The 56000-nt window shown below is 68.3% G+C and carries 55 protein-coding genes (2 of these 55 cut by a window edge); 30 read left to right on the top strand and 25 right to left on the bottom strand.

What is annotated here, in order from left to right; translation table 11 throughout:
• On the bottom strand, positions 1-711 hold the 5' portion of the coding sequence (locus E0H45_RS04510; protein WP_131334990.1) for an MFS transporter. It extends 606 nt beyond the left edge of the window; only the first 711 of its 1317 coding nucleotides appear in the window; its start codon is at positions 709-711; its stop codon lies off the left edge, out of view.
• Complete coding sequence (locus tag E0H45_RS04515; RefSeq protein WP_131334991.1) at positions 708-1157, bottom strand: MarR family winged helix-turn-helix transcriptional regulator; 450 nt, start codon at positions 1155-1157, stop codon at positions 708-710. Before E0H45_RS04515 ends, E0H45_RS04510 begins: the two co-directional genes overlap by 4 nt.
• Positions 1158-1250: 93 nt before the next feature.
• Between E0H45_RS04515 and E0H45_RS04520 the strand changes: the two genes are divergently transcribed.
• Complete coding sequence (locus tag E0H45_RS04520; RefSeq protein ID WP_131334992.1) at positions 1251-2324, top strand: hypothetical protein; 1074 nt, start codon at positions 1251-1253, stop codon at positions 2322-2324.
• On the opposite strand, the gene E0H45_RS04525 is transcribed toward E0H45_RS04520, so the two are convergent.
• Complete coding sequence (locus E0H45_RS04525; RefSeq protein ID WP_131334993.1) at positions 2321-2716, bottom strand: Dabb family protein; 396 nt, start codon at positions 2714-2716, stop codon at positions 2321-2323. The two genes, E0H45_RS04520 and E0H45_RS04525, sit on opposite strands and share 4 nt — an antisense overlap.
• Positions 2717-2794: 78 nt before the next feature.
• On the opposite strand from E0H45_RS04525, the gene E0H45_RS04530 reads away from it, so the two are divergent.
• Positions 2795-3406: a TetR/AcrR family transcriptional regulator gene (locus E0H45_RS04530; protein WP_131337645.1), complete on the top strand. Its 612-nt coding sequence runs from the start codon at positions 2795-2797 to the stop codon at positions 3404-3406.
• A 1-nt stretch (position 3407) separates the two neighbouring features.
• On the opposite strand, the gene E0H45_RS04535 is transcribed toward E0H45_RS04530, so the two are convergent.
• A complete protein-coding gene (locus E0H45_RS04535; protein ID WP_131334994.1) occupies positions 3408-4880 on the bottom strand; it encodes an NCS2 family permease in 1473 nt (490 codons plus the stop codon).
• Between the two features lie 68 nt (positions 4881-4948).
• On the opposite strand from E0H45_RS04535, the gene E0H45_RS04540 reads away from it, so the two are divergent.
• Positions 4949-5275, top strand: coding sequence for a DUF2530 domain-containing protein (locus tag E0H45_RS04540; protein WP_131334995.1), 327 nt, complete (start codon positions 4949-4951; stop codon positions 5273-5275).
• Positions 5276-5399: 124 nt separating this feature from the next.
• Here E0H45_RS04540 and E0H45_RS04545 read toward each other — a convergent pair whose 3' ends face one another.
• Positions 5400-6182, bottom strand: coding sequence for a DUF3027 domain-containing protein (locus E0H45_RS04545; protein ID WP_131334996.1), 783 nt, complete (start codon positions 6180-6182; stop codon positions 5400-5402).
• A gap of 117 nt (positions 6183-6299) precedes the next feature.
• Here E0H45_RS04545 and E0H45_RS04550 point away from each other — a divergent pair, with 117 nt between their 5' ends.
• Positions 6300-8183, top strand: coding sequence for an MFS transporter (locus tag E0H45_RS04550; protein WP_131334997.1), 1884 nt, complete (start codon positions 6300-6302; stop codon positions 8181-8183).
• Positions 8184-8260: 77 nt separating this feature from the next.
• Here the strand turns inward: E0H45_RS04550 and E0H45_RS04555 are convergent, their stop codons facing one another.
• Complete coding sequence (locus tag E0H45_RS04555; RefSeq protein WP_131334998.1) at positions 8261-9799, bottom strand: MFS transporter; 1539 nt, start codon at positions 9797-9799, stop codon at positions 8261-8263.
• Positions 9800-9899: 100 nt separating this feature from the next.
• On the opposite strand from E0H45_RS04555, the gene E0H45_RS04560 reads away from it, so the two are divergent.
• Positions 9900-10634: a TetR/AcrR family transcriptional regulator gene (locus E0H45_RS04560; RefSeq protein ID WP_165546356.1), complete on the top strand. Its 735-nt coding sequence runs from the start codon at positions 9900-9902 to the stop codon at positions 10632-10634.
• A gap of 139 nt (positions 10635-10773) precedes the next feature.
• Here the strand turns inward: E0H45_RS04560 and E0H45_RS04565 are convergent, their stop codons facing one another.
• The gene (locus E0H45_RS04565) at positions 10774-11157 is read right to left on the bottom strand and encodes a cold-shock protein (protein ID WP_131335000.1); all 384 of its coding nucleotides are present in this window, start codon (positions 11155-11157) and stop codon (positions 10774-10776) included.
• Between the two features lie 151 nt (positions 11158-11308).
• The gene (gene larE / locus E0H45_RS04570; RefSeq protein ID WP_131335001.1) at positions 11309-12784 is read right to left on the bottom strand and encodes an ATP-dependent sacrificial sulfur transferase LarE; all 1476 of its coding nucleotides are present in this window, start codon (positions 12782-12784) and stop codon (positions 11309-11311) included.
• A gap of 174 nt (positions 12785-12958) precedes the next feature.
• Here larE and E0H45_RS04575 point away from each other — a divergent pair, with 174 nt between their 5' ends.
• The 3 genes from E0H45_RS04575 to E0H45_RS04585 are packed head-to-tail and all read left to right on the top strand — an operon-like array spanning position 12959 to position 15460.
• Positions 12959-13867: a TauD/TfdA dioxygenase family protein gene (locus E0H45_RS04575; protein ID WP_131335002.1), complete on the top strand. Its 909-nt coding sequence runs from the start codon at positions 12959-12961 to the stop codon at positions 13865-13867.
• 55 nt (positions 13868-13922) lie between these two features.
• Positions 13923-14516: a TetR/AcrR family transcriptional regulator gene (locus tag E0H45_RS04580; RefSeq protein WP_131335003.1), complete on the top strand. Its 594-nt coding sequence runs from the start codon at positions 13923-13925 to the stop codon at positions 14514-14516.
• Entirely contained in the window at positions 14513-15460 is a 948-nt protein-coding gene (locus E0H45_RS04585; protein ID WP_131335004.1) for a R2-like ligand-binding oxidase, read from the top strand. Before E0H45_RS04580 ends, E0H45_RS04585 begins: the two co-directional genes overlap by 4 nt.
• On the opposite strand, the gene E0H45_RS04590 is transcribed toward E0H45_RS04585, so the two are convergent.
• Positions 15434-16597: an MFS transporter gene (locus tag E0H45_RS04590; RefSeq protein ID WP_131335005.1), complete on the bottom strand. Its 1164-nt coding sequence runs from the start codon at positions 16595-16597 to the stop codon at positions 15434-15436. The genes E0H45_RS04585 and E0H45_RS04590 overlap by 27 nt on opposite strands.
• Positions 16598-16686: 89 nt before the next feature.
• Here E0H45_RS04590 and E0H45_RS04595 point away from each other — a divergent pair, with 89 nt between their 5' ends.
• Complete coding sequence (locus E0H45_RS04595; RefSeq protein ID WP_131335006.1) at positions 16687-17565, top strand: LysR family transcriptional regulator; 879 nt, start codon at positions 16687-16689, stop codon at positions 17563-17565.
• Here E0H45_RS04595 and E0H45_RS04600 read toward each other — a convergent pair.
• A complete protein-coding gene (locus E0H45_RS04600) occupies positions 17562-17999 on the bottom strand; it encodes a winged helix-turn-helix transcriptional regulator (RefSeq protein WP_131335007.1) in 438 nt (145 codons plus the stop codon). The two genes, E0H45_RS04595 and E0H45_RS04600, sit on opposite strands and share 4 nt — an antisense overlap.
• Positions 18000-18049: 50 nt before the next feature.
• Here E0H45_RS04600 and E0H45_RS04605 point away from each other — a divergent pair, with 50 nt between their 5' ends.
• Positions 18050-19192 carry an MFS transporter gene (locus E0H45_RS04605; protein ID WP_131335008.1) on the top strand — a complete coding sequence of 381 codons (1143 nt, stop codon included), beginning with the start codon at positions 18050-18052 and terminating at the stop codon, positions 19190-19192.
• Here E0H45_RS04605 and E0H45_RS04610 read toward each other — a convergent pair.
• Both E0H45_RS04610 and E0H45_RS04615 read right to left on the bottom strand, forming a co-directional pair.
• Entirely contained in the window at positions 19182-19760 is a 579-nt protein-coding gene (locus tag E0H45_RS04610; RefSeq protein ID WP_131335009.1) for a hypothetical protein, read from the bottom strand. The genes E0H45_RS04605 and E0H45_RS04610 overlap by 11 nt on opposite strands.
• A 102-nt stretch (positions 19761-19862) precedes the next feature.
• Positions 19863-21482, bottom strand: coding sequence for an AMP-binding protein (locus E0H45_RS04615; protein ID WP_238154797.1), 1620 nt, complete (start codon positions 21480-21482; stop codon positions 19863-19865).
• A gap of 262 nt (positions 21483-21744) precedes the next feature.
• On the opposite strand from E0H45_RS04615, the gene E0H45_RS04620 reads away from it, so the two are divergent.
• Positions 21745-23208 (top strand): restriction endonuclease, encoded by a 1464-nt coding sequence (locus E0H45_RS04620; protein WP_131335011.1) that lies wholly within the window; start codon positions 21745-21747, stop codon positions 23206-23208.
• Here the strand turns inward: E0H45_RS04620 and E0H45_RS04625 are convergent.
• Positions 23201-24136, bottom strand: a complete 936-nt coding sequence (locus tag E0H45_RS04625) for a DUF6454 family protein (protein ID WP_131335012.1) — start codon at positions 24134-24136, stop codon at positions 23201-23203. The genes E0H45_RS04620 and E0H45_RS04625 overlap by 8 nt on opposite strands.
• 80 nt (positions 24137-24216) lie before the next feature.
• On the opposite strand from E0H45_RS04625, the gene E0H45_RS04630 reads away from it, so the two are divergent.
• From E0H45_RS04630 to E0H45_RS04640, 3 genes are read left to right on the top strand one after another with little or no spacing between them, the layout of a single operon-like run.
• Positions 24217-24834: an SIMPL domain-containing protein gene (locus E0H45_RS04630; RefSeq protein WP_131335013.1), complete on the top strand. Its 618-nt coding sequence runs from the start codon at positions 24217-24219 to the stop codon at positions 24832-24834.
• A 60-nt stretch (positions 24835-24894) separates the two neighbouring features.
• Positions 24895-26130, top strand: coding sequence for an Nramp family divalent metal transporter (locus E0H45_RS04635; RefSeq protein ID WP_131335014.1), 1236 nt, complete (start codon positions 24895-24897; stop codon positions 26128-26130).
• Positions 26131-26149: 19 nt separating this feature from the next.
• Positions 26150-26932 carry a metallophosphoesterase gene (locus E0H45_RS04640; protein ID WP_238154798.1) on the top strand — a complete coding sequence of 261 codons (783 nt, stop codon included), beginning with the start codon at positions 26150-26152 and terminating at the stop codon, positions 26930-26932.
• On the opposite strand, the gene E0H45_RS04645 is transcribed toward E0H45_RS04640, so the two are convergent.
• The gene (locus tag E0H45_RS04645) at positions 26906-27181 is read right to left on the bottom strand and encodes a hypothetical protein (protein WP_131335016.1); all 276 of its coding nucleotides are present in this window, start codon (positions 27179-27181) and stop codon (positions 26906-26908) included. The genes E0H45_RS04640 and E0H45_RS04645 overlap by 27 nt on opposite strands.
• A gap of 150 nt (positions 27182-27331) precedes the next feature.
• Between E0H45_RS04645 and E0H45_RS04650 the strand changes: the two genes are divergently transcribed.
• From E0H45_RS04650 to E0H45_RS04660, 3 genes are all read left to right on the top strand, one after another.
• Positions 27332-27520: a hypothetical protein gene (locus tag E0H45_RS04650; RefSeq protein ID WP_131335017.1), complete on the top strand. Its 189-nt coding sequence runs from the start codon at positions 27332-27334 to the stop codon at positions 27518-27520.
• Positions 27521-27602: 82 nt separating this feature from the next.
• Entirely contained in the window at positions 27603-28208 is a 606-nt protein-coding gene (locus tag E0H45_RS04655) for a hypothetical protein (protein WP_131335018.1), read from the top strand.
• 32 nt (positions 28209-28240) lie between these two features.
• The gene (locus E0H45_RS04660) at positions 28241-28432 is read left to right on the top strand and encodes a hypothetical protein (protein WP_131335019.1); all 192 of its coding nucleotides are present in this window, start codon (positions 28241-28243) and stop codon (positions 28430-28432) included.
• A gap of 347 nt (positions 28433-28779) precedes the next feature.
• Here the strand turns inward: E0H45_RS04660 and E0H45_RS42350 are convergent, their stop codons facing one another.
• The 3 genes from E0H45_RS42350 to E0H45_RS04670 form a co-directional block, all read right to left on the bottom strand.
• Positions 28780-28941, bottom strand: a complete 162-nt coding sequence (locus E0H45_RS42350; protein WP_165546357.1) for a hypothetical protein — start codon at positions 28939-28941, stop codon at positions 28780-28782.
• Between the two features lie 56 nt (positions 28942-28997).
• On the bottom strand, positions 28998-29180 hold the full coding sequence (gene dmpI / locus E0H45_RS04665; RefSeq protein WP_131335020.1) for a 4-oxalocrotonate tautomerase DmpI: 183 nt from the start codon (positions 29178-29180) through the stop codon (positions 28998-29000).
• An 84-nt stretch (positions 29181-29264) separates the two neighbouring features.
• Entirely contained in the window at positions 29265-30137 is an 873-nt protein-coding gene (locus E0H45_RS04670; RefSeq protein ID WP_131335021.1) for a LysR family transcriptional regulator, read from the bottom strand.
• A gap of 57 nt (positions 30138-30194) precedes the next feature.
• On the opposite strand from E0H45_RS04670, the gene E0H45_RS04675 reads away from it, so the two are divergent.
• On the top strand, positions 30195-30569 hold the full coding sequence (locus E0H45_RS04675; RefSeq protein WP_131335022.1) for a DUF427 domain-containing protein: 375 nt from the start codon (positions 30195-30197) through the stop codon (positions 30567-30569).
• Here E0H45_RS04675 and E0H45_RS04680 read toward each other — a convergent pair.
• The gene (locus E0H45_RS04680; protein WP_131335023.1) at positions 30533-31309 is read right to left on the bottom strand and encodes an alpha/beta fold hydrolase; all 777 of its coding nucleotides are present in this window, start codon (positions 31307-31309) and stop codon (positions 30533-30535) included. The two genes, E0H45_RS04675 and E0H45_RS04680, sit on opposite strands and share 37 nt — an antisense overlap.
• 108 nt (positions 31310-31417) lie before the next feature.
• On the opposite strand from E0H45_RS04680, the gene E0H45_RS04685 reads away from it, so the two are divergent.
• The 4 genes from E0H45_RS04685 to E0H45_RS04700 all read left to right on the top strand — a co-directional run bounded on the left by E0H45_RS04685 (position 31418) and on the right by E0H45_RS04700 (position 36719).
• The gene (locus tag E0H45_RS04685) at positions 31418-32200 is read left to right on the top strand and encodes a GNAT family N-acetyltransferase (protein ID WP_131335024.1); all 783 of its coding nucleotides are present in this window, start codon (positions 31418-31420) and stop codon (positions 32198-32200) included.
• The gene (locus tag E0H45_RS04690) at positions 32197-32718 is read left to right on the top strand and encodes a kinase (RefSeq protein WP_131335025.1); all 522 of its coding nucleotides are present in this window, start codon (positions 32197-32199) and stop codon (positions 32716-32718) included. Before E0H45_RS04685 ends, E0H45_RS04690 begins: the two co-directional genes overlap by 4 nt.
• Positions 32719-32720: 2 nt before the next feature.
• A complete protein-coding gene (locus tag E0H45_RS04695; protein WP_131335026.1) occupies positions 32721-35003 on the top strand; it encodes a helicase-associated domain-containing protein in 2283 nt (760 codons plus the stop codon).
• Positions 35004-35078: 75 nt separating this feature from the next.
• Complete coding sequence (locus tag E0H45_RS04700) at positions 35079-36719, top strand: DNA repair helicase XPB (RefSeq protein ID WP_131335027.1); 1641 nt, start codon at positions 35079-35081, stop codon at positions 36717-36719.
• Positions 36720-36826: 107 nt separating this feature from the next.
• Here the strand turns inward: E0H45_RS04700 and E0H45_RS04705 are convergent, their stop codons facing one another.
• From E0H45_RS04705 to E0H45_RS04720, 4 genes are all read right to left on the bottom strand, one after another.
• Positions 36827-37687, bottom strand: coding sequence for a DUF559 domain-containing protein (locus E0H45_RS04705; RefSeq protein ID WP_131335028.1), 861 nt, complete (start codon positions 37685-37687; stop codon positions 36827-36829).
• Positions 37688-37842: 155 nt separating this feature from the next.
• Positions 37843-38553, bottom strand: coding sequence for a FadR/GntR family transcriptional regulator (locus E0H45_RS04710; RefSeq protein WP_272948938.1), 711 nt, complete (start codon positions 38551-38553; stop codon positions 37843-37845).
• Between the two features lie 192 nt (positions 38554-38745).
• Positions 38746-39681 (bottom strand): dihydrodipicolinate synthase family protein, encoded by a 936-nt coding sequence (locus tag E0H45_RS04715; RefSeq protein WP_131335030.1) that lies wholly within the window; start codon positions 39679-39681, stop codon positions 38746-38748.
• A 14-nt stretch (positions 39682-39695) separates the two neighbouring features.
• Entirely contained in the window at positions 39696-40760 is a 1065-nt protein-coding gene (locus E0H45_RS04720) for a sialidase family protein (RefSeq protein WP_131335031.1), read from the bottom strand.
• Positions 40761-40807: 47 nt separating this feature from the next.
• Here E0H45_RS04720 and E0H45_RS04725 point away from each other — a divergent pair, with 47 nt between their 5' ends.
• From E0H45_RS04725 to E0H45_RS04745, 5 genes are all read left to right on the top strand, one after another.
• Positions 40808-42430 (top strand): extracellular solute-binding protein, encoded by a 1623-nt coding sequence (locus E0H45_RS04725; RefSeq protein WP_131335032.1) that lies wholly within the window; start codon positions 40808-40810, stop codon positions 42428-42430.
• Positions 42431-43375, top strand: a complete 945-nt coding sequence (locus E0H45_RS04730; protein WP_131335033.1) for an ABC transporter permease — start codon at positions 42431-42433, stop codon at positions 43373-43375. It begins immediately after the preceding gene.
• Entirely contained in the window at positions 43372-44259 is an 888-nt protein-coding gene (locus tag E0H45_RS04735; protein ID WP_131335034.1) for a carbohydrate ABC transporter permease, read from the top strand. Before E0H45_RS04730 ends, E0H45_RS04735 begins: the two co-directional genes overlap by 4 nt.
• 99 nt (positions 44260-44358) lie before the next feature.
• Complete coding sequence (locus tag E0H45_RS04740) at positions 44359-45129, top strand: phosphatase PAP2 family protein (RefSeq protein WP_131335035.1); 771 nt, start codon at positions 44359-44361, stop codon at positions 45127-45129.
• Positions 45130-45168: 39 nt separating this feature from the next.
• On the top strand, positions 45169-47178 hold the full coding sequence (locus E0H45_RS04745; protein ID WP_131335036.1) for a HelD family protein: 2010 nt from the start codon (positions 45169-45171) through the stop codon (positions 47176-47178).
• On the opposite strand, the gene E0H45_RS04750 is transcribed toward E0H45_RS04745, so the two are convergent.
• Genes E0H45_RS04750 through E0H45_RS04760 form a run of 3 tightly spaced genes read right to left on the bottom strand, consistent with a single transcriptional unit; the run spans position 47164 to position 50805 of the window.
• The gene (locus E0H45_RS04750) at positions 47164-48582 is read right to left on the bottom strand and encodes a hypothetical protein (RefSeq protein ID WP_131335037.1); all 1419 of its coding nucleotides are present in this window, start codon (positions 48580-48582) and stop codon (positions 47164-47166) included. The genes E0H45_RS04745 and E0H45_RS04750 overlap by 15 nt on opposite strands.
• Complete coding sequence (locus E0H45_RS04755) at positions 48579-49583, bottom strand: DUF4381 domain-containing protein (protein ID WP_131335038.1); 1005 nt, start codon at positions 49581-49583, stop codon at positions 48579-48581. Before E0H45_RS04755 ends, E0H45_RS04750 begins: the two co-directional genes overlap by 4 nt.
• A gap of 31 nt (positions 49584-49614) precedes the next feature.
• Positions 49615-50805 carry an MFS transporter gene (locus E0H45_RS04760; protein ID WP_131335039.1) on the bottom strand — a complete coding sequence of 397 codons (1191 nt, stop codon included), beginning with the start codon at positions 50803-50805 and terminating at the stop codon, positions 49615-49617.
• An 88-nt stretch (positions 50806-50893) separates the two neighbouring features.
• Here E0H45_RS04760 and E0H45_RS04765 point away from each other — a divergent pair, with 88 nt between their 5' ends.
• From E0H45_RS04765 to E0H45_RS04775, 3 genes are all read left to right on the top strand, one after another.
• Entirely contained in the window at positions 50894-51205 is a 312-nt protein-coding gene (locus E0H45_RS04765) for an ArsR/SmtB family transcription factor (RefSeq protein ID WP_130384492.1), read from the top strand.
• Positions 51206-51261: 56 nt separating this feature from the next.
• Positions 51262-53508 carry an outer membrane protein assembly factor BamB family protein gene (locus E0H45_RS04770; protein WP_131335040.1) on the top strand — a complete coding sequence of 749 codons (2247 nt, stop codon included), beginning with the start codon at positions 51262-51264 and terminating at the stop codon, positions 53506-53508.
• Between the two features lie 205 nt (positions 53509-53713).
• Positions 53714-56000, top strand: the 5' portion of a protein-coding gene (locus E0H45_RS04775) for an HD domain-containing protein (protein ID WP_131335041.1). It continues 95 nt past the right edge of the window; 2287 of the gene's 2382 nt are visible here — the first part of the coding sequence; the start codon lies at positions 53714-53716; the stop codon falls past the right edge of the window.

Consider the following 56000-nt stretch of genomic DNA (forward strand, 5'->3'; position numbering starts at 1 on the left):
GTTCAGCCCGAACGTGCCGGCGAAGAACACCGCGACCAGCACCATCATCAGGTCGGGCCGCCGCCACAGGTACCGCATGCCGTCGCGGATCATGCCCTTGTCCCGCGCCGCGGGCTTCGGCGTGTGCAGCTCGCCGGTGCGCATCAGCCGCAGCGACACGATCACCGCGGCGTACGTGAACCCGTTGATCATGATCACCGGGCCGGTGCCGATCCAGTTGATCAGCAGACCGGCGAGCGCCGGGCCGAGCAGCCGGGCCGCGTTGAAGGAGGCCGAGTTCAGCCCGACGGCGTTGGAGAGCTCGTCGCGGCCGACCATCTCGACCACGAAGGCCTGCCGGGTCGGGGCGTCGAACGCCGTGCCGACACCGAAGAGCAGGGCGAGGAGATACACGTGCCACGTCTGCACGACACCGGCGATCGTCAGACCACCGAGGGTCAGGGCGACGGTGGCCATCGCGACCTGGGTGATCGTCAGCACGGTCCGCTTCGGGAAGCGGTCGGCGACCAGACCGGCGTACGGGCCGAGCAGGAGCGCGGGCAGGAACTGGAGTCCGGTGACGATGCCGAGCGCCGTACCCGAATGGGTCAGCTCCAGGACCAGCCAGTCCTGGGCGACACGCTGCATCCACGTGCCGACGTTGGAGATGATCGCGCCCGAGGCGTAGAGCCGGAAGTTCCGGACCTTGAACGCGCGGAAGGTGGGGCTCATCGAGCCGCCAGTCGTTCGAGAACAGGTGCTGCCTTGCGCAGGATGTCGCGCTCCTCCGGGGTCAATTGCTTCAGCTTGGTCTGCAGCCACTCGTCGCGGCGCCGGCGGTTCGCCAGGATCAGCTCGTCGGCGCGGTCGGTCAGCTCGACGACGATCTGCCGCTTGTCGGTCGGATGCGGGCGACGGACCACCAGGCCCGCCTCCTCCATGTTCGTCACGATCCGCGTCATCGACGGCGGCTTCACCTGCTCGTGGGCGGCCAGCTCGCCGATCGTCATCGCCTCGTGCTTGGCCAGCGCGCCGAGCACGCTGAGCTGGTTCGCGGTGAGGTCGTGACCGGGCTCGCGCTGCCGGCGGATCTGCCGGGACAGCCGCAGGGTCGACGACCGCAGGGCACTCGCCAGCCCGACGTCACTCTTCACCTGCTGCGCTACGACTTCGGGCATGTCTTTACCTTAACTCATTACCTTTGCTAACTAAAAACGTTGGACCACCAGCTGGTATTCCCGGACCCCGGGCGGCCGATAGAGTTCGCCGTCATGGGGACGACGGCCGAGCTGGAGCGGTACGAGCAGCGATTCCGGCGGGCTGGACTGCCGCTGTTCATCGAGGACTTCTCGCCGACGCACGACATCTTCACGCGGGCGGCGCCGCTGCTGGTGCTGGTGTTCCTGGCCGAGATGCTCGGCGCCACCTCGCTCGAATGGGACTGGTGGCAGAACCTGCTGGCCGCGCTCGGCGGTCTGGTGGCACTGGTCGCCGGGTTCGGCCTGCTCAACGGGCTACGAGGGCGACCCTTCGGTTCGTTGCCGACCCGCTTCGGCACCCCGGAGCTGGCGGTGTTCGTGTTCCTGCCGGCGTTGCTCCCGGTAGTCACGCAAGGACAGGTCAAGCAGTTCTTCGGCGTCGCCTTCGGCAACTTGCTGCTGGTCGGCGTGGTGTACGTCGTGGTCGGCTACGGCTTCATCGCAACCGTGGTCTGGGGATTCCGCCAACTGGCCCGCGAGCTGGCCAACTCGGTCGCCAGCTTCGTCCGGGCGTTGCCGCTCCTGCTGGTCTTCTCGCTGGTGCTGTTCATGACCGCGGACATGTGGCAGGTGTTCGCGTGGATGCCCGCCGCCTTCATCGTCTTCTCCGTGATCGCCTTCGCCCTGCTGAGCACGGTGTTCCTGCTGATCCGGTTGCCGCTGGAGGTGGACTCGATCGAGCGCACCGCCGGCTCCGGTCCGCCGCTGAGCCGGAGCCAGCGCTTCAACGTCAGCGTCAGCCTGGTGATCCGGCAGTGGATGCAGGTGCTCGTGGTGAGCGCCGGCGTCGGCCTGTTCTTCGTTGCCTTCGGCATGCTCGCGATCAGCGAACACATCTACCGGCAGTGGGGCGTCGACGCCGGCTCGTGGTCGTACCACGTCGAGCTGCTGAACCATCCGCTCGTCCTCAGCGCCTCCCTGATCAAGGTCGCCGTCGGCATCGCGAACTTCACCGGGCTCTACTACTCCATCGCATTGCTCACGGACTCGACGTACCGCACGGAGTTCCTCGACCACGTCAGCAACGAGCTCCGCGAACTCTTCACCGCTCGCGCCGAGTACCTCGAACTTCGGCGTACCGCTTAGACGTTCGCGCCGAACAGTTCGTCGATCCGGCGGGCCCAGTCCGGGTACTGCTCCATCTTGCGGGTGGCAACGCCGTACACCGCCTTGCCGATCTCCGGATCGCCGTCGTCGCTGAAGCGGACGGCGCTCATCTTCTCGAGCTTGTCGAGGATCAGGTCGTCGCCGCTGAGGTGCACCGGGTCGTGCATGTACCGCTCGAGCGCGTCGAGATCCGGGATCGCCGCCAGGTACGAGTGCGTGAAGCCGTCCGCGGGATTGCCGAAGTCCTTGCCGACGGCACCGAACGCGACCGAGTCCAGCGACGCGGTCCGGCGCATCACCGCCAGCACCTCCTCCTGCTCCTCGACACTCACGCCGTCCTTGAACCGGATCCGCAACACGTTGACGATCATCTGCTCTCCTTAGAACTGCACTGGTCAGTGCATTCTACTGTACGCCGAAGTTCAGCAAGCTACCCTGACCAGGTGACAATGACGCGCGGACGTATCGACAAGCGGCAGGCGATCCTGGACGCGGCCTTCACGGTCTTCGCCCGGGACGGGTACCGGACCGCGAGCGTGGACACGGTCGCCGCCACCGCCGGGGTCGCGAAGCACACCATCTACAACCACTTCGGCGACAAGCAGTCGCTGTTCCGGGCAGCCGTCAGCGCCCTCGCGGACGATGCGCTGACCCGCAACCTGGCGGCCGTGGAGTCGCTGCGCCCGGACCGCGATCCGGCGGAGGCGCTGACCGAGGTGGGCCGGAAGCTCGCCGAGTGCTACTGCGACGAGAAGTCGTGGGCGCTCCGCCGGCTGCTGCACGCCGAGCTCGCGAGCATGCCGGAACTGCAGGACATCGTGCGGGAGCGCGCTACGGACAAGGTCAACGACGCCCTCGCCGACCGGCTCGCCCGGCTCGCGCTGGCCGGGCACCTCCGCATCACGGACCCGGCCGTCGCGGCGGAACAGTTCGGCGCGCTACTGACCGCACCCTTCGACGCCCGGTCCCGCCTCGGCACGCGGAAGATTCCGGCGAAAGAACTCGCCGACGTCACGCAGAACGCCGTGCAGACGTTTCTGCGTGCCTTCGGCAATCAGTAACTCAGGTCAGCCAGTCGCTCAGGGGGCCGATGGCGAAGTAGAGGACGAACAGGGCGGCGACGACCCACATCAGCGGGTGCACCTGGCGGCCCTTGCCACGGACGGTCTTGAGGATCACGTACGAGACGAAACCGGCGCCGATACCGGCCGAGATCGAGTAGGTGAACGGCATCAGGATGATCGTCAGGAACGCCGGGAACGCGACCTCGATGTCGTCGAAGTCGATGCCCTTCACCTGCGTCATCATCAGGAACCCGACCAGGATCAGCGCCGGCGTCGCCGCCTCGTACGGGACCAGCGTGACCAGCGGCGCGACCACCATCGAGATCAGGAAGCAGATCCCGGTCACCACACTCGCCAGCCCGGTCCGGGCGCCTTCGCCGACGCCCGAGGCCGACTCGATGTACGACGTGTTGCTCGAGACGGACGCGGCGCCACCGGCGGCGGCCGCGAGACTGTCCACGACCAGGATCCGCTGCGAGTTCGGCGGGATGCCGTCGGCGTCGTTCAGGCCCGCCTCGGCGCCGATCGCGGTCATCGTGCCCATCGTGTCGAAGAAGTCGGCGAGCATCAGCGTGAAGATCAGCAGCAGCGCCGACACCACACCGATCTTGTCGAACGAGCCGAACAGGTTGAACTCACCGACCGTGTCCAGGTTCGGTTTCGTGAACCACTGGTCCGGCAACTTCGGCACGCTCAGACCCCAGCCGCCGGGGTTCTTGTCGGTGCGGGCGCCGATGTTCGCGATCGACTCGATCAGGATCGACAGGACGGTCGCGGCCAGGATGCCGATCAGGATCGCGCCCTTCACCTTCCGGGCGTACAGCGTGACGATCAGGATCAGGCCGACCACGAACACCAGCACCGGCCAGCCGCGGAGGTTGCCCCCGACACCGAGTTCTACGGGCGGGCCGCCGAGCGCGGCGGGACGCCGTACGAAGCCCGCGTCGACGACGCCGATGAACGCGATGAACAGGCCGATGCCGACGCTGATCGCGATCTTCAGTTGCAGTGGCACCGCCTCGAACACCGCTTTCCGGAAGCCGGTGAGCACCAGGACCAGGATGATCAGGCCCTCGAGGACCACCAGGCCCATCGCGTCCGCCCAGGTCATCTTGGTCGCGATCGAGAACGCGACGAACGCGTTCAGACCGAGGCCGGTGGCGAGCGCGAGCGGGAAGTTCGCGAACACGCCCATCAGGATCGTGACGACCCCCGCGACCAGCGCCGTCGCGACCGCGATCTTGGCGATCGCCGCCACCGGGTCGGTGCCGCCGCCGACGAACTGGCCGGTGCCGTCCTTGACGGTGCCGATGATGAGGGGGTTCAGCACGACGATGTACGCCATCGTGAAGAACGTGACCAGCCCGCCGCGGACCTCCCGGCCGAGCGTGGATCCGCGCTGACTGATCTTGAAGAACGAGTCCAGAGGACCGGAACCGGAGCGGGCCGTCGCGGCCTGGGGCGAGCTCATGACCGCATCGTGCCAGTTCCTACCGGGGAGTTGCGAGCACTAATCGCAAACGAAGCTAAGCTGTTGACGTGACGGAGGAGCAGGAGCCGGCCAAGGAGCGCGCGGACAAGAAGCGCACCGACCCGACCAGCCAACTCGCCCGCGGCGAACTGGTGCACGCCGAGGTCAAGCCGCTCGACCTGTCCGGCATCCCGAGCGTGATCACCGGTATCGCGATGTGGGCCGTCGCGTTCGTCGTACTCTTCGTCTTCCGCGACCGCCTCGAGGACGACGGCCTCGACTGGTGGCTCTGGGTCCCGGTCGCCGGCTTCGGCCTCGGCCTCATCGGCCTCTGGTACTGCAAACGCCGCTGGACCGCTATCCAGGCCGGCCACCGCTCCGCCACCGAAGACTGACCCCGCGAGCCTGACCCCGCGCGTCACGAGTAGGGCCGGAGCCCACCGCCCGGTGCCTGTGAACAGGCAATTACCTGTTCACCGGGGCCGCGGAGTGTGCAACGGCCCGGCTTGTGGTTGGGGTTCAGTCCTCGGTGGGGGTTAGCTCGAGGGTGTCGTAGCCGGTGGTGTCGAAGGCGTGGTCCGGGGTGGGGGGCTCGGCCAGGTCGATGGTGGCGTCGGAGTGGGCGCCGCAGCCGTAGTCGTAGGCGACGACGCGGGCCTCGCCGGGGGCCATCTCGTTGGCGCAGACGCCGAAGGCCTGGCCGAGGCTGTCGGCGAGGCGGATCCAGTAGCCGCACGAGAAGCACTTGTACGGGACGGCCTGTGCGATCGGGGACGTCGGGCCGAACTCCCCGCCGTACCAGCGCTCGGCGGCGTCTTCACGCCCGAACGGCGAGAGCACGCGCTCGCGACCGAGGCCGAGCTCCTCCACCACCGTGAGCACGTCCTCCGGCGCATCGGCGGTGTCGGTGAACCCGGGCTCGAGCCGCGGATCGTCGGCGTGCGTCGGGAACAGGTCGCCGGGGCGGAGGTCGCCGGGCTGGACGCGTTCCGACCACGGGACCCACTCGGGCGCGACAACTGCCGCGTCGCCGGGCAGCATCACGACCTCGTTGACCGTGACGGTCTTGGCACGCGACGCACGGGTCACCGTGACGGCCCAGCGCCAGCCGCGGTACCCGGGGTGGGTGGAGGCGAAATAGTGGGTGACGAGGCGCTCGCCCTCGACCAGATGACCGAGGTGCTCCCCGACCTGCGCGGCGCCGGCCTCGGCGATCGCGGCCTCGCGGGCCGGTTCGACCGCCGCGACGCAGACGGCGTCGGGCTTCGCACGTACCGATTCCGGGCTTTTGACAGGAGTCACAATCGCCCATTCTCGCACGCCGCTCGCCGTACACCGAACCGCCGTCACCCACCCGCGATCCGGTGCCCTTACGCGCGGTGTCTGCCGTCTGTCCCCGGCACGAGGCAGGATGGTTTCATGCAACCCCGCGACCCGAACGCCTCTGGAGGCCACCGCGACGGCGATCCCGCCGTCGGAGGGCCGCGCGCGGACGCCGGCCCCGGCCAGGCGCAGGCCGGCAACGGCAAGGCGGACGCTGCGCCTGGGAAGTCTGCGGGCGAGCGGCTCAGCGATGCCCGCGACCGGATGGGGACCGCAAGCAAGAAGGTGGGCCACGCCTCGAAGGTCGGGGCCGAGGGCGTTGCCTCGGCATCCAAGAAGGCAGCTGAGGCCGGCGGCAAGGTCGGGCGGGCAACCGGGCGCCGGATCCGCGGCCTGACGAGCGCTCAAGGCGCCGGCGAGTCAGGCCTTTCGCGCCTCATCGAACTGGGCGCGGTGAACGCGGCGGGCGACACGGCGTTCGCGGTCTCGCTGGCAGGGACGGTGTTCTTCACCGTGCCGAGCGATCAGGCCCGCGACCGGGTGGCGTTGTTCCTGGTGCTCACGATGGCGCCTTTCGCGTTGATGGCGCCGCTGATCGGCCCGATCCTCGACCGGTTCCGGCACGGTCGCCGCTGGGCGATCGGCGCGACCCTCGGCGTCCGCGCGTTCCTGGTCTGGAGCCTGGCGTCGTCGATCTCCGGCCAGGGCTCCGCCTGGCTGTATCCGGCCGCGCTCGGCTGCCTGGTCGCCTCGAAGGCGTACGGCGTGACGCGTGCCTCCGCCGTACCGCGGCTGCTTCCCCAGCAGATCACGCTCGTCACGGCCAACTCGCGGATCTCGCTCGCGGGTGTCGCCGGCGCGACCATCGGCGCCGGGATCGCCGCGGCGTTCGCCGCGATCGGGCCGCAGTGGTCGCTGCGCTGGGCCGCGCTGGTGTACATCGTCGGCCTGGTCCTCGCGATCCGGCTGCCGTCCGCGGTCGACTCCCCCGCCGACAAGGAAGTGACGGGTACGGCGGGACGGGACGCACGGCGCCGCGCGATCACCTCCGCGGTGGCCCGCGGGATCCGGTGCAACCTGGGACTGCGGTTCGTGTCCGGGTTCCTGACCATGTATCTGGCGTTCCTGCTCCGCGACCAGCCGATCAGCGGCGTCAAGGGCGCCGTCGCGGCGGGCGCGGTGATCGCCGCGGCCGGGATCGGGAACAGTCTCGGCACCATCCTCGGATCGTTGCTCAAAGCACGTAAACCGGAAACGGTCGTGCTCGTGGTGCTGCTCGCGGACGTGACCGTCGCGGTCGCGGTCGCCGTGCTGTACGGCCTGCCGATCCTGATCGCGCTCGGCCTGGTCGCAGGTCTGTGCAGCTCACTCGGCAAGCTGTCGCTGGACGCGATGATCCAGCGCGACGTCCCGGAATCCGTGCGTACGTCGGTGTTCGCGCGATCGGAGACGGTGCTGCAACTCGCGTGGGTGCTCGGCGGTGGCTGCGGGATCGTGCTGCCGCTGATCCCGCGCCTCGGGTTCGGGTTCCTCGCGGGCGTACTGCTGGTCGTCGTGTTCCTGGTACTGCGAATGCGCCCGACCAACCGCCCGACCCAAGGCCCGCTGCGCCCCGGCGGCCTCGGCGGACCCCGCACCGACCACGGGCCCCACGCGCACCCGACGGAGCACCGGCGTCCGGCGAGCGAGGAGCACCCGGAGAGCACCACCCGGACGATCCTCAGCGTCGCCGAGCAGCGCGCGAACCGCGAGCGCCGTTCGAGCTCGCACGACGAGCCGACCATCGAGTGGCGCTCCTCGGATCAGAAGCCGCCGCCCGAACAACCCATGGGCCGCTGGTGGAGCGGTCAGACCGACGACGACGAGAACACCGGCGAGAACACGGCTCCCTGGTCCGAAGAACCAACCGTCGAACGCGACCGGAACCACCCCTTCAAGCGCCGCCCCGGCGGCGAGACCCCGCGCCGCCCACCCCGCTGACACCCACGCCCGGCTTCAGAACACAGCAGAGCGGCGGCCGAGTGGAGCTTCCACTCGACCGCCGCTCGTTGCCTGGCTCAGGCTGAAGGGACTAAGTCAGCCTCCTCGGCGGGAGCGGTGCTGTGGGTGGTGCCGCGGAGGGTGAGGGTGGTGGCGACCGCGGTGGCGAGCAGGAGGACGGCACCGACCAGGGCGACGACGTTCATGCTGTGGGTGAAGGCGTGGCGGGCGGTGGCCAAGACGGTGTCGGCCAACTGCGCGGGCAAGTGGGCGGCTGCGGCAGTCGCCGCGGGCAGACCCTCGCGGACGGGGGCTGCGACACCGGCCGGCAGATTCGACGGGACATCGGCGCGGTAGACCGCAGTACCGATCGATCCCAGGACCGCGATCCCGAGGGCGCCGCCGAACTCCGCGCAGGTCTCCATCACCGCGGACGCCGAGCCGGCGCGCTCCGGAGCAACCGAACCGACGACGGCCTCGGTCACCAGAGTCATCACCATCACCAGACCGGCGGCCAGCAGACCGGCACCGGCGAGCGGCACCGCCAGCGACGAGTCGACGTGCACCTGAGTGAGTACGCCGTACCCCGATGCCGCGAGGACGAACGCTCCGCCGATCACGTATGCACGGTCCAGCTTCCCGGCGAGCGCGGTGGCCAACGGAGCCGCGCCACCGACCAGCACCGACGGGGCCAGCGACCACAGCGCCGCCTTCAACGGGCTCAGACCGTGCACCAACTGCAGGTACTGAGTCAGGAACACCGCGTTGCCCACCAGAGCGAGAGTCCCGATGGTGTTCGCTGCCAGCGACCCGCTGAACGCGCGGTTCCGGAACATCGACAGGTCGACCATCGGGTGCGCCGCGGTCCGCTGCCGCTGGACGAACAGCACCCCGAACACCAGCCCGGCGACGATCGCCACCACCGGCAGCGCGGACACACCGTGCGCCGCCAGCTCCTTGATCCCCCAGATCACCGGCAGTACGGCGGCCAGCGACAACACCGAACCCAGCAGGTCGAACCGCCCGCGCACCGGCGCCTTGAACTCGGGCAGCAGCACCGGCGCGAGGACGAGCAGCAGAACCATCGCCGGGGTGTTGATCAGGAACACCGAGCCCCACCAGAAGTGCTCCAGCAGGAACCCGCCGAGCACCGGACCGAGGGTGATCCCGCCCATCATCACCGCGCTCCAGAACGCGATCGCCTTCGACCGCTGCTTCGGGTCGTGGAACATGTTCCGGATCAGCGCCAGAGTCGACGGCATCAGGGTCGCACCGCCGATCCCGAGCAGGGCGCGGGCCGCGATCAGCTGCTCCGGGTTCTGCGCGTACGCCGCCGCGATCGAGGCGACCCCGAATCCGATCGCGCCGAACAGCAGCAGCCGGCGGCGGCCGATCCGGTCGCCGAGCGAGCCCATGGTGATCAGCAGGCCGGCCAGCACGAACCCGTAGATGTCGAAGATCCACAGCTGCTCGGTCGCGTTCACGCCGAGGTCCGCGCTGATGAACGGGACCGCGAAGTACAGCACCGACACGTCCATCGAGACCAGCAGCAGCGGCAGCGCGAGCACCCCGAGCGCGATCCACTCCTTGCGTCCCGCCCGTTCTGTCGAACCCATGACACCCCTCCGATATTATCTGTCTACGCCGCACACTGTGTGCGCCATACACAGACCATACACAAGACTGTCTATGCTGTAAACAGATAGGATGGTGGTCATGGACGAGAACGAACTGCCGCGGGTGTTGCAGCAGCTCTGGGGGATCGAGGGGCGGAGCCGCCCGGGGCCGAAGCCGGCGTTCCACATCAGCGACATCGCGCGGGCCGCGATCAAGCTGGCCGACGCGGGCGGGCTGGCCGCGGTCTCGATGAGCAAGGTGGCGGCCGAGCTCGGCTTCACCACGATGTCGCTCTACCGGTACGTCGACGCCAAGGACGACCTGTACGTCGTCATGCTCGAGTACGCCTTCGCCGAGCCGCCGGTCCTGGACCCGGCGCTCGACTGGCGCGGCCGGATCACCGCCTGGGCCGAGGCGTTCCGCGACGGGCTGCGGCGGCACCCGTGGATCCTGCAGATCCCGATCCAGGACCCGCCGCTGTCACCGAACCAGCTGGCCTGGATGGAGTCCGGGCTGGACGCATTCGACGGTACGCCGCTCGCGCCGCAGGACCGGCTGTCCGCGATGCTGCTGGTGAACATCTACGTCCGCGGTACGGCGCAACTCACCGCGAACATGCTCACCGAACCGGACGAGGTCCGCGAGGCCGACCGGCTCTACACGCAGCGCCTGACGATGCTCGCAACCCCGGACCGTTTCCCCGGCATCGCGGCCACGCTCGAGCAGCCGCTCGACGAGGGCTACGCCGGCGACTTCGACGTCGCCGAATTCACCTTCGGCCTGAACACCGTGCTCGACGGCATCCACACCCGCATCACCCGCCAAACCCCCTGATCCCCCTCGGCCGCATTTGCCTGGTCGACCCAGCAAGTCGGGGGTTCCTGACCCCTGACCAGGGTCCAGAAGGCAGCACTTGGTGGGTCAGCCAGGCAAATTGGTGGGTCAACCAGGCAAATGCGGGGGGCGGGGTGGGTCAGACGTCGAGTTTGTCGGCGACGCCGCGGAGGACGGTGGCGACCTGGCGGGCGGACTTGTTGTCGGGCTGGCGGCCGCGGCGGTAGCCCTCGCCGAGGCGGTCGAGAAGTTTGATCAGATCCTCGATGACGACCTGCATGTCCTCGGGCTTCGGGCGCATCGCCTTCGCCACCGACGGCGGCGGGTCGATCAGCCGCACCTGGAGAGCCTGCTCACCCTTGCGTCCCTCGACGACACCGAACTCGACCTTCTGGCCCGGCTTCAGGTTGGTGACACCCGACGGCAAGGCCTCGGCGCGGACGTAGACGTCCCCACCCTCCTCCTTGCTGAGGAATCCGAACCCCTTCTCGGAGTCATACCACTTCACCTTGCCAACGGGCACGGGAGACCTCTTCTTTAAGATCAAGCACAGCAGTCGTCATTCGTTCGGAAGCAACCGAACCCCGCAGGATCCGGTTGAAAACCCAGCGTACGTGAACCGGCGCGGCGGCGCCTCCGGGAAACTACCTGATCAGGCAGACTTCCCGCACCCCTTACAAGTTCCGGTACTTTTCGGGCTCCGGCAACCGTTCGTTCATGGATCCGGACCGGAACCCGCGCGGATCCACCCGCGCCGCCGGGAACCCTTCGGCCATGACCGCATTCACCAGCGACTGCTGGTCCACCTGGTCCAGCAGCGCGACGTCGATCTCGATCGAGGCGCTCTCCCCGAGGTCCCGGACCCGCACGTTCTGGACGCCGTACGACGCCAGCCGCGAACGGACCGCCTGCTCGGCGCGGTCGACGCGCGCGAGCAGGTTCGGGGTGATCCGGATGCCGTACGCGATCCGGCTGGACAGGCACGCCGCGGCCGGCTTGTCCGAGGTCTCGAGACCCCAGCTGCGCGACGCCGTACGGATCTGCGCCTTGGTCAGCCGCGCGTCCTTCAGCGGCGTCAGCGCGCCGCGCTCGAAGGCGGCCCGGATCCCCGGCCGGAAGCCGGCGATCGCGTCGTCCGCGTTCGTCCCGGTCGCGATCGCGGTGATCCCGAACTCGTCCGCGATCGGCTGCAGCGTCTCGACCAGCTCGGCCTTGCAGAAGTAGCACCGGGCGCCCGAGTTCGCCTGGTATCCCTCGCGCTCCATCTCGTGCGTGTGTGGCGTGACGTGGCGGACCCCGAGCGTGTCCGCGAACCGCGCCGCAGGCTCGAGCTCCGCCGCCGGGAGCGAAGGCGACACCGCGGTCGCCGCGACGACGTTCGCCGGGCCGATCGCCCGCGCCGCCGCCGCGAGCAGGAACGCCGAGTCGGCGCCGCCGCTGAACGCGACCACCATCTTGTCGTACGACGACAGCCGCCGCATGAGCGCTTCCAGCCGCTGCTCGAGCACGTACTCGTCGAGCCAGGCCGGGAACTCGGTCAGATCGTTCAGCACGACGTCGGCGCCGTACGCGCGCAGCTCGTCCGCGGTGAACGGGCCGGTCGCGACCGACACCGCGACCGCACCGGCCGCGTGCGCGCCGTCGATGTCCGCGGTGTGATCGCCGACGTAGATCATCGCCTGGTGCTCGCGCAGCGCCGTACCTTTCTCGGCACCGTGCAGGTCACCGACCGGCTCGTCGACGTCCAGGCCGAGGTGCTCCAGGTGCAGCCGGACCGACGGGGTGTACTTCGCCGAGACGACCATCGTCCGCCCGCGCAACGCCCGGATCGCGGCCAGCGACTCGGCCACGCCCGGCAGCGGCAGGCTGCCCGTGATCGCGTACGACGGATAGTGCTCGCGGTACCGCGCGACCATCGCGTCGACCTGCTCGGGCGGGAACCAGTTCGCCATCTCCCAGGTCAGCGGCGGCCCGAGCCGGCTCACCACCAGGTCGGTGTCGATCGGGACGCCGGTCTCCGCGGCCAGCAGGTCCCAGACGGCCTGGATCCCGGGCCGGGAGTCGATCAGCGTCATGTCCAGGTCGAACCCGACGACCAACTCCGGAACGTCGGCGGTATCGGGAGCGGACTGGATCTCGGCGGTTGACACGTCCCCAACCCTAACAAGCGCCGATGAACCGCCCTGCAGGCAGAACCCCGCCCACGGGCCCCGAACCGGCCGAAACCGGGGGTTGTGCCTGCGTGGCGGTCCGCATCCCGATACCCCATCAAAGTCCACTAAATCAGTTGGATTATGGGACATATCTACTACAAGGGAGCACTCATGACGACGCAACTGGAAGCACCGGAGATCACCGTCGCCAAGGCCGGTGGGGCGATCGGCGCGGTGATCGGCAACGTCGAACTCGGCGGCGACCTGGCGCCGGAGACCGTCGCAGCGATCCGGCAGGCGCTGCTCGACCACAAGGTGATCTTCTTCCGCGACCAGCACCACCTCGACGACGCCGGCCAGCTCGCGTTCGCGAAGCTGCTCGGTACGCCGACGCTCGCGCACCCGACCTCGAAGAGCCTCGACGGCGCCGCGAACGTGCTGCCGATCGACTCCGACTACAGCAAGGCGAACAGCTGGCACACCGACGTCACGTTCATCGACCGGATCCCCGCGATCAGCCTGCTCCGCGCTGTCACGCTCCCGGCGTACGGCGGGAACACCGCCTGGGCCAACACGGTCACGGCGTACGCGAATCTGCCGCAGTCCCTGCAGGCGCTCGTCGATCGGCTGTGGGCGGTGCACAGCAACAAGTACGACTACGCCGGACATGCCGACGAGGGGCGCATCGGCGGCGTCGACGTGAAGGTCGAGGAGCATCGCAAACAGTTCGAGTCGAAGGTGTTCGAGACCGAGCACCCGGTGGTCCGCGTCCACCCCGAGACCGGCGAGCGCGCGCTTGTCCTCGGTCATTTCGTCCGCCGGTTCGTCGGGCTCAGCAGCACCGAGACGACCGCGCTGTTCCAGCTCTTGCAGAACCGGGTCACGAACCTCGACAACACCGTTCGCTGGCAGTGGCAGCCGGGCGACCTGGCGATCTGGGACAACCGCGCGACGCAGCACTACGGCGTCGCCGACTACGACGACCTGCCGCGCCGGCTGCACCGGATCACGCTCGCGGGCGGCGTCCGCAGTACGCCGCGAACGGGCGACGCCTCGCACTTCTCCGCACTTGACAACTGAAGACGCGATGTCCGAGCACTTGACATCCGGAGCAGTTTTGTAAACCCTCATCCGCATGGACTCGTTTGCCGATCGAACCAAACGCCGGCTGCGTGACGAGTTGCTGGACGCTGCGCAGGACGCCATCGAGACAGGTGGGTACGACGGGCTTCGGATGGCCGAAGTGGCTCGTCGTACCGGGGTGTCCCGGCAGACCGTCTACAACGAGTTCGGCGACAAGTGGGGCGTACTGGAGGCCGTCGCGGCACGCGAGACCGAGCGGTTCCTGCTGGATGTGAATGCGGCGCTCGCCGAGCAGTCCGATCCGATCGACGGTCTGCGGGCCGCGGTCGAGCGGGCGCTCACGCTGGCCGGGGAGAACCAGCTGGTGAAGGCGGCGCTGGGCCAGCCGGGATCGGACCAGGCCAGTCAGCTGCTGACGACACGGGGACAGCAGGTGCTGGAGCTGGCACACCTTCGGCTGGATGCCCATGTCAGAGAGCACTGGCCGGAGGTTCCCGCAGAGGACGCGACCAGTTGCGTCGACGTCGCCTTGCGCGTCGTCATCAGCCACATCGTCACCCCGGGCCCTCCCCCGGCGGTGGTGGCGGCGCAGCTGGCTCGCGTCCTCTCGCCCTTCTTAGCCGAGTCACGGAGGTTGCACGTATGAACGAGCTGCACAGGCAAGGTTTCACCTCGCTCCGGGCCGGTGGGCTGAACTGGGACGCATTGCCGTTGCGGCTGTTCGACAAGGGCAACCGCAAGTTCTGGAACCCACGCGACATCGACTTCAGCCAGGACGCCAAGGACTGGCAGGAGCTGAGCGACAACGACAAGGACAACGCGTTGATGCTCTGCTCGCAGTTCATCGCGGGTGAAGAAGCGGTGACCGAGGACCTGCAGCCGTTCCTGCAGGCGATGGCCGCCGAGGGGCGGTTCGGCGACGAGATGTACCTGACCCAGTTCTGCTTCGAGGAGGCCAAGCACACCGCGGTCTTCCGGCTCTGGCTGGACGCCGTCGGCGTCACCGAGGACCTGCACCGGTACGTCGAGAACAACCCGGGCTACCGCGCGATCTTCTACGAGGCGCTGCCGGTCGCGCTCAAGTCGCTGGCCGATGACCCGTCACCGGCCAACCAGGTCCGCGCATCCGTGACCTACAACCACGTGGTGGAAGGAACTCTGGCGCTCACCGGCTACCACGCCTGGAACCTGCTCTGTACGGCGCGCGGCGTCCTGCCCGGGATGCAGGAACTGATCCGCCGGATCGGCGACGACGAGCGGCGGCACATGGCGTGGGGCACGTTCACTTGCCGCCGGCACGTCGCCGGGGACGCGTCGAACTGGAAGGTCGTCACCGACACGATGGAGGAACTCCTCCCGCACGCGCTGACGCAGATCCAGTGGGCGATGGACAACTCCCCCGCACTCCCGCCGGAGATCAACCCGACCGCGTTGATGACGTACGCCGGTGATCGCGCCACCCGCCGGCTCGGTGCGATCGAGTCGGCCGTCGGCGCAGACGTGGCCGGGATCGACTTCGACTACTCCCCCGAGAAGCTCGAGGACGACTTCGGCGACGAGGACTCAGCCGCGCTCGCGGCGGTTCGCTAATAGAACAAGGAGCGCCGCGGTCGCGAGGATCGCGGGAAGCCAGGTGACCGTCGTCGTACCGACGCGGTCGGCGACCTGGCCGCCGGTGAAGGCGCCCAGTGCGATCGATCCGTTGTACACCCCCACCAGGACAGCGGACGATGATTCGGGGGCACTGGGCGCCGCCGCGTGTCCCCACGCTTGCGTGCTGACACTCGTTCCGCCGTACGCGAGACCCCAGATCACCAGTAGGACAAGGGATCCGGCGAGGGTGGTGCCGAGCACGGGCATGGCCAGCGCCGTCAGGGCGATGCCTCCGGCGATGACGGTCAGGGCACGCGCCGGGCGGAGGGCGCCGGTGAGGAAGTTGCCGGCCACGCCCGCCACGCCGTACGCGAGGAGCAGGGTACCGATCAGCGCCGGGCCGGTGTGCGGCTCGAGGAGCGGGCGGATGTAGGTGTACGCCGCGAAGTGGCCGGTCACGATCAGCGCGACGAGGACCAGGCCGACCCGCACCTGCTTGAGCTGCAGCACTTCCCGTACGTCTGCCAGCCGGATCGCACGCTCCGGCGGAAGATTGGGCAGGAAGATGCCTAGAGCAACAGTTAGCCCGAGTGCGATCAGGCCGACACCGACGAAGGCCCAGCGCCAGCCGACGAGTTCACCGACGTACGCGCCGGCCGGAATCCCCAGCACGGAGGCGATTCCGATGCCACTGAAGATGAGTGAGGTGGCTGGTCCGGCAGCGTGTTCGGGTACGACGCGCCGGGCGAGGCTGACCGTGAAGAGCCAAACGCCGCCGATGGAGATGCCCATCAGGACTCGGGCTGCGATGAAGATCGAGTAGACCGGGGCTATTGCCGCGACGAACGCGGCGACGGCGAGCAGCACCATCAGACCGCTCAGTACTGTCCTGCGATCCAACTTGCCGAGCAGTAACGGAAGAACGGGTGAGGCGACCGCGGACACGATGCCGGTGACGGTGAGGCTCAGGCCGGCGGTGCCTTCGGTGATGTGGAGGGTGTCGCTCAGAGGGGTGAGCAGGCCGACCGGGAGCATCTCGGCCGTGACCACGGTGAAGACCGTGGCGGCCATGGTCACGGACGCGGCCCACGCGCGCGCGTCGGTGGCCGGCTGGTCGACGCAGATCGTTGTCATGTCTCCAGTGAGCCGCCGCGAGGTGGTGCGGAACAACGGCGATCTGGTCATGCTTGTATTAGCTGAGCTAATCGATCGGAGGATCGGCAGTGGCTATCGAGGTCCGTGAACTGGAGTGCTTCCTGGTGTTGTCCGAGGAGCTGCACTTCGGACGTACCGCAGAACGCCTTTACCTCTCGCAGAGCCGGGTCAGCCAACTGCTGCAGTCGTTGGAACGGCGGATCGGCGGGCCGTTGTTCGAGCGGACCAGCCGCCGGGTGGCGCTGACGCCGCTGGGCAAGGAGCTCCTGACGTCACTGCGCCCCGCGTACGCGGCACTGGAGCGCGTGGTCGAGAACGCTCGCGAGTACGCCGCCTGCGTGAAGGGCAAGCTGCGGATCGGGTTCCAGGGCGCCGCGAACGACGAGATCCTCCGGGCGGTGTCGGCGTTCCAGTCACGCAACCCGAACTGCCTGATCGACGTCTGCGAACTCCCGCTGAACGATCCGTTCGGAGCGCTCCGTCGCGGCACCGTCGACGCCGCCGTCGTACTGCTGCCGGTCGCCGAGGACGACCTGGTCGTCGGCCCGGTCTTCTCCCGCCACCCGCAAACACTCGCGGTCTGCCAACGGCACCGGCTCGCCGAACGGGCCTCGATCGACGCCGAGGACCTGGCCGGCGAGACCCTGATCGCCTTCTCCGGCCCGGCGCCCGGCTACTGGCGTCAGGCCCAGGCGCCCACCCAAACGCCCAGCGGCGCACTCATCCACCGCGGCCCTGACGTCAACACCCTGCAGGAAGGCCTCTCCCTCATCGCCGCCAACCGTGGCGCGATGCTCGTCTGCCAACCCACCGCCGCCCTCAACGGCCGCGCCGGCATCGTCACCGTCCCCCTGACCGGCCTCCCCGACTCCGCTCTCGCCCTCGTCTGGCGCCGCGGCGAACAGACACCCTCCGTCAGGGCATTCGCCGAACACCTGAAGGCCTAGTCAACCTTGCGTACCTCGGTGTCAGCCGCGGTGACCATACGGCCGTCGGCGGCGTGTACTTCGAGTGGTCGGAGCGGCTGCTGATCGCGGCGGTCCAGGAGTTGTGAGTGCGGCTCACCGGGGTCGAAGGCGAAGGCCTCGCCCCACTGGCGCAACGCCACGACGACCGGGAAGAGCGCCTCGCCCTTGGCGGTCAGGACGTACTCGTGCCGCGCCCCGGCCGGGACGGTCTCGAGAATGCCGTTGTCGACCAGGGATCGCAGCCGCGCGCTGAGGATGTTCTTCGCGACGCCGAGGCTGCGCTGGAAGTCGCCGAACCGTCGGCTGCCGTCGAACGCGTCCCGCACGATCAGCAACGACCACCAGTCGCCCACCACGTCCACCGACCGCGCAACCGGGCAGCTCTCACCGTCGAACCTGGTCCGTTTGACCATCCCACACCTCCTGGTTGCAACATGCTACCAACTCCTCTTACGGTAGCAACATGCAACCAAACAGGCTGCTTCTCGCAGCAGCGGCCGGCATCGCGGTCGCCACCGTGTACTTCGCTCAGCCGCTCCTCGTCACGATGGGCAGCGACCTCGGCATCGCGCCCGGGACGGTCGGCGTCATCGTCACCGTGACGCAGATCGGGTACGGCCTCGGTCTGTTCTTCCTCGTCCCGTTGAGCGATCTGCTCGACCGCCGACGACTCGTCCAGGTCCAGTTCCTGCTGCTGGCAGTCGCGCTGCTCGCCACTGCTCTCGCCAGGAACGCGGCGATGTTGATGATCGGACTCGCCGCCGTCGGCGCACTTGCGGTCGTTACCCAGTCCTTGGTCGTGCTCGGCGCCGCGCTGAGCGATCCGGCCGAGCGCGGCCGCACGGTCGGCACCATCACCAGCGGCATCGTGCTCGGCATCCTGCTGGCCCGCACCGCGTCCGGAGTCCTCACCGACCTCGCCGGCTGGCGTGCTGTTTACCTGACCGCATGCGCGTTGTGCCTACTGATGACGTTGCTGCTGAACGGTTCCGCGCCACGATCCAGGAGCGGACTGAGGTACGGCGCTCTGCTCCGATCGACGACCGCGCTGTGGCGGACCGAGCCCTTGTTCCGCGAGAGCGCGATCCGCGCATTCTTCATCTTCGCGTCGTTCTCCACCCTCTGGAGCTCGGTCACCCTGCCGCTGTCCGAGCGTTCGTTGTCGCACACCGAGATCGGTGCGTTCGGTCTGATCGGCGCAGCCGGCGCACTCGCTGCCGGTCCGGCCGGACGGCTCGCGGATCGAGGGTACGGACGTGTCGTGACAACGGCCGCTTCGGTGCTGTTGGCAACGAGTTGGCTGATCACCGTCTGGACGCCGAGATCCCTGGTGGCGTTGGCGATCGGCACGATCCTGCTCGACCTCGCCGTACAGGCTGTGCACGTCACCAATCAGAGCCGGATCTACCCGCTCCGGCCGGAGGCGGGCGGCCGGATCATCGGCGGCTACATGATCTTCTACTCACTCGGCAGCGGCACCGGCGCGATCGCATCGACCATGCTCTACGAACGCGCCGGCTGGACCGGCGTATGCATCCTCGGCGCAGCCTTCGGGCTGGGCTCCGTACTCACAACGGCCCGGGTATCCGCACCGCTCACCCGATGATGGCGAGGATCTTGTCGCAGAAGTTCTCGTCGGTCGCGTTGCCTTCCTGACCGACGACCTTCACATCTCCCAGCGAGTCGATGAACTCGTCGTCGGACGGGTCCGCGGGAGTACCGCCGTTGTCCACCAGGATGTCGAACCACACGGCCCCGCTGTCCTGAAGGACCAGCCTGCCGCGGGAGTCGAACCATCTGTCACCGGCCGTCTCACGGATCCGGATCGTCAGGGTGCCGTCCCCGTTGTCGGTCACCTGGGTGTCCTTGTGCACCAAATCGAGCACATGAGTCACGACCTTGCCGTTGGACAGGTTCGTCAGGGTGTTGGTCAGGTGCGAGTTCTCCCGGAAGTAGGGCAGTCCGCCTCTCGGGTTCGTGCGGTACTGGAACGATCCCCAGTTCGTGAAGTCGAAGTGCACGTCGTCCCCGCTGCCGCAGAAGTCCTCGATCACGCCGTTGCCGGCGTCCTCGAAGTGTCCGCGCTCGATCGGTGCGGCCGACGCCGGGACGGCGACCGTCATCGCGAGCAGGGCGGCCGCGCAGGCCATGGGTGTTCGATGTCGCAACTTCATGGATGGTGCCCCCTAGTCAGTACTGCTCCCCCCACGAACGCGCCCCGTTCGCGACACGTGACTTACCACCCACCGTCCCAGGCGACGGCACACCCGTACAGGTCACAGCCCCAGGAGTTCGACGGACTTCTCGCGCATCTCGACCTTGCGGATCTTGCCGGTGACGGTCATCGGGAAGTCGTCGACGAGCAGGACGTAGCGCGGGATCTTGAAGTGCGCGAGTTTGCCGGTGGCGAAGGCCTTCACGGCTTCCGCGTCAAGCGGGTCCATGCCTGGCTTGAGTTTGATCCAGGCGCAGAGTTCCTCGCCGTACTTCTCGTCGGGGACACCAATGATCTGGACGTCGGCGATCGACGGGTGCGTGTAGAGGAACTCCTCGATCTCCCGCGGGTACACGTTCTCGCCGCCGCGGATGACCATGTCCTTGATCCGGCCGACGATGTTCACGTACCCGTCCGCGCGCATCGTCGCGAGATCGCCGGTGTGCATCCAGCGCGCCTCGTCGATCGCCTCCGCGGTCTTCTCCAACTCGTCCCAGTACCCGAGCATCACGGAGTACCCGCGGGTGCACAGCTCGCCGGGCTCACCTCGTTCGACGACGAGCCCGGTCGCCGGGTCGACGAGCTTCACCTCGACATGCGGCATCACGCGGCCGACCGTCGACGTACGGCGGTCCAGGTCGTCGTCCCGCCTGGTCTGCGTGGACACCGGTGACGTCTCGGTCATGCCGTAGCAGATCGCGACCTCGGCCATGTGCATGTCCGCGACGCACCGCTTCATCACCTCGATCGGGCACGGCGATCCGGCCATCACGCCGGTCCGCAACGACGTCAGGTCGTAGTCCGCGAAGTCCGGCAGCCCGAGTTCGGCGATGAACATCGTCGGTACGCCGTACAGCCCGGTGCACCGTTCGTCCTGAACGGCTTTGAGCGTCGCGGCCGGGTCGAACGCCGGCCCCGGGATCACCATGCACGCGCCGTGCGTGGTGCAGCCGAGGTTGCCCATCACCATGCCGAAGCAGTGGTAGAACGGCACCGGGATACACAGCCGGTCATCGGCGGTGAACGCGATCGTCTCGGTGACGAAGAAGCCGTTGTTCAGGATGTTGTGGTGGCTGAGCGTCGCGCCCTTCGGGAATCCCGTCGTACCGCTGGTGTACTGGATGTTGATCGGGTCGTCGAACGACAGCTCCGCCTCGCGCGCGTGCAGGTCGTCGAGCGGGATCCGCGCGGCGTCGTCGCGCAGAGCGTCCCAGTCGCCGGTGCCGAGGTAGATCGTCTCCTCGAGCGCGGGGCAGTTCGGGCGCACCTCCTCGACCATCGCGCGGTAGTTGCTGGTCTTGAACTCGGTCGCGGAGACGAGCAGCCGGACGCCGGACTGGTTCAGCGCGTAGGCCAGCTCGTGGGTGCGGTACGCCGGGTTGATGTTCACCAGGATCGCGCCCATCAGCGCGGTGGCGTACTGCGTGATCGTCCATTCGGCCTGGTTCGGGGCCCAGACGCCGACCCGATCGCCCTTCGCGATCCCGCGGGCCATCAGTCCGCGTGCGACCAGTTCGACCTCGGCGCCGAACTCGTCGTACGTCCAGCGCCGTCCGGTCTGCACCTCCACGAGCGCCTCGCGGTCGCCGTACGTGCCGATCGTGCGTCTCAGGTTCGCGCCGATCGTCTCGCCCAGCAACGGAACCTCGGACACCCCGGACGCGTACGACGGCTGGCTCATGGTTGCCATGTTCACGCCGGTCAGATGCCTCTGCAAGGGGCTGTTGCCTCGCCCCCTGCAGTCGCGAGCAGGTGCTCGGGGGTGTAGCGAGATGCGCCGCCGAGTGCCGCGCAGCACGCAGGGGGCGAGGCAACAGCCCCTTGGGGGCACGCGCGGCAGGAAACAGGGAGTGGACGGCAAGCAATGTCCTTACCAACTCTCTGTCATCTTCGGTCGCAGAGCGTGGTTGGACGGCTACCTTGGAGTGGAAAGGTGTGAGGCGATGGGCCGATCGGTGGAAGGTCACGCCCGCAGCGACCGTCCGCCCGGGCGTACTGCCGAAGCGGCGCAACGTACCGCTGCGGTACAGGAACGCGTCCAGGTTCTGAACGGCATCCTGGCCGACGCGCTGGCCGTCGATGTCCACGGCACCGATCTGCAGAGCCTGAAACGGGCACCGCGACGCGCGCCGCCGACCGTGTCGCCGGCCGATCTCGAGGCGCATCCCGGACCTGTCTGGGGTGCGTTCGTGCCGCACCCGCCGGGCCGGTTCCGCTGGTGGGGCGCCGAGCGCAGGTTCGCGCGTCGACTCGCCGACGCGGAGGACCGGTTCGCGGAGGCGATCGAACGGCACCGCGCCTACGAGGAGGCCCGCCGGGAGCGGACCGCGCGCGCCGTCCGGGAGCAGGCCGAGCACCAGCGCCGGCTCGACGAGGCGACCGCGGAACAGCACGCGCGGATCGACGCGTACGAACGCGCGGTGCAGAACCACGACCGGGCCGCCGTGACGCGCTACTTCACGAAGGCGCTGGACCGGGTACCCGAGCCGCTGGACTTTCCACGCCGGCGCAAGGTCGGGTACGTCCCCGAGTCGACACTGCTCGCGGTGGAGTGGGATCTACCCGACGTCAGCGTCGTGCCGGCTGAGGCGTCGTACCGCTATGACCGTGCGGTGGATGCAGTGCTGGCCGTTCCGCGGGAGCAGGTGGAGCTGCGGCGGCTGTATCAACAGCTGGTGGCGCAGCTGGCGTTGCGGGCGCTACATCTGGTCTTCGGGAGTGACAGGTACGGCGTGGTCGAGACGGTCGTGTTCAACGGGATGGTGGAGTCAGTGGACCTCACTACTGGGCAGACCGTGCGGCCGTGCCTCATCACGTTGCGGGCGACGCGGGAGCAGTACCAGGCGCTGGTGCTGGACCAGCTCGACCCGGTGGCCTGCGTACGGCACTACTTCGCTGCTGAGGTGTCACAGCACCCGGAGGAGCTGCAGCCGGTGGAGCCGGTGCTGGAGTTCGACCTGACTGATCCGCGCACTGTCGAGGCAGTGGACGTGATCAGCGAGATCGACGCCCGCCCGAACCTGCTGGAGCTCAGCCCGGAGTCCTTCGAGCACCTGGTCCACAACCTGCTGACGCGGATGGGCCTGGAGACCAGGTTGTTCCGGCGCGGCACGGACGGCGGGATCGACTGCGTGGCCTACGACCCGCGGCCGATCACCGGCGGCAAGTTCGTCGTCCAGGCGAAGCTCTGGACCCGCACCGTGCCACCGTCGGCCGTCCGCGACCTCTTCGGCACTGTCCTCGACGCCGGCGCCACCAAAGGCATCCTCATCACCACCTCCGGCTTCGGCCCCACCAGCTACCAGTTCGCCAACGGCAAACCCCTCCAACTAATAGACGGCACCGCCCTACTGTCCCTCTGCCACGAACACGACATCCCCGCCCGCATCATCCCCCGAGCTAGTTGAGCGGTGCTTCGTAGATCTGGAGTTCGGTGCCGCCGGGGTTTTCGCCGTCGTCGGGGGCTGTGTAGAGGCGGAGTTTGTTGTTGGTGGTTTCCAGGGCTACTGGGTTGCGGGTGGCGTTGTGGTTGGTGGTGGGGGAGAAGTAAGGGAAGGGGATCTCGTGGAGGATGCGGTTGGTGCGGAGGTCCAGGAGGGCCAGCCCGCCTAGGTCGTACGTCGTGTTGTTGGGGCCGGGCAGTGTGGTGACTCCGCCGCACAACTGCTTGCCGCGGGCGGCGTAGTCGCAGTCCTGGTAGTCGAGGAGGTGGGACTCGTTCGCGACCTTGCCGAGCTGCTTGCCGGCAGGGGTCCAGTCATAGAGGGTCCGGGAGCCCCAGCTCACCCCGTGCACCTGGCCGGTCGTCCGGTCGCGCACTACTCCCCCGACGTGGTCCTTCACCCGGAAACGCTCAGTGACCCGGTACGTCTGCGGGTCGACCGTGTAGACGATCGCCCGCGAGTTCGGCCGGTACTCCGCGACCGGCACCCACAGGTCCTTCCCGTCGAAGTCCAGTCCGCCCGGGTGGTACGCCGTACCCTCGCCGAGCCGGATGTCCTTCTTCAGGTTGCCCTGCCGGTCCAGCACGAACAGGTGCCCGATTCCCTTCCCAGGTGTCCGGTCGTACCCATCCACCGGCACCGGGTACTTCACCGGCGCCTCCAGCACCTCGACACTGCTCAGAAAGATCAAGTCCCCGACGAGTGCGAAACCCTGCGGGTGGTACGTCGGGAACTTCAACGGCACCCGCTCCGCCAGCGACCACGCCGTACTGCGGTCTGTGGCCTGGAAGGCACGTGTGACGTCAGAGTCCCGCCCGGTGGCCTGGGCGGTGGTCAGGCCGGTGAGCAACACACCGGCCAGGGCAGCAACAGTCAGCAGTCGTCTGCGCATTGATGGTCTCCTCAGCTCGAAAGTCGATGCTGCAGTGTGAGATGCCCAGATGACTTGCAGGTGATGCCAGACTGACCGTTATGGACACAGGGGTGAGTGTTGTCGGGTCAGGGCAGGTCAGTGGTACGCCGGACATCCTGCGCGTCACGTTCGGCGTCGAGCAGGTCGCACCGGATGTCGCGGCCGCTGTGGCGACGGTCGGCGAGCGCACGGACGCGGTGATCGCGGCGCTGCGGTCACAGGGGGTCGAGGAGTCGCAGCTCGGCACGAGCTCGGTGAACGTGTTCCAGGAGTACCGGGAGCCCGGCACGGACGCGGCGTACCGGGCGTCGCACACGGTCCTGGTGGAGACGAAGGACCTGACCGGCTTCGGCGCGCTGCTGAACGCTGCCGTGGATGCTGTCGGCAACAGTCTCGCGCTGCACGGACTGCAGTTCGACATCGAGGACAAGACCGAGCTGCTGGTCCAGGCCCGGGAGCTGGCGTTCCAGCAGGCCAAGACGAAGGCCGCGCACCTGGCCGGCCTGGCCGGGTTCTCCCTCGGCTCAGTCACCGCGATCTCCGAGAACCACGGCCACACGCCACTCGGGCCGGAGACGCGGATGTCAGCGTCCAAGGCGTACGACTCGGCCATCAACATCGTGCCCGACGACCAGAACGTCGTGGTCTCTCTCCAGGTGCTCTTTGCCTGGGCGTAACGCGCGTCTCAAATCGAGCACAGGGGTTGCGTTGTCGGCGGCGTCGTACAGACTGCTCTCATGTATGCACCGGCTCCGCTGCGGCGGCAACTGAGTCGGTCCGGGCTGTTACTGCTCGGACCGGCGTTCGTCGCTGCCGTCGCGTACGTCGACCCGGGCAACTTCGCCACCAACATCGCCGCCGGCGCGACGTACGGCTATCTGCTGTGCTGGGTGGTCGTCGGCGCCAACCTGATGGCCGTCCTGGTGCAGTATTTGGCCGCCAAGGCGAGCATCGCGACCGGTCGGACGCTGCCGCAGCTGTGCCGTGACCACTTCCGCCGGTCGACGTCGACCGGGCTGTGGGCGCAGGCCGAGGTGGTCGCGATCGCGACCGACCTGGCCGAGGTCGTCGGCGGCGCGATCGCGCTGAACCTGCTGTTCGGGATTCCGCTGCTGGTCGGCGGCGTGATCACCGGCGTGGTCTCGTTCGGGCTGCTCATCTATCAGTCGAAGCGTGGCCAGCGGCCGTTCGAGGCCGCCATCATCGGCCTGCTCGCTGTCGTACTGGTCGGCTTCGTCGTGTCGACGGTCAAGTCGGACCCGTCCGCGAGCGGCGTGGTCGGCGGACTGGTGCCGCGGCTCGACGGCACCGATTCACTGGTGCTGGCGGCCGGAATGCTCGGCGCGACGGTGATGCCGCATGCGATCTGGCTGCACGGCGCACTGGTCACCGACCGGCACTGGAAGACGATCCGTTCCGAGAGCGGCAAGTCGCGCGTACTGCGTGCCACCCGGGTGGACGTGGCGGTGGCGATGGCGCTGGCCGGAGCGGTCAACCTGGCGATGGTCGTGGTGGCCGCGGCCGCGCTGAAGGGCAGCGGTGCTGACTCGCTCGACGCCGCCCACGTCGCGATCGGCGACCGGCTCGGCCAGCTCCCGGCCCTGCTGTTCGCACTCGCCCTCCTGGCCAGCGGATTCGCGTCCTCCTCGGTCGGGACGTACGCCGGTTCGGTCATCCTGGACGGCTTCTGGAAGCGGCACGTCCCGCTCCCGGTCCGGCGGCTGATCACCCTGATCCCCGCCCTGCTGATCCTTGCGATCGGCATCGACCCGAGCCGCGCACTGGTGGTTTCGCAGGTGGTGCTGAGCTTCGGCATCCCGTGTGCGCTGTGGCCTTTGGTGAGATTGACCGCTTCCCGGCGCGTCATGGGTGACCTGGTCAACCGGAAGGCGACTACTCTCGCCGCATGCCTGGTAGCCACCGCCGTCACGGCCCTCAACGTCGTACTGATCGTGCTGACTCTGCGGGGATGACGTGACCCGGGTGTTCGCCGTGAGCGACATCCACGGCCACCTGGAGAAACTGACTGCCGCACTGCACGCCGCCGGCCTCACCGATGCCGACGGCAACTGGACCGGCACGGGTGCGGACGGCGAGGACACCCGGCTGTGGTTCCTCGGCGACTTTTTCGACCGCGGCCCGGACGGCATCGGCGTACTGCGGTACGTCCGCGGCCTGATCGACCAGGCGCCGGAGGGCGCGATCCGGATGCTGCTCGGCAACCACGAGATCCTCGCGCTCGGGATGTACAAGTTCGGCGAGACGTTCGTCCCGCACGACGGGATCACGCTGCGCAGCTTCGAGCGTTCCTGGGCCCTGAACGGCGGCCAGGACCGCGACCAGGAGCTGCTCACCGACGACGACGTCGCCTGGCTGCTCGACCAGCCGCTGCTCGGACTGGACGCCGACCAGCTGCTGATGCACTCCGACACCGCCGAGTACGTCGAGTGGGGCGACACGATCGACCAGATCAACTCCACGGCCGGGGCCGAGCTGCACTCCGACGACATCGAGGTCTGGTGGGAGATCTGGCGCCGGACGACGTCGCGGTACGCGTTCCGCGGGCCGACCGGTCCGGAGGTGGCCCGGATCCTCCTCCAGCACCTCGGCGGACGCCGGATCGTGCACGGCCACAGCATCGTCGCCGATCAGCTCGGCATCGACCCGCAGTTCCTCACCGGTCCGTACCTGTACGCGGACGGTCTCGCCCTGGGCATCGACGGCGGCGCCTTCGACGGCGGCCCGTGCCTAGTTGTCGAGCTCACCGCGAAGTGACTCGACGACCGCATCCACACAGGACCGGAACGTTCGCTGTCCGCCGCCGTCGATCCACCGGCTGAAGGCGTTCTGGAGCACGGCCGAGCCGACCTGCGCCATCAGCGCGGCGTTCTCGGCCGGCAGCCCGCGTTCCTCCAGCCCGTCGCGGAGCGCGGCGGTGACGGACGCGAGCTTGGTCCGCTCGCGCTCCTGCAGTTCGGGACTCGCGGCGATCACGGCCCGGCGTACCTCGGTGTCCTCTGCCACTTCCGCGAGGTAGCCGCGTGATCCGCGCCCGCGTCGCCGCCGACGGCCGCCGTTGCAAGGGCGCCCACTCCCCGCCCGGCCGCGCGTGTACGTCGTCCTCGGCCGAGGAGCCCTGTCGACTCCATCCGCAGCTTCTGAGAGGGCCTGATCATGGCTCTGTTCATCGCTGCCGGCGCGGCCCTGCTCATGCCCGCCGCCCTCCTCGCCCACAACCTCCGCTGCCCGGCCCATCACCTCGGCCCTGGGGCCGCCCGCGCCGAGATCGTCGCGGACCTTCACGCTCGCGTCGCACTCCATCGGCACGCCTTCAGGGAGCACGTCAAGGTTCGTCCATTCTGAAGTTCTTTCGGCGAGTTGCGAACGGCGAACGGATGCGGCATGCTTTCAAGGTCACACTCTCCGGCTGAAAGGAACCTCCGCCATGACCGAGGCTGAGACGGAAGTCAAGCCCGAGCGGGGGACCGCCGGGCACTACATGCACTTCCTGAACTGGGCCGAGTTGAGGGGGGAGCTTAAGGCCAGCACCGTTCAGAATTGGCGCAACGCCTCGACCAAAGTGCTTGAGATCGAGGATGACTGGCACGCCCTGAACGTGGCGGAGTTCGACCTTGACGCCCACCTCTCCCGGTTCGCCCTTCTGAAGCGTACGTCGTACACCAGCGGCTCGATGGACGCCTACAAGAGCCGCACTCGCGTAGGCATCGAGTCGTACAGGCGTTGGCTGAACGACGAGCCCAACTGGAAGCCCAAGAGCGCAATCAACTCCAGGTCGTCACGAACCGGAGTCAAGAAGTCTGCCGGCACCACCCCCGCGCCGACGCCGGACGGCATCGCCGAACTGAAGCGCGAACCGGCTGGGTTCGTCCCGCGTCACGCCGCGCTCATTGAGTATCAGGTGGCGCTTCGACAGGGCGTACGGGCGCTCCTGACGCTGCCCGAGATCCTCTCCGAGAAGGACGCGCAGCGCCTGGTCAGGTTCATTCAGGGCCTGGCAGTCGATACCGAGGACGAGGCACTGGCGGAGTAGATCGCCAGGGGCTCCGGGAAGAAGGGCACGACGTGAATATCGCTGCCGCCGCGATGGTCATCCTCGGCGTCGTGCTGGTGATCTCCCTCGTCTTCGTCGGCTTCAAGTGGGTGAAGCCGGAGAGCCTGAGACTCAGCGTGAAGTGGAACTCCCTAGAGTTCGAGTTACGACGCGAGCAGCCTCCCGAGGCGCCGAAGGCCCTCGAGCACGACCCGCATCCCTGATACGACCGTCGATCGACGGCGACCTAGCCACTCGTCGCCCGCCCATACATCGCCGCCGACTTGGACGCCCGGGCCGGCGGTTTTGTGTCTATGGGCTTCAGGAGGTTCGGCGCGAACCGCTCTTCGAGGAGTGGTTCCGTCTCGGGTCCGGCACGTACACCGCTCAGGCTTGCCGGTCACCCGACGACGTCCGCCTCCACTCGAGCACGAGGCCCGGCCACGGGCCGCACTCGCACGCCGTACCCAACACCCACACATGCCGCCGACGGTTGCCCGGCCCGGGATCGCGGGGGTATCTGCGATCCCGGGCCATGCGCTCCAGAATCCAAAATAGAACAGGTGTTCGATCAGCGCAATTCCATGCCCTCGGCCTCCAGCGCGGCGGCGAAATCGTCCGGAAGCTGATCGACCACGCGCCGCCCGTCCGGCCTCCACATGAAGACCGTCCGAGCCGTGCGCACGCGGCCCGCGTGGCTGTCCTGCCTCACCCAATACCCGAAGAGCGTCAAGACCGGGCGCCTGCTCTCGGAGCTCCACTGAGCGCTCGCGGAGGCCGCGGGTGGAACTATTTATCGGCCGTGAGCGTGCCGCCGACGGCCCAGCTGTCCGGGGGCGTCTCCTGGATCCAGACCTGGACGCTCTCGGCCGGGACGCCGAGGCTGTCGACGAACGCGTCGGTGACCTTCTGGACCAGTTCGCGCTTGAGTTCCGGGGTCCGCGGGCCCTGCAGGACGGTGACGATGGGCATCGGATTTCCTTTCGTTGTTGGGTTCTGAGCCCATTCCAGTCCTCCCGGCCGCCGGGAACGAGACGCAGATCCGATGTCCTCCCATCACTCGAACTGATCGGACGCCTTCCGGCACGCCTCGAGCAGTACGGCGAGGTCGCCGCCGACTGTCGTCCCGGCCGGGACGACGAGGCTCGTGGTCAGCGCGAGCGGCGGGTCTGGCCGCCGGAACACCACTCGTCCTTCGCGGAGCAGGCGAGCGTGTGACTCGTAGATGACCGTCCAGCTCGGGCTGCCGGCACCGATCGCGGCGTGCGTGTCCTGCAGGCTGCTGGAGCGCGGGCCGAGCACCGGCTCGAACCCCTCGGCGGCGCAGGCCGACATCACCAGGTCGACGAGTGGTGGGTTCGTACGGCGTTGGGTGATCCTGAGCGGCAGCTCGCGGAGGTCCTTCAGTGGGATCTCGTGGTCCGGCGCGGCGGACCTGGGGAGGGCGATCAGGAGTGCGTCTTCCCAGACCGGGACGAACTCCAGGCCGGCCGCCTCGTCGAGTCCTCGGACGAAGGCCGCGTCCAGCTGGCCACTGCGGACGCGGTCCAGGCGGGCGCGGGTCGAGGTGCTGATCAGCTCGACTTGGAGCCCTTCGGAGGAGAGCTCCACGACAACGGTCTCAAGCCGTTCGCCCAGTCCGGTGCTGGTTCCCAGGCGGAGGCTGCGACCGGGGTTGCCGGTGGCCGCGGATCGGGCGGCTTCGACGGACGCGAGTACGGCGCGGGCGGCGGGGAGGAAGCGTTGGCCCGCTTCGGTGAGGCGGATGGCGCGGGCCGAGCGGTCGAAGAGGAGGACGTCCAGCTCGCGCTCCAGGCGGGCGATCTGCTGGCTCACGCCCGGCTGGCCGATGCCGAGCTGCTCGGCGGCGCGACCGAAGTTGAGTACCTCGGCGACGGTGACGAAGTACTGGATCTGCCGTAACTCCATCTGATGATCATCGCGGATCCGGGAATGGGGCGGGCTCGTGCGGGGTTGTCAGCGGTCATGGCGGACAAGACTGTGAAGATTCCTGGACCGGACCACCCGATCACCGTGGAGAAGAACCCGGACCGTGTGGTCGTGACGGTCGGCGACCGGGTCATCGCGGACACCCGGGACGCGCTGTCGCTGCAGGAGGCGAGCTACCCGGCGGTGCAGTACATCCCGCGCGAGGACGTCGACCTCACGCAGCTCGAGCGCACCGAGCACCAGACCTACTGCCCGTACAAGGGCGACGCGTCGTACTACAGCGTCCTCCCCGCCGGGGCGGACGGCGAGAACGCGGTCTGGACGTACGAGCAGCCGTACGACGCGGTCGCCGACATCCGCGACCACGTCGCCTTCTACCCCGGCAAGGTGTCGATCGAGATCATCGCCTGAATCTCCGGGCCGAGCAGCTCCGGCGGTACGACGTGATGCTGGTCGGGTAGTTCTCTGAGTGTCGCGTTCGGCAGGATCGAGACGATGCGGTGCGCGGCGTCGAGCATGAACGGCGCGGTCGCGGTCCCGGCGATGACGAGGGTCGGCGCTTTGATCGCTCGGAGCGTTTCGACCGGGGTGGTGCCCTCGTATCCCATGACGTCGAAGTCGTAGGCGAGCGTCGGCGCCCGCTCAGCGAGGCCTGGGGTAGCGGCATATTGCAACGCCTCGGACTTGGGCAGGCCTGTCATCAGCAGGAACAGCTCGACCGCCTCCCGGTTCTGGCCGTCCCGGATCAGTTCGAGCACGCGCTCGCCGTCGTCGGACGGGTCGACGTCGTCCGGCCCGTACGGCGGTTCGTGCAGCACGACGTTCGTGAACGGCAGACCGATGCTCGCCGCGATCGCCGCCAGTCCCGCACCGGACGAGTGCCCGTAGACAGCCGCCGTACCACCGACGGCGGTCAGCAGCGCGGTGATGTCGTCCACCTCGCGCAGGACGTCGTACGGCGTGTTGTCACCGGAGTCACCGCGGCCGCGGCGGTCGTACGTCACTACGTCGAAGTGACTCGCCAGCTCGTCGGCCAGCGGCCGGAGCGAGTGCCGATCGCACAGTGCTCCCCCGACCAGGATCAGCGGGTGTCCGCTGCCCAGGCGGTCGTAGGCGATCGTCGTACCGTCCGCAGACGTCACTTTCTCCATCTGTTGCTCCTCCGTCGTCGTTGCTGACGTACGGGACGTCGGAGCCGTTCGGGACACTTCGACATATCTGGTGGCGTCTGGACTTTCTGGGTGGTTCACTGCTTCGCGATGATCACCAGAGTCGATGACTACCTGCACAGGGTCCCGTTGTCCGGTTCGGTCGCCGAACAGGTCGGACCGTTCACTTTGTTCCGCAGTACGACGGTTTGGCCGTACTACGCGCGCCCGGTGCCCGGCTCCGGGGTGACGATCGAGCCGGCGGACATTGAGCTGGTGCGCGCGCGGTGCGCCGAGCTGGACATCCCGCTGAGCTTCGAGTGGGTCGTGGAGACCTGTCCCTCGTTAGGCGACGCTGCGGCCGCAGCGGGCCTCAGCGTGGTCCAGCACCCGTTGCTGGTGCTTGAGCGCGCGGACTTCCGCCCTGCCAAGGCTGATGCCCGCTGCGAGATCCTCTCCGCTGACGAAGAGGAGGTCCGGCAGGCGCGTGCGGTCGCCGGGCTCGCGTTCAGTGAGCCAGGCACTGGTGTCGGCACGGCTGGACCGGCCGAGAGGGATTCAGCGGCTGCTGAGATGTCGACTGACATGGTCTTGGCGCTGCAGAGCAGGGCGCTCCGCGGCGTAGCAGTAACTGCCGGTGCGTTCACCGACGACGGCATGGTGGCCAGCGGGACGCACCAGCCGGTCGACTCCATCACGGAGATCGTCGGCGTCGGCACGCTGCCTTCCATGCGTCGCCGCGGCCTTGCAGCCGCCGTGACCTCGGCGCTGGTCGAGCACGCGCTGGACAACGGCGTGGACCTGGTGCTGCTGTCCGCCGAGTCGGACGCGGTCGCAGCGGTCTACGAGCGCGTCGGCTTCCACCGGATCGGACACGCCGGAGCAGCTGAGTGACCGGGAGTCCTAGTACCCGCCTCGTCGTACTGCGCGGGAACTCGGGCTCCGGCAAGTCGACAACGGCCCGGACGCTGCGTGAACGTCTCGGCCGCGGTACGGCGTGGGTCGAGCAGGACTACCTCCGCAGGATCCTGCTCCGCGAGTACGACCTCCCGGGCGGCGTGAACATCGGACTGATCGAAACGAACGTTCGCTACGCCCTCGACCACGGGTACGACGTGGTGCTCGAGGGCATCATGGACGCCGGCCGGTACGGCGACATGCTGCGGCGGCTCACGTCCGACCACCGCGGGACGACGCTGCACTACTACTTCGACATCCCGTTCGCGGAGACCGTCGTACGGCACGGCACCCGGGACATGCCCGGCGTGGGGCCGGACATGATGCAGGACTGGTACCGGGAGCACGACGTACTCGACGGAATCAAGCAGACCGTGATCGGCCCGGACAGTGCACTGGACGAGACCATCGCCCAGATCCTGACCGACCTCGGGGCGGATCCCGTACCGTTGTAGGGATGAGCACGACCGAGCCGACCCGCCCCCGTACCCTCGCTGAGGCGTTGCGGGGCTGGGGCGACGCCGCGCTCGGTGAACTGCTCCGGCGACGACCTGACCTGGCGCTGCCGATTCCGGCCGACACCGGGCAGTTGGCTGCGCGGGTGACGAGCAACGCGTCGGCGGCACGGGCGATCAACCGGCTGGACGAGTTCGGTGTGGACCTCTTGGAGTCGCTGTCCGCGCTGCCGGAGCCGGTGGACGTGAAGTTGCTGTCGCTGGGTGTCGGCCAGCCGGAGGAGGTGGTCCGGCCGCGGGTGAGTGAGCTGCTGGATCTCGCCCTGGTCTGGGGTACCGAGGACGACCTGCGGCCGATCCGTGCGGTGCACGAGTTGCTGGGACCGACACCGGCTGGGCTCGGTCCGATCACCACGCGACATTTCGGTGATCTGGACCAGCTGATCGACGACGCCGGCCCGGACGCGCGCGCCGTACTCGACAAACTCACCTGGGGTCCGCCGACCGGTTCTGTGGAGAAGGCCGACCGGCCGGTGACGATCGCGTCGGCCCGGACGCCGGTGGAGCGGTTGCTGGCGCGCGGTCTCGTCGTACCCAAGGATGCGAACACAGTCGTGCTGCCGCGCCAGATCGGGCTGCACCTGCGGGGCGGGCGGGTCCTGGCGTCGACGCGTCCGGTGCCGCCGCCGCTGGACGGTAAGAAGGTGTCGGCTGCTATTGCTGACCGAGCTGCGGCTGGTGCTGCGCTCGACTTGGTGCGGTTGGTTGACCGGGCTCTGGAGCAGCTGGGGACCGAGCCGCCGCCGGTGCTGCGCACAGGTGGCGTTGGCGTCCGTGAGGTGCGCAGTCTGGCCGGAAAGATCGGTGCGGAAGAGCAGACCGCTGCTGCAGTGCTGGAGATGGCGTACGCCGCTGGTCTCGTTGCTGCCGTGGAAGTGGGAAACAGTGAGCTGTGGCTGCCGACCAGTGCCTACGACGACTGGCTGGAGCTGGACCTGGCGCATCGATGGGCTCAGCTCGTCATGGCGTGGTTCTCAGGCCTCAGGGCGATCGGACTGATCGGGCGGCGGGACAGCACGGGCAGTACTGCGGCTGCGCGGGAGCGGCTGATCAACGCGTTGGCACCGGACCTGGAGCGGTTGCTGGCACCGGAGATCCGAGTGCTGGCGTTGCAGGCGCTGGCTGAGGCTGGTGCGGGTAATGCGCCGGCTCCGGAGACTGTGGTGATGTGGGTGGCTTGGCATCGTCCACGCCGCGGCGGGCAGTTCCGGGACGACCTGGTCCAGTGGAGCGTGTCAGAGGCCGCACTGCTCGGGCTGACCGGGTTGGGCGCGTTGGCGGCACATGCGAAGCCGTTGCTGGGACCAGAGCCGACTGCTGACGAGCTGGCCGAAGCGATCAGTTCGCTGATGCCACAGCCGGTGTCTGAGGTGCTGCTGCAGGCAGACCTCACCGCGGTGGCTCCTGGCCCGTTGGTGCGGACCGTGCAGGACGAGCTGTCGGCCATGGCGGACGTGGAGTCGGACGGTGGCGCTGGCGTCTACCGGTTCAGTGAGAGCTCGGTGCGTCGTGCTTTCGACCTCGGGCGTACCGCGGAGCAGCTGCACGCGTGGTTGGCGGAGCATTCGCGTACGCCGGTGCCTCAGCCGCTGGCGTACCTGGTCGACGACGTTGCCCGACGGCACGGCGTACTGCGGCTGGGGACTGCGTCGACGTACCTGCGGTGTGATGACGAGAACGTGCTGACCCAGCTGCTCAACTCGAACCTGCCCGGTGTGCGGTTCCGTCGGTTGGCTCCGACCGTGGTGGTGTCGCCTTCACCGCCGGACATGGTGCTCAGCCGGTTGCGGGACGCTGGGTTGGCTCCGCTGGCCGAGACGTTCGACGGTGCGTTGCACGTGACCGGTGCGCCGCGGCGTGGCGAGGCGCCGCGTCGACGGACCAGCCGGGACTTCAACGAGAGCGCGTTCGATCTGACCGACGACCAGGTGAAGGCGGTCATCGAAAAGGTCCGCGCCGGCGACCGGATCGCCGCCGAACGCCCCGATGACGACGGCCTGGTCGAACCCGCCGCCCCCGCCGAAACCATCGCCGTCCTCACCAACGCCGCCGAGGCCCACACCCGCACCTGGATCGCGTACGTCGACCACAACGGCCACTCCTCGGAACGCATCGTAGAACCCGTCCGAGTAGCCGACGGCTGGCTCACCGCCTACGACGACACCACCGAAACCCCCCGCACCTACGCCCTCCACCGAATCTCCACAGCCCGCCCCGTCGAGTGATGGAGGCCGCCAGGTCCTAGCCCGTTTGCGGGGACGAGGCACAATGGAGGGTCGGGGCGAGGATAGGAGTTGCGGGTGTCGGACGGTCCTTTGATCGTGCAGTCGGACAAGACCTTGTTGCTGGAGACGGCGCATGCGGAGGCCAGCGAGTGCCGGAAGGCCATCGCTCCGTTCGCCGAGTTGGAGCGGGCGCCGGAGCATGTGCACACCTACCGGCTGACACCGCTGGGCCTGTGGAACGCGCGGGCCGCGGGGCATGACGCCGAGCAGGTGATCGACGTACTGCTGCGCTACAGCCGGTACCCGGTCCCCCACTCGTTGCTGGTCGACATCGCGGAGACGCTGGACCGGTACGGGCGGCTGCGGCTGGAGAAGCACCCGCAGCACGGTCTGGTGCTGGTGACGACCGACCGGCCGGTGCTGGAAGAGGTAATGCGCAGCAACAAGGTGAAGCCCATGCTGGGCGCCCGGCTCGACGACGACACCGTCCTGGTGCACCCGTCGGAGCGCGGTCACCTCAAGCAGACCCTGCTAAAGATCGGCTGGCCCGCTGAGGACCTGGCCGGGTACGTCGACGGCGAGGCACACCAGATCGACCTGGTGACCGACGGCTGGGAGCTGCGCCCGTACCAGGAGCAGGCGACCGACTCGTTCTGGCACGGCGGCTCAGGTGTCGTCGTACTCCCCTGTGGCGCCGGCAAGACGATCGTCGGCGCGGCCGCGATGGCGCAGGCGTCCGCGACCACGCTGATCCTGGTCACCAACACCGTGTCCGCGCGGCAGTGGAAGGACGAGCTGCTGAAGCGCACCAGCCTCACCGAGGAGGAGATCGGCGAGTACTCCGGTGCGCGCAAGGAGATCCGGCCGGTGACGATCGCGACGTACCAGGTGATGACGACGCGCCGGAAGGGTGTCTACACGCACCTGGAGCTGTTCGACGCGCGCGACTGGGGCCTGATCGTGTACGACGAGGTGCACCTGCTGCCCGCGCCGATCTTCCGGATGACCGCCGACCTGCAGACCCGGCGCCGGCTCGGACTGACCGCGACGCTGGTCCGCGAGGACGGCCGCGAGGGCGACGTGTTCTCCCTGATCGGCCCCAAGCGGTACGACGCACCGTGGAAGGACATCGAGTCGCAGGGCTGGATCGCGCCGGCGGACTGCATCGAGGTGCGCGTGGATCTCGAGCAGACCGAGCGGTTCGTGTACGCGACCGCCGAGCCCGAGGACCGCTACCGCCTGGCCGCCTCCACCCCGGCGAAGTCGAAGCTGGTACGACGGATCGCCGAGCACCACGCCGACGAGCCGCTGCTCGTCATCGGTCAGTACATCGACCAGCTGGACGAGCTGGGTGAACGCCTGGAGTGCCCGGTGATCAAGGGCGAGACCACGGTGAAGGAACGGCAACGTCTGTTCCAGGCGTTCCGCACCGGTGAGATCAAGCGGCTGGTGGTCAGCAAGGTCGCCAACTTCTCCATCGATCTCCCAGAGGCGTCGGTCGCCATCCAGGTCTCCGGCACCTTCGGCTCCCGCCAGGAAGAAGCCCAACGCCTCGGCCGAGTCCTCCGCCCCAAAGGCGACGGCCGCACCGCCCGCTTCTACTCCATAGTCGCAAGAGACACGATCGACGCAGAATTCGCCGCCCACCGCCAACGCTTCCTAGCCGAACAGGGCTACGCCTACACAATCGTGGACGCGGAGAACCTGTTTGCGTGATGTGCAAGGTCGACAGGAGATGTCGGAGTCAACAGTTCGTCGCCACGCTCAGCGCCTGCGGTTTCAGGCGGGGTTCGAGGGACATCTCCTGTCGAGGTTGTACGCAGTCAGCCCGCAAGACGCCGAGCCAACGCGGCCCGGACGGTCGCGACAACCCAGGCCGGGTCTCCGACGACCTGCTCGTAGGTGAACCGGAGCACGAGCCACCCTGCCGCCACCAACTCGTCGTACCGGTGGCAGTCAGCGGCAAAGTCCCGCCGAGATCCGTGGAACTCGAAGCCCTCCGCCTCGATGGCCAACCGGGCCTTTCTGTGCCCGAGATCAACCCTGGCCCGAAACGGCCCATGAGTCACCAGGACCTGCGGTTCGAAGCCGTTGATGCCCGCACTGATCAGAAGTGCCCGGAGCATTGACTCGAGGAAGCTGTCCGAGAGGCGAGTCGCAGCTGCGGCTGTCTTGCGCGCGTTCGGACAGCCGTAGCCACCCATCGCGGCAGTAGCGGCAAGGAGCTCGTCCTGGCCGAGCCTGCCGGTGGCGAGGGCTGCGTCCGCCACCGCCAATGCCTCGTTGAACGGGAGGATGCGGGAGCAGTCGACGACGGTCCGCAGCAGTGAGGTCAGCCGGTTCCGGCGCTCACCGGAGCTGGTTTCAGCCCAATGCAGGACGGCGGGTGGTCCCGGACGCGGGCGGCGTTTGGGCGGGACGATGATGTGGGGCTTCGGCGGTGTCAGCAGCAACGGAAGCCCCAGCGACTTCGCGGCACTCACGTGCGAGAGGACTCCGTCATACGCAAGCACGGCCGCCTCGTCGACTGGAAGGCCAGGCAGCGCATAGATCCCCAGCGCGATCCGCTGCACCTCGCCCCGCTCCAGCGCAGCCTCGACGGCGCGGCGGGAGGTCGCCCCGACCAGCTCGGCCCGGGTCGCCCAGCCGCCGTGGCGCGCGAGGACCTCACCGACCGGTTCCATCCGAGGATGGTGCCTCAGATGGGTCGACCGGTGATTTGGCTTATCCACAGGGGCAAGCTCGACAGGACATGTCCCGGCCCGAGGGGGCAATACACGCTCAGCTGGCTAGCAGATGCTCTTCAGTGGACGTATACGTCCTGTCGAGCTTGCACGCGCTATTCGCCGAGGCGGGTGTGGATGCCGTTGAAGTGGCGTTTCATGGAGTGGGCGTAGGTGTCGGGGTTGGCTGACTCGAGGGCGTTCAGGAGGTCTCGGTGCCAGGCGGCGGCGTCGGCGGGGGTGTAGCGGGCGCCTGGGAGGCGGGCGTCCACCTGGGCGAAGGTTCGCCAGAAGACCGAGAGTAGGTCTATGACCAGGGCGTTGCCCAACGGTTCGTAGAGGGCTTGGTGGAAGGCCCAGTCCTCGTCGGGGAAGTAGTTGCCTTCGGCGGCCTTGGCTTCCATGCGTTCGACGATCGGTTCGAGGGCGTCGTACCCGTGCTGCTTGAAGTGGCCGACCACGTCGTCGGCCAGGCCGACCTCGATGGCCTGGCGGACCTCCAGGACGTTCTGGACGTCGCGGAGGTCGCCGGCCATCGACTGGGACATGCGGAACGCGAGGCCGTCCTCCAGGGACTGCAGGTTCACCTCGCCGACGTACGTGCCGTACCCGTGCCGGATCTCGATGATGCCGACCGCCTGCAGCGCCTTCATCGCCTCGCGCAGCGGGTGCCGGCCGACGCCCAGCTGCGCCATCAGGTCCTGCTCGTTGGGCAGCGGGTCACCCGCCTTCAGGCCGCGTTCCAGGATGTACGACTTCATCGCGTCCCGGATAAAAGACTGATTCCCTGCCGCACCACGTGCCCGGCTGAGCCCACCCGTTGTCACTGCCGGCCTCCCTTTGGCTAGGGGGTGTCTGATGGTTCCACGCCGTAGCGAGCAGGTGCTCAGTGCGGTAGCTCGGCGTGCGGGGGCGAAGGTCTCGATGCGGAGCATCGTGGCCTTTGCACCCGTGCGGCGAGGTGCCGTGCTGAGTACCGCGCAGTAGGCGTGGAACCATCAGACACCCCCTTGGACCGCTCAGTGTAATCCGGCGCGGTCCAGCAACGGCCGGACCGCGGCGATCTCCGTGTCGTTCAACGGGATGGAGGGGTACGCCGTGACCGGGCAGTCGATCACGCCCAACAGGTAGAGCCCGGCTTTGAACGCACCGAGCGCAGCCGAACTGGCCCCCATCCGCGACCGGTCCGCCACGTTGATGATGTCGAACAGCCGGAACAACCGGTCCTGCTCAGCCCGCGCCGCAGCCGAGTCACCGGCCACCGCAGCCTTGAACAACCGCGCATACCCGGCCGGATCCACGTTCCCCAGACCAGGTACGACGCCGTCCACGCCGAACGCCAGCGCCGAGTCGACCGTCACCTCGGAGCCCGTCATGATCACGAAGTCGTCGAGCGCCTTCTCCCGACGGGAGAGCACCAGCTCTCGCAGCGACGTCTCCTGCCCGGACGAGTCCTTCACACCGGCAATCACACCCTGCTCACCAAGAGACAGAACCAGAGCAGCCGGGAGCTTGGTGCCCGCCCGCGGCGGGATGTCGTACGCGTAGAGGGGCGTGTCGCCCGCAAGCGACGCCAGCCGCACAAAGTGGCGCTCGATCTCAGCAGGGTGAGTGGCGGCGTAGAACGGAGCCGTGGCGACGATGCCGTCCACACCAGCCTTCAACGCGGCAGAAACATGCGCAGCGACCCGATTGGTCGACGTGTCGATAACACCGGCCAGCACCGGCACCTGTCCGGCCACCTCCGCGACGGTCGTCTCCAGCACGACCTGCCGCTGCTCGTCGGTCAGAAACGTGCCCTCGCCGGAGGTGCCGAGCACGAACACCCCGTCCACACCCCCTGTCAACTGGTACTGGATCAGCCGGGCCAGCGATGCGGTGTCGACGTCGTACGACGGGGTGAGCGGGGTGACCAGCGGAGGTACGACGCCGGTCAGATGGGCGGATGCGGTCAAGGGGTCTCCCAACCTCAAAGGGCGAATGTGGCGAAGCGCAAGGTCGCGAACGAGGACGTCTCACCGGCCTCGTAGAAGATCCCGATCGAGCCGTCGGGCAGCAGCACCAGGTCGGAGTACCCGGCCATGCCCTCGTGCACGACCAGAGCCGGCTTCCAGGACGCACCGGAATCCGCGCTGACGAAAACGGTCAGTTCCCGGCGCGATGTGGGATTCACCGGCGTGGACAACAGCAACCGCCCGTCCGGCAGGCAGAGCACGCTGCCCTGGATACCGGGTGCGGTGATCTCGGGAATGCCGGCGTACGGCGCATCGAGGGTCTGACCGCCGTCGGACGACCAGGCGTGCACGCGGGCCGGTCCGGTGCCCTGGTGGTTGCGGGCGTTGAAGTACAGCCGTCCGTCCGGCAGCTCGGCGACGGCGGTCTCGTTCGCGTTGATCTCCGCGCCGTCGTTGCGGTCCACGAAGCCGAGCGACCAGGAAGCACCGCCGTCGTCGCTGTAGATGCAGTGCCCGCCGTTCAGCCGGATCAGGTCGTCCACCGGCTCGGACGGCACGAAAGAGTGATTGGCCGGTACGACGAGACGCCCGGAGCGCAGCGTGATGCCGTGGCACGGACCGGTCGCGTACCAGCCCCAGTCACCCGGCTTCACCTGCGCGGTGATCTCGCGAGTCGCACTCCAGGTCGCACCGTCGTCAGCGGACCGCTGCACGAACACACGACGGCCGGACTCAGGATCGGTGCCCCGTGCAAGCGACATCTCGACCGCATCGGCGCCGTTCTCCACCGTCACCAGCACGATGTCACCGCTCGTGGGGTCGACCAACGGAACCGGGTTTCCACAGGTCTTGCCCGGCGCCGCAGACACCACCTGCAGCGGCAGCCAGGTCCGGCCGCCGTCGAGCGAACGACGCAGTACGACCTCGATCTCCCCTGCGTCACCGGCCCCGTGCAGCCGGCCCTCGCAGAAGGCGAGCACCAGCGAACCCCGCGCCAGGACGGACGGGATACGGAACGTGTGGTACCCGCTACCGGCAGGGTCGAAGACGATTTCCGTCGCGCCGACTCTTGAAGACATAGGACGTACTATGTCATGGTGTGGCCCTCCGATGGAAGTGAGGCCTCATGCCGGTCAGCAGAAGAACATTCCTCGGCGGTGGTCTGGCCGCCGCCGCTGTCGCGGTCACGGGTACGCCGCTGCTGGCGGGGTGCGCGTCCGACAAGAAGAACGCCGCCGCGGCGAACGCGGCCGTCAAGCTGCCGACGTACACGAAGTACGGCGAGATCAAGCCGGACCTGCCCGGCACCGACGTGGTGCTGGACGGCTTCCTGAAGTACCCGGCGAACCCGGTGAAGGCGATTGCCGAGGCTCCTGGTGACGGCAAGCCGATCACGTTCATGACGAACATCCCCGGCGCCATCCCGCCCGCCGTCGACAAGAACCAGTTCTGGCAGGAGCTCAACAAGCGTCTCGGCTCCGAGCTGCAGATCAGCATGGCGTCGAACGACGAGTACAAGGACAAGTTCGCGACCCGGATCGCGGGCGGCGACCTGCCGGACATCCTGAACATCCCGCCGGACACGCCGCAGATCCCCGGCCTGGTGAAGGCCAAGTGCATGGACCTGACCGAGCACCTGTCCGGCGACGCGATCAGCAAGTATCCGTTCCTGGCGAACATCCCGACCGAGTTCTGGAAGGGCTGCGTCTTCAACGGCGCCATCTACGGCGTCCCGGTGCCGCGCGGCATGTCCCGTACGTCGCTCGCGCTCTACCGCGAGGACCTGCTCGCCGCGAAGGGCATCAAGGACCCGGCGCCGAAGAACTTCCAGGAGTTCTTCGACCTGGCCAAGGAGATGACCGCGGCCAAGCAGAACAAGTGGGCCTGGACCCGGGTGCCGATGTCGACGATCCGGATGATGCTGGCGATCCCGAACGTCTGGAAGGAGGAGGGCGGCAAGTTCACCTCGATGTACGAGCACGAGGCGCAGGAGCAGGCCCTCGAGGCCGGCCGCAAGATGGTCGCCGCCGGCGTGGTCAACCCGGACGCGTTCAACGACAAGGCCAGCGCCCGCAAGCAGTGGTTCAACGGCGGCATCGCCGCGTTCGACTACGACAGCTTCGTGGCCTGGAACCAGTACTACAACGACAACAGCGCCGGCGACGCGTTCGCCGTGAACATGCTCGACGTACCGGGCTTCGACAGTGGTGACGGCGCACCCTGGATGGGCGGGGCGCTGAACAACGTGACGGCGTTCAGCAAGGACAGCACGCACTCCGCCGAGACGCTGCTGAAGATCGCGAACTGGATGGCGGCGCCGTTCGGCACGGAGGAGTACCTGTTCCGCAAGTACGGCGTCGCGGGCCGGCACTACTCGTTGCAGGGCACAGACCCGGTGCCGACCAAGGTGGGCACCGTGGAGACCGGTATCGGCCTGCAGTACATCAGCGACTCGACGCTGGCGCTGTACTGGGCCGGCAAGCCGGACGTGCCGCAGAAGCAGCACGCGATCCAGGAGAAGGTCTCGAAGCGGCTCGTGTACGACGCGTCGTACGGGCTGTACTCCGACACGGCATCGAAGAAGCAGGCCCAGCTCGCCAAGACGATGACAGACCTGGAAGGCCAGATCGTGCAGGGCAAGAAGCCGGTCTCGGACTGGAAGACGGCCGTGCAGACCTGGAAGTCGTCCGGCGGCGACAAGATCCGCACCGAACTCGAGCAGGCCCTCTCGGACACGGCAGGGAAGTAGATGCTGCAACGATCCAAGACGCGTCCGCAGCAGCAGCTGAGCCTCGGCCGGCGGCTGCTGCGGGACCGCGTGCTGCTGCTGTTCGCACTGCCCGGGGTCGCGCTGATCATCGCGTTCCACTACGTGCCGCTACTGGGCAACATGATCGCGTTCAAGGACTACCAACCGTTCCTCGGGATCAACGCGAGCGACTGGTCGGGCTGGGAGAACTTCAGTGTGATCTTCAACGGCGACCCGGCGTTCCTGCGGGCGTTGAAGAACACGCTGATCCTCACCAGCCTGCAGTCGATCTTCGTGTTCCCGGCGCCGATCCTGCTCGCCCTGCTGCTGAACTCACTGTTCTCCGAGCGGATCAAGCGGATCGCGCAGAGCATCCTGTACCTGCCGCACTTCATGTCCTGGGTGATCGTGGTCGCGCTGTTCCAGCAGATGCTCGGCGGCAGCGGCCTGCTGAACAACTACCTGCGGTCGCACGACCTGTCGACGATCAACATCATCGGGAACTCCGAACTGTTCCACGTGCTGCTGACGTCGCAGATCATCTGGAAGGACACCGGCTGGGCGACGATCCTGTTCCTGGCCGCACTGTCCCAGATCGACTCGCAGCTGTACGAGGCGGCGAGTGTGGACGGTGCGAGCCGGATGAAGCAGCTGTGGCACGTCACGCTGCCGGGACTGCGCGGGATCATCATCCTGCTGTTCATCCTGCGGCTCGGTGACTCGCTGACCGTCGGTTTCGAGCAGATCATCCTGCAGCAGCAGGCGGTCGGCCGGGACATCAGCGAAGTGCTGGACACGTACGTCTACAACAACGGCGTACTCGGTGGCGCCTGGGGTGTCGCGGCGGCGGTCGGCCTGGTCAAGGGCATCGTCAGCGTCATCCTCGTGCTGACCGCGAACAAGGTGGCGCACATCTTCGGCGAGCAAGGGGTGTACCAGCGATGAGTACCAGGATCGTCCAGGGCGTGCCGATGCCCGGCTGGCCGATGCGGATCTTCAAGGGCCTCGTACTGCTGATCTTCTGCGCGGTCGTGATCGTCCCGTTCGTCGGGGTGATCTCGACCAGCGTGGCGCCGAACAAGCAGATCAACGAGTCCGGCGGGCTGGTGCTGCTGCCGAAGTCGATCAGCTTCGCGGCGTACGAGTCGTTGTTCGCCGGCGGCGTGGTGACGCGGGCGCTGTTCGTCAGCATCTTCGTGACGATCGTCGGCACGCTGCTCAGCCTGACCGTGTCGTGTCTGCTCGCCTACGCGTTGTCGCGGCCGAGTTTCGTCGCCGGGCGGCCGATCCTGCTCGTCGTGCTGTTCAGCATGCTGTTCTCCCCCGGCATCATCCCGCTGTACCTGACGGTCAAGGGCGTCGGGCTGCTGGACAGCATCTGGGCGCTGATCGTGCCGACGATGATCAGCGCGTTCAACGTCGTCGTACTGCGGGCGTTCTTCATGAACCTGCCCAACGAGCTCACCGAGAGCGCGCGGATCGACGGCGCGGGTGAGCTGAAGACGTTCACCAACATCGTTCTGCCGCTGTCGAAGGCGGTGCTGTCGGTGATCGGCCTGTTCTACGCGGTGGCGTACTGGAACGCGTTCTTCTCCGCGCTGCTGTACCTGAACGACTCGAAGCTCTGGCCGTTGCAGCTGGTACTGCGGACGTACGTCATCAACGACACCCAACTCGGCAGCGCCGAACTCGGCACCGAACTGCTTCCGCCGCAGGCGTCGATCCAGATGGCGATCCTGGTCGTCTCGATCGTGCCGATCCTGATCATCTACCCGTTCCTGCAGCGGCATTTCGCCAAGGGCGTCCTCACCGGTGCCGTGAAGGGCTGATCACAGCCGCGTCCCAACCCGGTGTCGGGGGTTGCCCAGGGCAACGTCAGGGTTGCGCCTGGGCAAACCCTGTGGGAACGGCGGGTACCGTCGAACGGTATGGGGATAGCTGCTGTCGAACGGGTGGGGGAAGGCCGGGCACAAGCCTTCTGGAGGGTGGTACGGGAAGCAGTCCTGCTGGCGACACTGTTCCTGGTCTACAGCGCGGGCCGGCAGATCGCGGCCCGGCACACCGGGTCTGCGTTCGACCATGCGCACGAAGTGTTGTCGCTGCAGAACTGGCTGCATCTGCCGAACGAGGCGTCGATCCAGCACTGGGCGCTGCAGTTCCCGCAACTGGTCGAAGGGGCGAACCTGTACTACGCCAGCGTGCACGCCCCACTGACTGCCGCCGTACTGCTCTGGCTGAGCATCTGGCGGCCGAAGGCGTACTCGCATGTCCGGTGGACGATGGTGTCGCTCACCGGACTGGCACTGATCGGTCACATCGCGTTCCCGCTGGCGCCGCCGCGGATGATGCCGGGCTTCGTGGACACCGGCCTGCGCTTCGGCCAGTCCGTGTACGGGCCGGACCACACCGACGGCGCGGTGAACCAGTTCGCCGCGATGCCGAGCCTGCACGTCGGCTGGGCCACCCTGATCGCGCTGTCGATGATCCTGATCACCCAGTCGCGCTGGCGGTGGCTGTGGCTGCTGCACCCGATCATCACGTTCGGCGTCGTCGTGGTGACCGCCAATCACTACTGGCTGGACGGCATCGTCGCTCTGGTCCTGCTGGCGGCCAGCCTGCCCCTCCTGCTCCGGCCCGGTCTGCACGGCGACAGGCCACGGACCCGTAATTCAGTTCCACCGAGCAGGGTGCTCAAGTAACGTGGCTGGGCTCCCCCACTGCTCGCCGGAGGTTTCAGCATGCCCTCAGACACGTCCGACACTCTCCAGGCCGAGAAGGACTACCTGAAGACCTCCCGGACGGCGCTGGCGCTGATGCGGGAGAAGACCGGCGCACTCGAGATCCACAGCGCGGACCGGGTCAACCAGGAGTACCTGCAGGCCGCCATCTTCCGGCGGATGAAGGAGCTGGAGGACGACCCGGACGTGCCGCTGTTCTTCGGGCGGCTGGACTACCTCGAGCCGACCGACGAGACGTTCCACATCGGTCGCCGGCACGTGAACGACGCGCTGGGCGAGCCGCTGGTGGTGGACTGGCGGGCGGACATCTCGGTGCCGTTCTACCGGGCCAGCAAGACCGAGCCGATGGGTGTCGGGGTACGTCGGCGGTTCGGCTTCACGCATGGCGAGATGACCGCGTTCGAGGACGAGGACCTCACCGCGACCGGTCAGGACGAACAGCACAGCGACATCCTGGACGCTGAGATCGAGCGTCCGCGTTCCGGCCCGATGCGCGACATCGTGGCGACCATCCAGCCGGAGCAGGACGTGATCGTCCGGGCCGGCATCGACGACACCATCTGTGTGCAGGGGGCACCTGGTACCGGCAAGACCGCGGTCGGGCTGCACAGGGCGGCGTACCTGCTCTATGCGTACCGCGACCAGCTCAGCCGGGCCGGTGTGCTCGTCGTAGGTCCGAACGCGAGCTTCCTGCGGTACATCGGGGACGTCCTCCCCGCACTGGGCGAGATCGAGGCGAAGCAGACCACCGTCGAGGAGCTGGTCGCCCGCGTGAAGGTGGCTGGTCCGGGCCCGGCGCTGGTCGACGTACTCAAGGGCGACGCCCGCATGGCCGAACTACTGCACCGGGCCGTCTGGTCGCACGTCAAGCTCCCGGAAGAGTCGCTGGTAGTGCCACGGGGAGCGCACCGCTGGCGAGTAGCGGCGTACCAGGCCGAGGAGCTCGTGACCGAGCTGCGAAGCCGCGGCATCCGCTACGGCGCCGGCCGCGCGATGCTGCCGCAGCGGCTGGCCCACGCCGTGCTGCTGCGGATGGAAGCGGCCGGTGACTCCCCCGACGACCGCGTGCAGGACTCGGTCGCACGCAGCCGTCCGGTGAAGCAGTACGCCGACGCGCTCTGGCCGGCTGTGGACCCGGCAAAGCTGCTCTTCCGCCTCTTCACCGACCCCGAGCTACTCGCCGAGTACGCCGACGGCATCCTCACTGCGGATGAGCAGGCGCTGTTGCTCTGGGACAAGGTGCCGCGGTCACCCGGTGCGGCCAAGTGGTCCGTTGCCGACGCCACTCTGATCGACGAGATCGCCGACCTGGTCGACCGTACGCCGTCACTCGGACACGTGGTGCTGGACGAGGCACAGGACCTGTCCGCGATGCAGCTGCGTGCGGTCGGTCGACGCTGCTCGACCGGCTCGATGACTGTGCTCGGTGACATCGCGCAGGGCACCACACCGTGGGCCACACCGTCGTGGGACGAGGCGCTGAAGCACCTGGGCAAGACCAGCGCCCACACCGAGGAGCTGACCGCCGGCTTCCGCGTCCCCGGTCAGGTGATCGAGTACGCCGCCCGCCTCCTCCCGACGATCGCCCCGCACCTCAAACCGCCGACAGCGGTACGGCGGGCGCGCGGTGAGCTGACCATCACTCGTGTACCGGACAGCCTGGCTGCTGCGGTGACAGCGGTCCGAGAGGTGTCAGAACGCCTCGGCTCGATCGGTCTGATCGTCCCGGACGCACTGGTCCCCGCAACCCGGAAAGCCCTGCAAGGCATCGCCTTCTCGGTCCTCGGCGACGAAGACGACGTGGACGCCCACCTGGACGTCGTGCCGGCGTCTCTCGCCAAAGGTCTCGAGTTCGACCACGTGGTGCTGGTGGAGCCGGCCGGCATCGTCTCTGGTGAAGCTGATGAGCGGACCGGACTCCGGCGCCTCTACGTCTGTCTGACCCGTGCCGTCACCTCACTGGTCGTTCTGCACAGCGAAGACCTGCCTGCGGTGCTAGAAGCCCCGTGACCCGCCGGACCGGCGCGACGAGCGCCGGGACGACCCGCCACCGCTAGAGCGAGTCCGCGACGAATACGAGCTGCGCCGGCTCGAGCCGCTGTACCAACTGCTCCCGCCGTCGTCATCGGAACCGCTGCTCGACGACGCCGTCCAGTCACCGACGGAGCTGCCGACATTCGAGCTGAACCGGCCGAAGCGCGCACCTGGTCGACGGGACCGCCAACGCGACCGCATCTCCTCGCCGCGACGCCGGAAGTCGGAGTCCGGGAACCACCACACACGGCCGTCGCCCTGCGACCAGTACCCGTCGACGTACGCCGCGAGGTCCTCGGCGTGCTCCCAGTACGGCCGCTCGAGCTGCCAGCCCTTCACCATCCGGATCTCGGGCTTCTCTCCGGCCTCGTCACGCTGCTTGCACGCCGCGCAGACGTCCACGTTGCGCGCAGCGCCCTCCTCGGGCTTCCACTGCACCTCGGCCACGCTCGGGCCGTGCCGCGGGTCGAAGAAGCAGGGCGCGGTCGGCTCCGGGATCGGCTCGCCTGCCCGCACCGCGTCCAGGCAGCGAAGACCGTAGCGGGCCGAGCCGAGCAGTGTCGTCACCGCCTCGATGTCCTTGTCGCCCTTGGCCTGGTCGAGCCGCTGCCGTGCCTTCTCGACGGTGTCGAGCACGTCCTTGGACAGCTTCGACTGCTGGGGGTCCGAGGTCGTCGGCAGCGCGGAGACCTGCTGCGAGAGCGCGATGATCTCCTCGTTGAGCAGCGGCTGTGCGACCTTCAGGTGGGCCTTCTCGTCCTGCCGCCGGGCCCGCCGGGCACCCAGCCCGGTCACGGTGACCCAGAGCCCGATGATCCCGGCCACGCCACCGGCGTACGGCGCGGCGTCGACGTAGAACGGCTTGTTCACGACCTGGGCACGCTGGATGAATCTCTCGAGCATCGACTCGTAGTCCGGCGCACAGCAGTCGACCGCCTGGTCCACCGCATCGCCCACGAAGTACGTCGGCCCGTGGTCGGCACGCTGTACGGCGTGCAGCCCGCGGCCGTTGGACTGCGACGACGCATCGACCAGTACGGCGTACACGCCCTCGACGCCGACGCGGTCGTACAGCTGGTCCGCGATCTCCTCGCCTTCCCAGGCGGGCCGCGAGTAGTACTTGCTCTCCGACTTGTTGATCTTCTGCGCGGGGATGACCGCGATCCGGATCGGTGCGCCGGCGCTCTTCGCGGCCGCGTCGAGCTGGGCAGTCTCGCTGGGGCTCAGCTCCGACACGTCCGGGTCGACCCAGACGCCTGGGTCGCCGAGTTGACCGGCCACGGTGTTCATGTACGCGTCGGGGTCGCCGGCCGCGTGCGCCAGTGGCGCGGGCAGGACCCACAGGGTGATGACGGCGAGCGCGCCGAGCAGACGTTTCATCGTGCTCCTCCCGAGAGCCGCTCACGACAGGCGTTGCAGACCGGGACCTCCCGGGGCCGCCCGCCAGGTGGCGTGTACATCCAGTCCGTCACGGAGGTGCCGTGGCCGGGGTCGAAGAAGCAGGTGGAACGGCGGGCAGGTGCGGGTGTTCCGGCGATCTTGGCCTGCGCACAGGCCAGCCGCCACCGCCCGTACTCGACCGTGGTTCGCACTTCGCGCAGCTTGTCGTCGTCGGGTTCCCCGTCGGCCACGCGGCCGGCGTCGGCGTACGCGTCCATCGCCGCCTGCACGTCCGCTGCCGTATCCATGCCGTCCAGACGCACGTCCGCGGCATCCAGTTCCTCGCCGAACCGCGTGACGTCCTCCCGCGCGGTCGCGCGCCGCTCGTCCAGCGAGTCGACCTCGTCCGGCAACACGTCGTACGACGGACGGTAGAGCGCGGGCCCTTCGTCCTTGCGCGATCGCGTCCTCCACCACCACAAGGCGAGTCCACCGGCAATCAGCACGACCAGGGCGATCAGCAACGGCCACAGCCAACCAGGTGTGCCTTTGGACGCCTTCTGTACGCCGAGTTGGTCCAGCACTCCGTTCAGCGTGCCGACCGGGTCGGAGCGACTGTGCTTGTCCAGCTCGCTTGTGAGGATGCCCGCGATCGGTGTGTCGACTCCGACCGCGCTCCCCCAGGCGATCGCACCACCGAACACGACGAGGTAGATGCCATCGGCCTGCTGCCGGTCCACCAGTTGGTCGACGTACGTGTGTGCGGCCGTGCTCTTGTCACCGGCAGTGAGTACGGCGGCGGGCACGACCGCGATGCGAATCGCCGGGTCGTGCCCGCTCACGCGTTCAGCCAGCTCGGCAGCGTCCTTGTCCGATACCAGTGCGCGCTGCGTCGGGTCGACGTACACAGGTGACGTCTTCCACCCGTCAACCACCCCGGTGGGGTCGTTGGACCCGGTCAGGGTGGTGGCGAGCAACAGCACACCGGCGAGCAGACGCATGGGCCAAAGAGTGCCCTACTAGAGGTCCTCCTCAGTCAGCGGCTGCTGTGACGTAGATGTCCTCGTCACGCTCGAGCTCCTCTACCCGCTGCAGGGAGGAGTCGCGCCAGAGCGCGTAGACCAGACCCAGTACGACCAACGACAGTGCGGAGGCCAGCACGGGGAGGTAGCCGACGCCGAGCGTCTGGATGACCAGTCCGCCGACCACAGCGGACAGTCCGGCGCCCAGGTAGATCGCGGACGCGTTGAGGGAGATGAGCAGCCCGCCGCCGAGCTCCAGCAGCAGGTTCTGGATCGGTGGGTTGAAGGCCCAGGTCAGCATGCCCCACACCACCAGAGCGGCTCCGGCGCCGATCTCGGTCGTCAGCGTCAGGTCCAGCGTGGCGAGGACGGCGGTGATGCCGATCATCAGGACGACCAGGGTGCGGAGGCTGCCGAACCGGTCGGTGATCCGTCCGCCGAGGAAGTTTCCGACGACTGCACCCACGCCGTACAGGAGCAGGAGGAGACCGGTGACGTTGCCGGTCAGGCCGGCCGTGTGCTTGAGCAGCGGAACGATGTAGATGTACACGCTGAACGCCGCGAGCACGGCAAGGACAGTGATCGCCAGGATGATCTGCACCCGTCGGTCCGCCACACCGGCGAAGCGCTCGCGCAGGCTGACCACAGGAGGTGCGTCGACCTTCGGGAGCGCGGCGCGCTCGGCAATGGCGACCAGTACGGCGACAGCGGTGATGAGTGCGAACACACCCTTGTAGCCGAGTGTCGGGCCCAGCAGTGTGCCTGCGGGTACGCCGAGCACCAGTGCGAACGTAAGTCCGCCGAACACGATGGCCACTGCTCTACCGCGTTCCTCAGGTGGCAGCAGGCTGGTGGCGAACAGGGTGGCGGCCGGCGTGTAGACGGCGGCGCCGAACGCAGCCACGACGCGGCCGACGATCAGGATCGGGTAATTGACAGCCAGCGCGGCGATCAGGTTGCCGAGCGCAGCCAGCACCAGTGCCGCGATCAGGAGGGTACGGCGCTCCCAGCGGCCGGTCAGCGTGGACAGGATCGGCGCACCGATCGCGTACGACAGCGAGAACGCGGTGGCGAGTTGGCCGGCTGCGGTCAGCGAGACGTGCAGCTCGGAGCTGACGTCGGGCAGTACACCGGACACGACGTACGCGCTGGTGCCGACCGCGAACGCACCGGCGCCGAGCAGGTAGATCCGTGCGGACATCGAAGACCTTCCGGTCGAGGTTCAGTAGTTCGATCGTCATCGTACTACGATCATCGTCGAACTTCGACAGGCGTCGTACTATGGACACATGGCCACCAAAGTCCTCCCGCAGCCGGAGCGGGACGAGATCCGCGTCGAGGCGGTTCTCCAGGCGCTGGGCGAGCCGGTCCGGCTGACGATCGTCCGCGCGCTCGCCGACAACCCGGCCGGCGTCTGCTGCGGCGAGATCGAGCTGCCGGTGACGGCGTCCACGCGCGCCCACCACCTCAAGACCCTGCGCGAAGCAGGCGTCCTGTCCACGCACACCGACGGCACCCGCCGGATCAGCATGCTGCGCCGCGAAGACCTCGAGGCCCTCTATCCAGGTCTGCTGACGGGCATTCTGTCGGCCAAGCAGTAACCAACCGCAAGGTTGCGGTTGGGTGGTTGTAGAAGTGCGGCTGGCAGACTGAAGCGGTGGAGCTCCGGGCGCGATGGGACGACCTGGTGCCCGAATCTGCCTCGCTCGCGGACGAGCTGGTCGCGCGGTACGTCGAACGCACCCGGCGCGCGTACCGCGACCACTACCTCGGCATCGTCCTGACCGCGCTGGACTCGTTCATCCAGCTCTCCACGGACCCCACCAGCGTCCGTCTCGCCGCCTGGTTCCACCGCGCCGTCCACGAGCCGGGCGGCACCCCGTCCGAGGACGCCGAGGCGTCGGCCCGGCTCGCCGAGCGCCTCCTCCCGCAGTACGGCGTACCGCCGATCCGCATCGCCGAGGTCGCCCGGCTGATCCGTCTCACCAGCGACCTCGCCACGCCACCTCCGGACGCCTACGCCCCACCTCGCCGCGACGCGAACGGCGACGTACTGCTGGACGCCGTCAACGCCATCCTCGCCTCCGACCCCAGCCGGTACGCCGTCCACACGGCCGAGGTACGACGGGATGCCGGCGACCGCAAGATCGCCCTCGAGCACCGGTACGACGAAGTCCGCGAGCTGCTCGACGGACACCTCTACCGCACGCAGCTGGCACGGCAACGCCTCAGCCCGGTCGCCCGGGTCAATCTGGAGGCAGAGCTCGCCGGACTGGACAGTGAGCTCCCAGCCCCGTGGCGCGGGTGGCAACAAGCTGCGCTGACCGCCACGGCCACGTTCACCGCCATTGCGGCCGCAGTGGTCGCGATCGCCGCGTCCGGTGCGTCCTGGCAGACACCAGCAGCACAAGACGAGGCCGGCTGGCCGACAGTCGCGCTGGCCGTCCTGTCCTTCTTCAGCGCACCAGTCCTCTTCCGGTGCGCCCGTAGTGCCAGCCAGCGCGCCCGCCTCATCGCAGGCGCCGTACTGGCGATTGCTGTGACCGGACTGCTCATCGCCTGGGCCCAAGCGCCGAGAACGAACGTGGCCGTCGGCGTGGGCCTCCGCGTCCCGTTGCTGATCTCTGCACTGGTCCTACTGCTGGTTGCTGGAGCAGCAGCCCTCGTAGCCTCGCTCCTCCGCACGCGGACGGCCCGCTTCCTCCCTGCACGCAACCTCGGTCAGCAACTCGCCTGGCTGGCAGTACCGGGAGCAGTCGCCCTCATCCTGCTGCTGATCGTCCAGCCGCTGTCCCGCAGCTACGTGCTCAGCTCCAACGAGCGGGTCGAGGGAACACCGCGCGACGCAGGCAAGGCCGTTCCGTCGGTCCTCGACGGCAGCGTCGCGTGGGTCAGCGACTCCGTCGCGGGCACTGGTGCGGAAGAAGCGATCGGCACCAGGTACGGCGTCGCGGTCCCCCGTCCGAGCGGTGTGGTCGAAATGCTCGACGCGGCCACCGGTGCGCTGCGCTGGCGCTACAGCCGCTCCGACTCCGACGAGAAGCCAGTGATCGCGGCCACCGGCAACGGCGACTACGTACTGGCGCAGTTCGCCGACGTCGGCTACCTGTTGCTCGACGCGAACACAGGTCGCCGCAAGGCCGCGTGGCCCGGTCGTACGCGTGACCGCTACATCCTGCAGACCCAGCCACTCCTGACCGGCGAACGCTCCGGCAAGCTCCACGGCGTCGATCCCGGCGGTCACGAGCGCTGGACCTACGACTCCGGCGACTGCACCGAGCTCGGCGCCATCGCCACCGCCGAGACCGTGCTCACCTTCGTCAGCCACACCTGCGACGACCGTCCGGACGAGATGACAGCACTGGACGTCCAGTCGGGCAAGAAGCTGTGGACCAGGACCTCAGCGGACACCTACCGTCGCCCGGTCGTCGTGGCCGGTCTGGTGGTCGTGGCCGAGCCCGGCGGCGACTCCGACGCACCTGCCGCGCTGACCGCGATCGAGCCGCGCACCGGCGACATCCGCTGGCGCTGGGATGTGCCGAAGGCCTGGGCCTGCCGCACACTGCTCAACGCGGCCGGGAAGTACCTGATCGTCGTCGACTGCCCTGGGCCGAGTACCCAGGAGAACCGTCGGACCGTCGTCACCGCGATCGACGCGAACACCGGCCTGACCGCTTGGCAGACCCTGGCGCCGGTGAGCCCGCGGACGAAGGTCACCGTGACGGCCGACGGCCGGGTCGTCTCGCTGGGTCGCGGCGCCGGAGGCTGCGTCGCGAACGTGGTCAGCCGCGCCGGATTCCGGCAAGTCAGGCTGCCGACCGGCATCTCCTGCAGCCGCGATCCGCGGGCCGTCGGCAACCTTGTCCTCACCTCCGGACCGAACACCGTCATCGCCCTGCGCTAGTAACTCCGCGTAGTCGACAGCTGGCGGAGGCCCTCCGGCCCACGCCGGAGTGTGACGTAGGACGCAATTCCACGGCTGCAATTCGTTGCGAAACGCCCCTGTCGGAGCGGTCAGGTGACGAGCCGATATCGCTTTGGCCACGGACCGATCCGGGAACCCCGGATCGGTCGGCCGAGGCTCCTTACCGGTGCCAGACTCCTTAGCCATGGACCTGCGCGACCGGTGGAATCGCCTGCTGCCGCACGCGCAGCCGTTGGGCGACGATCTGCTGGCTCGTTACGCAGAGCAACATCGTCATTATCACGACCAGCAGCACCTGACCGAGGTCCTGCAGACCGTCGACGAGCTGGCCGAGTACGCCGACGATCCGGACACGGTCCGGCTGGCGGCCTGGTTCCACGACGCGATCTACGACCCGCAGGCCGACCCCGGCGAGAACGAAGAGGTCTCGGCCCAGCTGGCCGAGCTCGAGCTGGCGGCGTACGGCGTCGAGGCCGAGCGGGTCGAGGAGATCGGCCGCCTGGTCCGGCTGACCGCGAAGCACGACTGCGCCGCGGACGACCGCAACGGCGCGGTGCTCTGCGACGCCGACCTGCGGATCCTGAGCCTGCCGGCAGCGCGGTACGACGAGTACGCCGCCGGGATCCGGCAGGAGTACGCGCACGTCGCCGACCGGGACTTCGCCCGCGGCCGGATGTCCTTCCTGCAGAGCCTGAGCGAGACGCGGTTGTACGCGACCCCCAAGGGCTATGAGGAATGGGAACGACCAGCCAGGGAGAACCTGACCCGGGAGGTCGGGTCGCTGGGCCCTAAGGCAGCCCGGCCGATCGGCGGGCTGGTCCCGGTCATCTACTTCGGTGCTGCCCTCGGTGCGGTCGTCGCATCCTCGGTCCTGCTCGGCCGCGGTCTCGGAGCGGCTGCCAAGTGGCCGGCGGAGCCGTCCGACATCGGCGGCTTCCCGGTCTGGGCACCGATCGCCGGTACCGCTGCGGCCGCCGCACTGGCCTGCGCATGGTTCCGGCGATCCCAGCAGCGTCTGGTGGCTGTCCCGGCGATTGTCTTCGCGGCCGTCGGCCTGATCGCGATCGGCGTGTGCTGGTGGCGCTGGCCGGTCGCTCAGCCCGGTGCAGCCATGTCGGAGCGCTGGCCGTACCTGCTGCTCGCTTCTGTCGCACTGGTCCTGGCCGGCGCGTTGCTGGCGCTGGCACGACGCTTGCGGCTCGCACCGCCGTACGCACAGGCTCCTCCGCGCTGGCTCGGGGTCACCGCGACAGCTGTGTGTGGTGCGCTGCTGGCGTGGATCGTGGTGTCGGCTGGTGAGCCTTTCGTACAGGCCCGGTTGGAGACTGCCAACACGGTCAGCACGACCACGACCGCCCAGCCGACCCAGTTGCCGGTCCAGCTCGACGGAACGCTGGCCTGGAGCCGTGAGGTGCCAGCCACCGGCGCCATCACCGGTACGGCGGGTGGAGTCGCGGAACTGCGTTCGGACGGCGTGGTCATGTCCGACGCGGCCACGGGCCAGATCCGGTGGCGCTACGCCCGGGCCGACGTACAGGACGCCGCCTCCAGTGGCGCCAAGGGACTGGTGGTGTCCGCGGACGGGCGAACCATCGTCGCGCATCTCCCCCGCTCGGAGTACCGCGAACCCGCGGGCATCAAGCTGCCGACGTACGCCGTACTGAACGCCGTGAGCGGTGAGGTGCTGACCGAGGTCGACACCGACGGGACTGCGCTGGCCGTCAACTCGGACCAGCTGCTTGTCGCTGAAGGCAACTACGTGGTCGCGCACGGCGTGAGCAGCCCGACGCACTGGCGCGCGCAGGTGCGCTGCAGCGTGACGCAAGGCGAGCTGGTCGGTGACCAGGCCGTCGTCGTGGACGCCTGCGCCGGGAACGGTGCCGTCGTACGCGGTCTGGACATCAAGACCGGGGCACAGCGGTGGGAGGTCGACCTGGGCGCGCGGATCGACCTGAGCGCGGAGCTGGACCCGTCGACGTGGGTCGGCGAGCTGGTCGCCGTACCTGACACCCGTGAGGTCTCCGGGCTGGTCTGGACGGCCGCCGCGGGCGGCACTCTCTACCAGTGGTCCGTGGACATCGGCGAAGGCCACCTGATCTGGACAACCCCCGTGCCGGGCACGCCCCGGCCACGGCTCGGGTCCTCGTCCTGCGACGCACAACTGGCCGCCACGCACGCGTCACTGGTGCTGATCACCTGCCGGACCGGAAACGACCCTGGACAGCCGCAGACGTACGACGTGTCGTCGTCGAACCCTGCTGACGGGACACCGCAGTGGCATCACCTGCTGCAGGTACCGCCGCGGCTGCAGCAACCGGAGTACCCGCGGAACGGGTTCGGACTGCTGCCGGACGGCCGTGTGGTCACACTGATGCCGCAGCCGAACGGCAGCTGTTCTCCCGTGATGATCGGCACCACCGGCATCCAGTCGCGACCGATCCTGCCCAGCCCGAACACGCAGTCGGTCGCCA

Origin of the sequence: Kribbella soli, from assembly GCF_004331345.1 — a bacterium.
GTDB lineage: Bacteria > Actinomycetota > Actinomycetes > Propionibacteriales > Kribbellaceae > Kribbella > Kribbella soli.

Bases quoted from the DNA above. Each gene is read 5' to 3' on its own strand.
- E0H45_RS04735 (WP_131335034.1), top strand. From the start codon at position 43,372: ATGAGTACCAGGATCGTCCAGGGCGTGCCGATGCCCGGCTGGCCGATG.
- E0H45_RS04755 (WP_131335038.1), bottom strand. From the start codon at position 49,583: ATGCGTCTGCTCGCCGGTGTGCTGTTGCTCGCCACCACCCTGACCGGG.
- E0H45_RS04720 (WP_131335031.1), bottom strand. From the start codon at position 40,760: ATGTCTTCAAGAGTCGGCGCGACGGAAATCGTCTTCGACCCTGCCGGT.
- E0H45_RS04625 (WP_131335012.1), bottom strand. From the start codon at position 24,136: ATGCGCAGACGACTGCTGACTGTTGCTGCCCTGGCCGGTGTGTTGCTC.
- E0H45_RS04515 (WP_131334991.1), bottom strand. From the start codon at position 1,157: ATGCCCGAAGTCGTAGCGCAGCAGGTGAAGAGTGACGTCGGGCTGGCG.
- dmpI (WP_131335020.1), bottom strand. From the start codon at position 29,180: ATGCCCATCGTCACCGTCCTGCAGGGCCCGCGGACCCCGGAACTCAAG.
- E0H45_RS04605 (WP_131335008.1), top strand. From the start codon at position 18,050: ATGCAACCAAACAGGCTGCTTCTCGCAGCAGCGGCCGGCATCGCGGTC.
- E0H45_RS04525 (WP_131334993.1), bottom strand. From the start codon at position 2,716: ATGATCGTCAACGTGTTGCGGATCCGGTTCAAGGACGGCGTGAGTGTC.
- E0H45_RS04650 (WP_131335017.1), top strand. From the start codon at position 27,332: ATGGCTCTGTTCATCGCTGCCGGCGCGGCCCTGCTCATGCCCGCCGCC.
- E0H45_RS04520 (WP_131334992.1), top strand. From the start codon at position 1,251: ATGGGGACGACGGCCGAGCTGGAGCGGTACGAGCAGCGATTCCGGCGG.
- E0H45_RS04695 (WP_131335026.1), top strand. From the start codon at position 32,721: ATGAGCACGACCGAGCCGACCCGCCCCCGTACCCTCGCTGAGGCGTTG.
- E0H45_RS04575 (WP_131335002.1), top strand. From the start codon at position 12,959: ATGACGACGCAACTGGAAGCACCGGAGATCACCGTCGCCAAGGCCGGT.
- E0H45_RS04680 (WP_131335023.1), bottom strand. From the start codon at position 31,309: ATGGAGAAAGTGACGTCTGCGGACGGTACGACGATCGCCTACGACCGC.
- E0H45_RS04550 (WP_131334997.1), top strand. From the start codon at position 6,300: ATGCAACCCCGCGACCCGAACGCCTCTGGAGGCCACCGCGACGGCGAT.
- E0H45_RS04740 (WP_131335035.1), top strand. From the start codon at position 44,359: ATGGGGATAGCTGCTGTCGAACGGGTGGGGGAAGGCCGGGCACAAGCC.
- E0H45_RS04745 (WP_131335036.1), top strand. From the start codon at position 45,169: ATGCCCTCAGACACGTCCGACACTCTCCAGGCCGAGAAGGACTACCTG.
- E0H45_RS04635 (WP_131335014.1), top strand. From the start codon at position 24,895: ATGTATGCACCGGCTCCGCTGCGGCGGCAACTGAGTCGGTCCGGGCTG.
- E0H45_RS04535 (WP_131334994.1), bottom strand. From the start codon at position 4,880: ATGAGCTCGCCCCAGGCCGCGACGGCCCGCTCCGGTTCCGGTCCTCTG.
- E0H45_RS04630 (WP_131335013.1), top strand. From the start codon at position 24,217: ATGGACACAGGGGTGAGTGTTGTCGGGTCAGGGCAGGTCAGTGGTACG.
- E0H45_RS04685 (WP_131335024.1), top strand. From the start codon at position 31,418: ATGATCACCAGAGTCGATGACTACCTGCACAGGGTCCCGTTGTCCGGT.
- E0H45_RS04730 (WP_131335033.1), top strand. From the start codon at position 42,431: ATGCTGCAACGATCCAAGACGCGTCCGCAGCAGCAGCTGAGCCTCGGC.
- E0H45_RS04560 (WP_165546356.1), top strand. From the start codon at position 9,900: ATGGACGAGAACGAACTGCCGCGGGTGTTGCAGCAGCTCTGGGGGATC.
- E0H45_RS04750 (WP_131335037.1), bottom strand. From the start codon at position 48,582: ATGAAACGTCTGCTCGGCGCGCTCGCCGTCATCACCCTGTGGGTCCTG.
- E0H45_RS04590 (WP_131335005.1), bottom strand. From the start codon at position 16,597: ATGACAACGATCTGCGTCGACCAGCCGGCCACCGACGCGCGCGCGTGG.
- E0H45_RS04555 (WP_131334998.1), bottom strand. From the start codon at position 9,799: ATGGGTTCGACAGAACGGGCGGGACGCAAGGAGTGGATCGCGCTCGGG.
- E0H45_RS04705 (WP_131335028.1), bottom strand. From the start codon at position 37,687: ATGGAACCGGTCGGTGAGGTCCTCGCGCGCCACGGCGGCTGGGCGACC.
- E0H45_RS04530 (WP_131337645.1), top strand. From the start codon at position 2,795: ATGACGCGCGGACGTATCGACAAGCGGCAGGCGATCCTGGACGCGGCC.
- E0H45_RS04600 (WP_131335007.1), bottom strand. From the start codon at position 17,999: ATGGTCAAACGGACCAGGTTCGACGGTGAGAGCTGCCCGGTTGCGCGG.
- E0H45_RS04725 (WP_131335032.1), top strand. From the start codon at position 40,808: ATGCCGGTCAGCAGAAGAACATTCCTCGGCGGTGGTCTGGCCGCCGCC.
- E0H45_RS04765 (WP_130384492.1), top strand. From the start codon at position 50,894: ATGGCCACCAAAGTCCTCCCGCAGCCGGAGCGGGACGAGATCCGCGTC.
- E0H45_RS04580 (WP_131335003.1), top strand. From the start codon at position 13,923: ATGGACTCGTTTGCCGATCGAACCAAACGCCGGCTGCGTGACGAGTTG.
- E0H45_RS04620 (WP_131335011.1), top strand. From the start codon at position 21,745: ATGGGCCGATCGGTGGAAGGTCACGCCCGCAGCGACCGTCCGCCCGGG.
- E0H45_RS04760 (WP_131335039.1), bottom strand. From the start codon at position 50,805: ATGTCCGCACGGATCTACCTGCTCGGCGCCGGTGCGTTCGCGGTCGGC.
- E0H45_RS04610 (WP_131335009.1), bottom strand. From the start codon at position 19,760: ATGAAGTTGCGACATCGAACACCCATGGCCTGCGCGGCCGCCCTGCTC.
- E0H45_RS04585 (WP_131335004.1), top strand. From the start codon at position 14,513: ATGAACGAGCTGCACAGGCAAGGTTTCACCTCGCTCCGGGCCGGTGGG.
- E0H45_RS04670 (WP_131335021.1), bottom strand. From the start codon at position 30,137: ATGGAGTTACGGCAGATCCAGTACTTCGTCACCGTCGCCGAGGTACTC.
- E0H45_RS04615 (WP_238154797.1), bottom strand. From the start codon at position 21,482: ATGAGCCAGCCGTCGTACGCGTCCGGGGTGTCCGAGGTTCCGTTGCTG.
- E0H45_RS04655 (WP_131335018.1), top strand. From the start codon at position 27,603: ATGACCGAGGCTGAGACGGAAGTCAAGCCCGAGCGGGGGACCGCCGGG.
- E0H45_RS04675 (WP_131335022.1), top strand. From the start codon at position 30,195: ATGGCGGACAAGACTGTGAAGATTCCTGGACCGGACCACCCGATCACC.